Source organism: Gilvimarinus chinensis DSM 19667, assembly GCF_000377745.1.
In the GTDB taxonomy this organism is placed as follows: domain Bacteria; phylum Pseudomonadota; class Gammaproteobacteria; order Pseudomonadales; family Cellvibrionaceae; genus Gilvimarinus; species Gilvimarinus chinensis.
In genome coordinates this window covers 1-57,092 of the sequence record NZ_KB898712.1, presented here as the reverse complement: position 1 = coordinate 57,092, position 57,092 = coordinate 1, and the positions used below count along the sequence as shown (strand labels likewise).

General features: G+C 52.7%; 57 protein-coding genes and 1 other RNA gene (1 of these 58 running past the window's edge). 22 read left to right on the top strand and 36 right to left on the bottom strand.

Annotated features, from left to right (window positions below):
* Both ssrS and D568_RS0116170 read left to right on the top strand, forming a co-directional pair.
* Positions 1 to 84: non-coding RNA, 6S RNA (gene ssrS, locus D568_RS21530), on the top strand (it extends 95 nt beyond the left edge of the window).
* Between the two features lie 12 nt (positions 85 to 96).
* Positions 97 to 690 (top strand): 5-formyltetrahydrofolate cyclo-ligase, encoded by a 594-nt coding sequence (locus D568_RS0116170; RefSeq protein ID WP_020210647.1) that lies wholly within the window; start codon positions 97 to 99, stop codon positions 688 to 690.
* A gap of 51 nt (positions 691 to 741) precedes the next feature.
* Here the strand turns inward: D568_RS0116170 and ilvA are convergent, their stop codons facing one another.
* Positions 742 to 2,256: a threonine ammonia-lyase, biosynthetic gene (gene ilvA, locus D568_RS0116165; protein ID WP_020210646.1), complete on the bottom strand. Its 1,515-nt coding sequence runs from the start codon at positions 2,254 to 2,256 to the stop codon at positions 742 to 744.
* Between the two features lie 140 nt (positions 2,257 to 2,396).
* Here ilvA and rpiA point away from each other — a divergent pair, with 140 nt between their 5' ends.
* Positions 2,397 to 3,071 carry a ribose-5-phosphate isomerase RpiA gene (gene rpiA, locus D568_RS0116160; RefSeq protein WP_020210645.1) on the top strand — a complete coding sequence of 225 codons (675 nt, stop codon included), beginning with the start codon at positions 2,397 to 2,399 and terminating at the stop codon, positions 3,069 to 3,071.
* 109 nt (positions 3,072 to 3,180) lie between these two features.
* On the opposite strand, the gene rpmG is transcribed toward rpiA, so the two are convergent.
* From rpmG to radC, 3 genes are all read right to left on the bottom strand, one after another.
* A complete protein-coding gene (gene rpmG, locus D568_RS0116155; protein WP_020210644.1) occupies positions 3,181 to 3,336 on the bottom strand; it encodes a 50S ribosomal protein L33 in 156 nt (51 codons plus the stop codon).
* A 16-nt stretch (positions 3,337 to 3,352) separates the two neighbouring features.
* A complete protein-coding gene (rpmB, locus tag D568_RS0116150; RefSeq protein ID WP_020210643.1) occupies positions 3,353 to 3,589 on the bottom strand; it encodes a 50S ribosomal protein L28 in 237 nt (78 codons plus the stop codon).
* Between the two features lie 283 nt (positions 3,590 to 3,872).
* Positions 3,873 to 4,547, bottom strand: a complete 675-nt coding sequence (gene radC, locus D568_RS0116145) for a RadC family protein (protein WP_020210642.1) — start codon at positions 4,545 to 4,547, stop codon at positions 3,873 to 3,875.
* A gap of 163 nt (positions 4,548 to 4,710) precedes the next feature.
* On the opposite strand from radC, the gene coaBC reads away from it, so the two are divergent.
* The 4 genes from coaBC to slmA are packed head-to-tail and all read left to right on the top strand — an operon-like array spanning position 4,711 to position 10,046.
* Entirely contained in the window at positions 4,711 to 5,931 is a 1,221-nt protein-coding gene (coaBC, locus tag D568_RS0116140) for a bifunctional phosphopantothenoylcysteine decarboxylase/phosphopantothenate--cysteine ligase CoaBC (RefSeq protein WP_020210641.1), read from the top strand.
* Entirely contained in the window at positions 5,928 to 8,480 is a 2,553-nt protein-coding gene (locus D568_RS0116135; protein WP_020210640.1) for a phosphomannomutase/phosphoglucomutase, read from the top strand. Before coaBC ends, D568_RS0116135 begins: the two co-directional genes overlap by 4 nt.
* A 2-nt stretch (positions 8,481 to 8,482) precedes the next feature.
* Complete coding sequence (gene argB / locus D568_RS0116130) at positions 8,483 to 9,385, top strand: acetylglutamate kinase (protein WP_020210639.1); 903 nt, start codon at positions 8,483 to 8,485, stop codon at positions 9,383 to 9,385.
* Positions 9,386 to 9,431: 46 nt separating this feature from the next.
* Positions 9,432 to 10,046 (top strand): nucleoid occlusion factor SlmA, encoded by a 615-nt coding sequence (gene slmA / locus D568_RS0116125; RefSeq protein WP_020210638.1) that lies wholly within the window; start codon positions 9,432 to 9,434, stop codon positions 10,044 to 10,046.
* Here the strand turns inward: slmA and D568_RS0116120 are convergent.
* Together D568_RS0116120 and pyrE are read right to left on the bottom strand one after the other, a co-directional pair.
* Positions 10,043 to 10,660, bottom strand: coding sequence for a hypothetical protein (locus D568_RS0116120; protein WP_020210637.1), 618 nt, complete (start codon positions 10,658 to 10,660; stop codon positions 10,043 to 10,045). The genes slmA and D568_RS0116120 overlap by 4 nt on opposite strands.
* Positions 10,661 to 10,675: 15 nt before the next feature.
* Entirely contained in the window at positions 10,676 to 11,317 is a 642-nt protein-coding gene (pyrE, locus tag D568_RS0116115; RefSeq protein WP_020210636.1) for an orotate phosphoribosyltransferase, read from the bottom strand.
* Positions 11,318 to 11,525: 208 nt separating this feature from the next.
* Here pyrE and D568_RS0116110 point away from each other — a divergent pair, with 208 nt between their 5' ends.
* Positions 11,526 to 12,296, top strand: coding sequence for an exodeoxyribonuclease III (locus tag D568_RS0116110; protein WP_020210635.1), 771 nt, complete (start codon positions 11,526 to 11,528; stop codon positions 12,294 to 12,296).
* Positions 12,297 to 12,355: 59 nt separating this feature from the next.
* Here D568_RS0116110 and rph read toward each other — a convergent pair whose 3' ends face one another.
* Positions 12,356 to 13,078 (bottom strand): ribonuclease PH, encoded by a 723-nt coding sequence (gene rph / locus D568_RS0116105; RefSeq protein WP_020210634.1) that lies wholly within the window; start codon positions 13,076 to 13,078, stop codon positions 12,356 to 12,358.
* A gap of 107 nt (positions 13,079 to 13,185) precedes the next feature.
* On the opposite strand from rph, the gene D568_RS0116100 reads away from it, so the two are divergent.
* On the top strand, positions 13,186 to 14,052 hold the full coding sequence (locus D568_RS0116100; RefSeq protein WP_020210633.1) for a YicC/YloC family endoribonuclease: 867 nt from the start codon (positions 13,186 to 13,188) through the stop codon (positions 14,050 to 14,052).
* 136 nt (positions 14,053 to 14,188) lie between these two features.
* On the opposite strand, the gene D568_RS0116095 is transcribed toward D568_RS0116100, so the two are convergent.
* The 5 genes from D568_RS0116095 to D568_RS0116075 all read right to left on the bottom strand — a co-directional run bounded on the left by D568_RS0116095 (position 14,189) and on the right by D568_RS0116075 (position 17,764).
* Positions 14,189 to 14,404 (bottom strand): helix-turn-helix transcriptional regulator, encoded by a 216-nt coding sequence (locus D568_RS0116095; RefSeq protein ID WP_020210632.1) that lies wholly within the window; start codon positions 14,402 to 14,404, stop codon positions 14,189 to 14,191.
* Entirely contained in the window at positions 14,404 to 14,859 is a 456-nt protein-coding gene (locus D568_RS0116090; RefSeq protein ID WP_157497935.1) for a hypothetical protein, read from the bottom strand. Before D568_RS0116090 ends, D568_RS0116095 begins: the two co-directional genes overlap by 1 nt.
* A 60-nt stretch (positions 14,860 to 14,919) precedes the next feature.
* Positions 14,920 to 15,255 carry a glutaredoxin family protein gene (locus tag D568_RS0116085; protein ID WP_020210630.1) on the bottom strand — a complete coding sequence of 112 codons (336 nt, stop codon included), beginning with the start codon at positions 15,253 to 15,255 and terminating at the stop codon, positions 14,920 to 14,922.
* Between the two features lie 34 nt (positions 15,256 to 15,289).
* Positions 15,290 to 16,510: a nucleoside recognition domain-containing protein gene (locus D568_RS0116080; protein WP_020210629.1), complete on the bottom strand. Its 1,221-nt coding sequence runs from the start codon at positions 16,508 to 16,510 to the stop codon at positions 15,290 to 15,292.
* Between the two features lie 99 nt (positions 16,511 to 16,609).
* On the bottom strand, positions 16,610 to 17,764 hold the full coding sequence (locus tag D568_RS0116075; protein ID WP_020210628.1) for a glycoside hydrolase family 19 protein: 1,155 nt from the start codon (positions 17,762 to 17,764) through the stop codon (positions 16,610 to 16,612).
* 1,070 nt (positions 17,765 to 18,834) lie between these two features.
* On the opposite strand from D568_RS0116075, the gene D568_RS20465 reads away from it, so the two are divergent.
* Complete coding sequence (locus tag D568_RS20465; protein WP_051084085.1) at positions 18,835 to 20,571, top strand: polysaccharide lyase family 7 protein; 1,737 nt, start codon at positions 18,835 to 18,837, stop codon at positions 20,569 to 20,571.
* Between the two features lie 173 nt (positions 20,572 to 20,744).
* Complete coding sequence (locus tag D568_RS21240; RefSeq protein ID WP_051084084.1) at positions 20,745 to 22,385, top strand: polysaccharide lyase family 7 protein; 1,641 nt, start codon at positions 20,745 to 20,747, stop codon at positions 22,383 to 22,385.
* A gap of 72 nt (positions 22,386 to 22,457) precedes the next feature.
* Here D568_RS21240 and D568_RS20455 read toward each other — a convergent pair whose 3' ends face one another.
* The gene (locus D568_RS20455) at positions 22,458 to 24,440 is read right to left on the bottom strand and encodes a sialate O-acetylesterase (protein ID WP_020210626.1); all 1,983 of its coding nucleotides are present in this window, start codon (positions 24,438 to 24,440) and stop codon (positions 22,458 to 22,460) included.
* A 505-nt stretch (positions 24,441 to 24,945) separates the two neighbouring features.
* Here D568_RS20455 and D568_RS0116055 point away from each other — a divergent pair.
* The gene (locus D568_RS0116055) at positions 24,946 to 25,497 is read left to right on the top strand and encodes a hypothetical protein (protein WP_020210625.1); all 552 of its coding nucleotides are present in this window, start codon (positions 24,946 to 24,948) and stop codon (positions 25,495 to 25,497) included.
* 385 nt (positions 25,498 to 25,882) lie between these two features.
* Here D568_RS0116055 and lpxC read toward each other — a convergent pair whose 3' ends face one another.
* Complete coding sequence (gene lpxC, locus D568_RS20450; protein ID WP_020210623.1) at positions 25,883 to 26,803, bottom strand: UDP-3-O-acyl-N-acetylglucosamine deacetylase; 921 nt, start codon at positions 26,801 to 26,803, stop codon at positions 25,883 to 25,885.
* A gap of 139 nt (positions 26,804 to 26,942) precedes the next feature.
* On the opposite strand from lpxC, the gene D568_RS0116040 reads away from it, so the two are divergent.
* On the top strand, positions 26,943 to 27,959 hold the full coding sequence (locus D568_RS0116040) for an AraC family transcriptional regulator (protein WP_157497934.1): 1,017 nt from the start codon (positions 26,943 to 26,945) through the stop codon (positions 27,957 to 27,959).
* Between the two features lie 152 nt (positions 27,960 to 28,111).
* Positions 28,112 to 31,444: an ExeM/NucH family extracellular endonuclease gene (locus D568_RS22065; protein ID WP_020210621.1), complete on the top strand. Its 3,333-nt coding sequence runs from the start codon at positions 28,112 to 28,114 to the stop codon at positions 31,442 to 31,444.
* An 88-nt stretch (positions 31,445 to 31,532) separates the two neighbouring features.
* Here D568_RS22065 and D568_RS0116030 read toward each other — a convergent pair whose 3' ends face one another.
* Positions 31,533 to 31,823: a hypothetical protein gene (locus D568_RS0116030; protein ID WP_020210620.1), complete on the bottom strand. Its 291-nt coding sequence runs from the start codon at positions 31,821 to 31,823 to the stop codon at positions 31,533 to 31,535.
* Between the two features lie 210 nt (positions 31,824 to 32,033).
* Positions 32,034 to 32,216 (bottom strand): hypothetical protein, encoded by a 183-nt coding sequence (locus D568_RS0116025; protein WP_020210619.1) that lies wholly within the window; start codon positions 32,214 to 32,216, stop codon positions 32,034 to 32,036.
* A 63-nt stretch (positions 32,217 to 32,279) separates the two neighbouring features.
* Between D568_RS0116025 and D568_RS20440 the strand changes: the two genes are divergently transcribed.
* The gene (locus tag D568_RS20440; RefSeq protein ID WP_020210618.1) at positions 32,280 to 32,750 is read left to right on the top strand and encodes a DTW domain-containing protein; all 471 of its coding nucleotides are present in this window, start codon (positions 32,280 to 32,282) and stop codon (positions 32,748 to 32,750) included.
* Positions 32,751 to 32,801: 51 nt separating this feature from the next.
* Here the strand turns inward: D568_RS20440 and D568_RS21230 are convergent, their stop codons facing one another.
* From D568_RS21230 to D568_RS0115970, 10 genes are all read right to left on the bottom strand, one after another.
* Positions 32,802 to 33,212 (bottom strand): hypothetical protein, encoded by a 411-nt coding sequence (locus tag D568_RS21230; protein ID WP_020210617.1) that lies wholly within the window; start codon positions 33,210 to 33,212, stop codon positions 32,802 to 32,804.
* A gap of 126 nt (positions 33,213 to 33,338) precedes the next feature.
* Positions 33,339 to 34,103, bottom strand: a complete 765-nt coding sequence (locus D568_RS0116010; protein WP_020210616.1) for a GIN domain-containing protein — start codon at positions 34,101 to 34,103, stop codon at positions 33,339 to 33,341.
* 58 nt (positions 34,104 to 34,161) lie between these two features.
* On the bottom strand, positions 34,162 to 35,148 hold the full coding sequence (locus tag D568_RS0116005; protein ID WP_020210615.1) for a lysylphosphatidylglycerol synthase domain-containing protein: 987 nt from the start codon (positions 35,146 to 35,148) through the stop codon (positions 34,162 to 34,164).
* Between the two features lie 2 nt (positions 35,149 to 35,150).
* The gene (gene clsB / locus D568_RS0116000) at positions 35,151 to 36,452 is read right to left on the bottom strand and encodes a cardiolipin synthase ClsB (protein ID WP_020210614.1); all 1,302 of its coding nucleotides are present in this window, start codon (positions 36,450 to 36,452) and stop codon (positions 35,151 to 35,153) included.
* Positions 36,453 to 36,466: 14 nt separating this feature from the next.
* Positions 36,467 to 37,207 (bottom strand): endonuclease/exonuclease/phosphatase family protein, encoded by a 741-nt coding sequence (locus tag D568_RS0115995; protein WP_020210613.1) that lies wholly within the window; start codon positions 37,205 to 37,207, stop codon positions 36,467 to 36,469.
* Between the two features lie 130 nt (positions 37,208 to 37,337).
* Entirely contained in the window at positions 37,338 to 37,658 is a 321-nt protein-coding gene (locus D568_RS21225; protein ID WP_020210612.1) for a hypothetical protein, read from the bottom strand.
* Complete coding sequence (locus tag D568_RS0115985; RefSeq protein WP_020210611.1) at positions 37,645 to 38,202, bottom strand: RNA polymerase sigma factor; 558 nt, start codon at positions 38,200 to 38,202, stop codon at positions 37,645 to 37,647. Before D568_RS0115985 ends, D568_RS21225 begins: the two co-directional genes overlap by 14 nt.
* 7 nt (positions 38,203 to 38,209) lie before the next feature.
* Entirely contained in the window at positions 38,210 to 38,575 is a 366-nt protein-coding gene (locus tag D568_RS0115980; protein WP_020210610.1) for a DUF6249 domain-containing protein, read from the bottom strand.
* A 136-nt stretch (positions 38,576 to 38,711) separates the two neighbouring features.
* Positions 38,712 to 40,127, bottom strand: coding sequence for a sugar porter family MFS transporter (locus D568_RS0115975; protein ID WP_020210609.1), 1,416 nt, complete (start codon positions 40,125 to 40,127; stop codon positions 38,712 to 38,714).
* 171 nt (positions 40,128 to 40,298) lie between these two features.
* Complete coding sequence (locus D568_RS0115970; protein ID WP_157497932.1) at positions 40,299 to 40,778, bottom strand: GtrA family protein; 480 nt, start codon at positions 40,776 to 40,778, stop codon at positions 40,299 to 40,301.
* Between D568_RS0115970 and D568_RS0115965 the strand changes: the two genes are divergently transcribed.
* Positions 40,772 to 41,203, top strand: coding sequence for a hypothetical protein (locus D568_RS0115965; protein WP_020210607.1), 432 nt, complete (start codon positions 40,772 to 40,774; stop codon positions 41,201 to 41,203). The two genes, D568_RS0115970 and D568_RS0115965, sit on opposite strands and share 7 nt — an antisense overlap.
* Before the next feature lie 32 nt (positions 41,204 to 41,235).
* Here the strand turns inward: D568_RS0115965 and D568_RS0115960 are convergent, their stop codons facing one another.
* The 9 genes from D568_RS0115960 to D568_RS0115920 form a co-directional block, all read right to left on the bottom strand.
* On the bottom strand, positions 41,236 to 41,613 hold the full coding sequence (locus D568_RS0115960; RefSeq protein WP_020210606.1) for a hypothetical protein: 378 nt from the start codon (positions 41,611 to 41,613) through the stop codon (positions 41,236 to 41,238).
* A gap of 176 nt (positions 41,614 to 41,789) precedes the next feature.
* Complete coding sequence (locus tag D568_RS20425; RefSeq protein WP_020210605.1) at positions 41,790 to 42,308, bottom strand: class I SAM-dependent methyltransferase; 519 nt, start codon at positions 42,306 to 42,308, stop codon at positions 41,790 to 41,792.
* 4 nt (positions 42,309 to 42,312) lie between these two features.
* Positions 42,313 to 42,549, bottom strand: coding sequence for a hypothetical protein (locus D568_RS0115950; RefSeq protein ID WP_020210604.1), 237 nt, complete (start codon positions 42,547 to 42,549; stop codon positions 42,313 to 42,315).
* A gap of 10 nt (positions 42,550 to 42,559) precedes the next feature.
* Positions 42,560 to 43,699, bottom strand: a complete 1,140-nt coding sequence (locus D568_RS0115945; protein ID WP_020210603.1) for a DUF3570 domain-containing protein — start codon at positions 43,697 to 43,699, stop codon at positions 42,560 to 42,562.
* Positions 43,686 to 43,898 (bottom strand): DUF4266 domain-containing protein, encoded by a 213-nt coding sequence (locus D568_RS0115940; RefSeq protein ID WP_020210602.1) that lies wholly within the window; start codon positions 43,896 to 43,898, stop codon positions 43,686 to 43,688. Before D568_RS0115940 ends, D568_RS0115945 begins: the two co-directional genes overlap by 14 nt.
* A complete protein-coding gene (locus D568_RS0115935) occupies positions 43,895 to 44,389 on the bottom strand; it encodes a TlpA disulfide reductase family protein (RefSeq protein WP_020210601.1) in 495 nt (164 codons plus the stop codon). Before D568_RS0115935 ends, D568_RS0115940 begins: the two co-directional genes overlap by 4 nt.
* A gap of 17 nt (positions 44,390 to 44,406) precedes the next feature.
* On the bottom strand, positions 44,407 to 45,045 hold the full coding sequence (locus tag D568_RS0115930) for an outer membrane beta-barrel domain-containing protein (RefSeq protein WP_020210600.1): 639 nt from the start codon (positions 45,043 to 45,045) through the stop codon (positions 44,407 to 44,409).
* Positions 45,015 to 45,776 carry an outer membrane beta-barrel protein gene (locus D568_RS0115925; protein ID WP_020210599.1) on the bottom strand — a complete coding sequence of 254 codons (762 nt, stop codon included), beginning with the start codon at positions 45,774 to 45,776 and terminating at the stop codon, positions 45,015 to 45,017. Before D568_RS0115925 ends, D568_RS0115930 begins: the two co-directional genes overlap by 31 nt.
* Positions 45,776 to 48,448, bottom strand: coding sequence for an HzsA-related protein (locus tag D568_RS0115920; RefSeq protein WP_020210598.1), 2,673 nt, complete (start codon positions 48,446 to 48,448; stop codon positions 45,776 to 45,778). Before D568_RS0115920 ends, D568_RS0115925 begins: the two co-directional genes overlap by 1 nt.
* Before the next feature lie 304 nt (positions 48,449 to 48,752).
* Between D568_RS0115920 and D568_RS0115915 the strand changes: the two genes are divergently transcribed.
* The 6 genes from D568_RS0115915 (at position 48,753) to D568_RS0115885 (ending at position 56,611) form a co-directional block, all read left to right on the top strand.
* Positions 48,753 to 49,958 carry a hypothetical protein gene (locus tag D568_RS0115915; protein ID WP_020210597.1) on the top strand — a complete coding sequence of 402 codons (1,206 nt, stop codon included), beginning with the start codon at positions 48,753 to 48,755 and terminating at the stop codon, positions 49,956 to 49,958.
* A gap of 1 nt (position 49,959) precedes the next feature.
* The gene (locus D568_RS0115910) at positions 49,960 to 52,434 is read left to right on the top strand and encodes a LamG domain-containing protein (protein WP_020210596.1); all 2,475 of its coding nucleotides are present in this window, start codon (positions 49,960 to 49,962) and stop codon (positions 52,432 to 52,434) included.
* Between the two features lie 388 nt (positions 52,435 to 52,822).
* Entirely contained in the window at positions 52,823 to 54,412 is a 1,590-nt protein-coding gene (locus D568_RS0115900) for a hypothetical protein (protein WP_020210594.1), read from the top strand.
* 427 nt (positions 54,413 to 54,839) lie between these two features.
* A complete protein-coding gene (locus D568_RS0115895) occupies positions 54,840 to 55,187 on the top strand; it encodes a hypothetical protein (RefSeq protein WP_020210593.1) in 348 nt (115 codons plus the stop codon).
* A gap of 26 nt (positions 55,188 to 55,213) precedes the next feature.
* Complete coding sequence (locus tag D568_RS0115890) at positions 55,214 to 55,531, top strand: hypothetical protein (RefSeq protein ID WP_020210592.1); 318 nt, start codon at positions 55,214 to 55,216, stop codon at positions 55,529 to 55,531.
* Positions 55,532 to 55,624: 93 nt separating this feature from the next.
* Positions 55,625 to 56,611, top strand: a complete 987-nt coding sequence (locus D568_RS0115885; protein WP_211211708.1) for an IS110 family RNA-guided transposase — start codon at positions 55,625 to 55,627, stop codon at positions 56,609 to 56,611.
* On the opposite strand, the gene D568_RS0115880 is transcribed toward D568_RS0115885, so the two are convergent.
* A partial coding sequence (locus D568_RS0115880; protein ID WP_020210590.1) for an IS3 family transposase occupies positions 56,598 to 57,092 on the bottom strand: 495 nt, incomplete at its 5' end. The two genes, D568_RS0115885 and D568_RS0115880, sit on opposite strands and share 14 nt — an antisense overlap.

Below are 57,092 nucleotides of genomic sequence, written 5' to 3'. Positions count from 1 at the left end.
CCGGAAAGCCTAATAACATCGCTGGAGCCACCCCTTGAACTTTAGGGTTCAAGGCCCACTCGACAGCGGCATCTTGGGGTTGTTTAATTCTCACCTATGACCGAATCTCGTCACACCCTCCGTAAAACGCTGCGCCAACGCCGCCGCGCACTCACACCTCAGCAACAAACACGTGCGAGCCATCTGCTCGTAAAACACCTGCAGCGCCACCCCTGGCTGCAAAGCGCGCGCAAAGTCGCCCTCTACTGGCCTGCAGATGGCGAGCTGGACCCGCGGCCACTGACTAAAGTTTTGTGGCAAAAAGGGGTTAAATGTTATTTGCCTGTTTTGCACCCCTGGAGTCAACGCCAGCTCTGGTTTACCCCATTGACTCAAAACACCCGCTTGCGCCGCAACCGCTTTGGTATCCCCGAACCGATAACACACCGCAGCGCGCCCCTTTCGGCCCGCCATCTCGACATCGTTTTTATGCCTTTGGTCGGGTTTGACCGAACCGGAGGCAGGCTGGGAATGGGGGGTGGTTTTTACGACACAACCTTTGCTTTTAAAAGACGACAGCCTGGCAATAGTCGCCCCAAACTGATCGGCTTGGCGCACGGATGCCAGGAGGTAGAGAAATTGCCGCTGGAGCCCTGGGACATCCCCTTGGCAGCGGTGGTGACGGAAAAGGGAGTTGTGTTCGGAAAATAACCGGGGTGCGGCGCAGCATCACCCACCGCACCCCGTCATGGGATTTACCAATTAACTTAAAAAATACTGGTAGGCTTCGTTATCGGTTTCTTCCCAAAACGGATAATGAATTTCCGCTAAAAACTTACGCACCTGCGCTCGCTCTTTGGCCGGCACTTCCATGCCCACAAGCACCCGCCCGAAAGCTGAGCCATGATTGCGATAGTGAAACAAGGTTATGTTCCAGCGCCCCGCCACCAGATTTAAAAACTGCAATAAGGCACCGGGACGTTCGGGGAATTCAAAGCGAAACACCATTTCTTCCGCAACACCCGAAGCGTGACCACCCACCATGTGACGGATATGCAGCTTGGCAAGCTCATTATCGGTCATGTCCACCAAGTCGTAGCCTTGGCTGCGTAAATCACTCACCAGCTCATCGCGGTCGTTGGGGTCTGCCGAGACCTGCACACCGACAAAAATACGGGCTTTATCGGCATCAGCGTAGCGATAATTAAATTCGGTAATGCTGCGTTTACCCAACGCCTGGCAAAAATCTTTGTACGCACCGGGACGCTCAGGAATGGTAACCGCCAGAATAGCCTCGCGCTTTTCGCCGATTTCGGTGCGCTCAGAGATATAGCGCAAACGGTCAAAATTAATATTCGCACCACTGTCGATGGCCACTAACGTCTGGCCGCTAATGCCGTGCTCAGCCACATATTTTTTCAAGCCCGCCACACTGACCCCGCCCGCAGGCTCGGCAATGGAACGGGTATCTTCAAAAATATCTTTTATACCCGCGCAAATTTCGTCGGTATTGACGGTAATAACCCCGTCGATATTGTCTTTAATGACCTTAAAGGTCTCTTTGCCAATCTGCGCCACGGCCACACCATCGGCAAAAATACCCACTTGCGGCAGCTTCACCCGGCGCTTTTTCTCCATGGCCGCCGCGAGGCACGCAGATTCTTCGGACTCGACCGCAAACACTTTCACGTCGGGGCGCACATACTTCACATACGCCGCTACACCGGCACACAAGCCTCCGCCACCGACGGCGACAAAAATAGCGTCGATGTGCTTGGGGTACTGACGTAAAATTTCCATCGCCACCGTGCCCTGCCCGGCGATAACATCCGGGTCATCGAACGGGTGAACGTAGGTGTAGCCTTTTTCTGCAATCAACTTTTGCGTATGGGCCGCAGCCTCGTCAAAATTATCGCCGTGCAGTACCACTTTAGCGCCGCGGGCGCGCACCGCATCCACTTTAATCGCTGGAGTCGTACGCGGCATGACAATGGTCGCCTTAACCCCCAAGTGCTGCGCACTCAGCGCCAGCCCCTGAGCGTGATTGCCAGCCGATGCCGCGACAACGCCTTTATCGCGCTCGGCGTCCGTGAGCTGCAACAGCTTGTTGTAAGCACCGCGAATTTTAAAGCTGAATACCGGCTGCAGATCTTCACGCTTAAGCAACACTTTGTTGTCCGTGCGCTGCGACAATAAACGCGCGTCATCCAGCGGTGTTTCCACAGCCAAGTCGTAAATACGCGCATTGAGAATTCGTTTGATGTAGGAGTCTGTCATAAACACTCGTGGGCCGGTAAAGTCAGTCGCCGCATGATAAACAATTTACTCTTCGGTTACACCCGAACTTGCCGCACAGATACCTGCGAATTTGCAGCTCAGCGCTTATAATAGCAGCACACTTTCTTCTCGAGGTCGCCATGAATCAGGATCAGCTCAAGCAGGCCGTTGCCCGCGCCGCCATCGACTATATTGCTCCCAAGTTGGAAACAGACAGCATTCTCGGCATTGGCACAGGCTCTACCGCCAACTTTTTTATCGATATGCTGGGCGAACTTAAAGACGACTTTGCTGGCGCCGTGGCCAGCTCAGACGCCTCTGCCAGTAAACTTAAAGCTCTTGGCATTACTGTGCTGGATTTAAACGAAGTGAGCGAGTTGGTCGCCTACGTCGATGGTGCCGACGAATCCAACGCCCAGCTGGCGCTGATCAAAGGTGGCGGCGCCGCGCTGACCCGCGAAAAAATTGTTCGCGCCGTCGCTCGCGAGTTTGTCTGTATTGCCGACGAAAGCAAGTGGGTCAAAGTGCTGGGGGAGTTTCCGCTACCGGTTGAGGTCATTCCCATGGCGCGCTCTTACGTCGCCCGCGAACTGGTAAAACTGGGCGGCGACCCGGTGTACCGTGAAGGCGTCGTGACCGACAACGGCAATGTCATCCTCGACGTGCACAACCTGTCGATTATCGACCCCAAAGATCTGGAGCTGAAAATCAACCAGATTACCGGCGTGGTGGCCAACGGCTTATTTGCCCATCAGGGGGCGGACGTTTTACTGCTGGGCCGCCGTGCGGGAGTCGAGACTATCTACCCAAAGTAAACTCTCGAGCTCGCCAAAGTAAGCGATCGAGCGGCCAGCCGCTCGACGGCAGAAACAAAAAAGCCCGACCATTACTGGCCGGGCTTTTTTGCGAGAGGTCAAAACCAACTTACTTGATTTTGCCTTCTTTGTAGATCACATGCTTACGAGCAACGGGATCAAATTTTTTGATCTCCATTTTCTCAGGCATGGTGCGCTTATTTTTGTCGGTCGTGTAGAAATGACCGGTGCCGGCACTAGAGTTCAGACGAATCTTCTCGCGCATGACTTTATCTCCTCAATTAAACCTTCTCACCACGCGCGCGCAGATCAGCCAAAACAGCTTCAATGCCACGCTTATCGATTACGCGCATGCCTTTAGCTGATACGCGCAGTTTTACAAAACGTTTTTCCGCCTCTACCCAAAAACGGTGAGAGTGCAGATTAGGCAAAAAACGACGCTTGGTGTGGTTCTTTGCGTGAGATACATTGTTTCCAGTTACGGGACGCTTGCCGGTAACCTGACATACCTTAGACATGGTGTTGCCTCTTATACCAAATTAATCGCGCTGCGCCACTTCCACGAACGCCCCGTTCAGAGCGGCCCAGAGCAAGATTCATTATGCAGCCTGTGTGTATCAATGCGGCCTGAAACACGGGGTCCGTAACACTGGACTCGCCCTCAGGAGGCTTTACTTCAGCCATCGCTCGGTTACCCGGCCGCGAAGAGCCGCGTTTTATACCAAAAGAGCCTGCCAATAGCAACGTTTCGTTGCTTTTTTAGCCAGAATTTGCCGATTTTTTATCCTCAGGCGCTGTGGATTACAATAATCCACGCTCCGCAAAGGAGGTAACTTCGCCATCCCCCACCACCATGTGATCCAGTACCCGCACCCCCACAAGCTCCAGGGCCGACACCAATTTCTCGGTAATTCGCCGATCAGCCTGGCTGGGTTCAGCCACACCGGAGGGATGATTGTGAGCGAGAATCACCGCAGCGGCGTTACTGGCCAATGCCAGTTTTACCACTTCACGAGGGTAAACACTGGCACCATCCAAGGTGCCATAAAATAAGGGTTCGTAGCGAATTAATCGATGCTGGTTATCCAGCAACAACAGCGCAAAGACTTCACGGGGGCTATGGCGCAACTGAGCCACCAAGTACCGCCTGACCAAATCGGGGCTGGTAAGTGCATCACCCACTTGCAGCGATTCATTCAAATGACGGCGGGCCATTTCCAACACCGCCTGCAGCTGAGCAAATTTGGCATCACCCAAACCCTCGCCCCGGCAGAAAGCATTGCGCGGAGCCTCCATTAATGGCCGTAGCCCGCCAAATTCACTGAGTAATTCACGGGCCAAGTCCACCGCCGACTTACCCGCACAACCGGTGCGCAGGAAAATGGCCAATAATTCAGCGTCGGATAATGCCGCCGCGCCGCGCTCCAGCAGCTTTTCTCGGGGCCGCTCACCCACTGGCCATTGTGCAATTGACATTCAGACCTCCCTGTCCAATTTCGGTCACTTCAGTCAAGTTCATACACGAGATGTTTGCAAGCGAAGAGGAAAAATCTCACCACCAGGTCCATATTGAGACTTAATCCGGATTCGGTTAAATGTTATCTTAGGCGTCTAGTCACGAAGCGAGCACTCACTTGGCATGAGCACCCTGCAAAACAAACGCATACTGCTTGGGGTAACCGGCGGAATTGCCGCCTACAAAGCCGCCGAGCTGGTACGCCGCCTGCGCGATGGTGGCGCTGAAGTTAAAGTCGCCATGACCCGTGCCGCTTGTGAATTTATCACCCCCATGACCATGCAGGCGTTATCGGGCCAGGCGGTTCACACCTCATTGCTGGACCCGGCTGCCGAGGCCGCCATGGGCCATATTGAACTCGCGCGCTGGGCCGACGCCGTACTCATCGCACCTGCCAGTGCCGATTTTCTGGCCCGCCTGAATGCAGGCATGGGCGACGACCTGCTAACCACTTTGTGCCTGGCGACTCGTGCACCTATTTATATAGCCCCCGCCATGAATCAAGCCATGTGGGATTCGGCCAGCACCCAGGCGAACCTCTCACAATTACAATCGCGCGGTATTGGTGTTTTTGGGCCTGGCAGCGGCAGCCAGGCCTGTGGCGAAGTGGGCCTGGGCCGAATGCTCGAGCCTACCGAGCTGGCCGAGCGCCTAGCGGCCACTTTCAGTGCCGGAACCTTAACCGGTAAGACGGTTGTGATTACCGCAGGCCCCACCCGTGAAGCGGTGGATCCGGTGCGCTATATCAGTAATCACAGCTCCGGAAAAATGGGGTATGCGCTGGCCGAAGCGGCGCGAGAGGCCGGAGCCAAAGTCGTTTTAATCAGCGGCCCTTGTCATTTGACCGCCCCGGAAAACGTCGAGCTCCATCAAGTAGAAAGCGCCGAGCAAATGCTTGATGCGAGCCTGACAGCCGCAACAAACGCTCATATTTTTATCGCAGCCGCCGCCGTCTGCGATTATCGCCCCGCCAGCGTCAGTGAGCAGAAAATCAAAAAGCAGAATAATAATGGAAGCATGACGTTAGAGTTGATTGCGAATCCGGACATTATCGCCAGTGTGGTTGCCGCTCAACCGAAAGTATACAGCGTCGCCTTCGCCGCAGAGACCGAACGACTACTGGACCACGCGAAAACCAAACGTGAGCGCAAAGGCGTAAATTGTATTATCGCCAACGATGTCAGTGCCGCGGGCATCGGCTTTAATAGCGATGATAATGCCGTTACGTTTATTGATGAGACGACTGAGCTTACTCTCGACAAACGCAGCAAGTCGCAATTAGCGCGCGCACTGATTGACTTGCTGGCGGAAAAAAGTAAAAAAACAAAGGACAAGGCACTATGACCCAGCAACCGGGTAAACCCGCCGCAGCGCCGGACAGCGATAACGCCACCGAAGCCGACAAGCCCAAACTCACCCGGGGCGAAAAACGCGCGCAGGAGGCAAAGAAAAAGCTCCATGCTAAACGTCATCGACTGCTGTTTATTTTGGTCGGCGTAACCTTAGCTGTAAACGCCCTTATCGCCTACCTACTGCACGACTCGATGGTCGATCAAAAGCAGCAACAGCGCGTTCTTGAGGCATCCAAACAAAGTGCGGCATCCGCTGCAAACGCCATAGGCACCTACCTTGCCGAGCGAGCCAGCCTGGTTGAACAATGGAGCGCCGATCCGGAGTTATTAGCAGCGATCCAAACTAAGGATACGACAGCGCTCACTGCCATTACCACGCGCCTGAGCCAAAACACGGAGGATCTATTAGCACTGCGGGCTTATGCCGAGGGAGAAGAGGCGCTGGATACGGAACACTCAGCCCCCGTGCGTTATGCTGAGCTGGACCTGATCCGTCGAAGCACTCGGCGTCAAAATACACTGGCCGAAGTGGCACCACTGGAGTCTGGCTGGCAAATTCACATCGCTCGTCCAATACCTCCTCAAGGTGAGAAAAATGCCGCTGGGAGCCTATTAGCCACGTTTAAACCTCAGGCTGATCTCCAATCACTGACCCACGCGAACACACAGATGGGAAAATTTGAATTGCAGCAAACGTTCTCCCATCAAACCCCTTTACTACTCGCCAGTATTGGCAACGGCAATGCGGCACCAGCGGCGCAAGAGAAAGTTGCCAACAGTTATTTGAGCATCAAATTCACGGCATCACAAAAACTCGTGGATCAATCGGCAGAATTGCCCGGCATGTGGATTTTAGTCATTAGCCTGCTGGTTACCGCCGGCTTGATTCTTTCCCTGTTATTACCTCGCTTACTGGTGCGAACCAAGCAAGGAGCAGACGGGGCCGGCCTGATTCTCCCTAAACAATACAAAGACAACCGGGAAGAGAGCGAGGCCTCAGCGCCATCAGAAAGTCCAATCGCCGCATCGCAGCCAGGCAGCCTGTATCAATCGCAGGATATTCTGGACATCGAAGTGATTGAAGAAGATGCCGATATCCTCGGGCTCGACAGCGCCACACCGCGTAAAAAAGCCCCCGCCCAACCTACCTCACCCACTCCCCAGGTACAGGTGCCAGACCAAGTGTTTCGCGCTTACGATATACGCGGCAAGATCAGCGATGGCCTAACCCCTGAGCTGGCCATGCAAGTGGGCCTGGCCTTTGGCAGTGAAATACAAGATCAAGGTGAAACCTCCGTGGTGGTAGCTCGTGACGGCCGCACTCATAGCCCCGAGCTTTGCCAAAGCCTTATCGAAGGCTTATTAGCATCTGGCTGCGACGTCATTGATATTGGCCTGGTGCCCACGCCGCTGATGAATTTCGCCGCTCTCGAACTGCCCGAGACCAACAGCGGAGTCATGGTAACGGCCAGTCATAACGATGCTGAGTACAACGGTTTCAAAATGGTAGTTAATGGCCAATCGTTAGCCGACAGCGCCATCAAAGACATCCGTTCAAGAATCACACAACGCCACTACCTTGAAGGTGAGGGCAAGCTGCGAGAAGAAAACATTATTCCGGATTACATTGACCGTATCTTTTCCGATGTTGCGCTGGCCGGACAGGTCAGCGTAGTGATAGATGCCGGCAATGCTGTCACCGGTGTCGTTGCACCACAGCTATTTGAGGAACTAGGTTGCGACGTCATTCCGCTACACTGCGAACTGGACGGCAGCTTTCCCAATCACGCTCCCGACCCCAGTAGCGCCGCCAACCTGCAAGATTTAATCGCCAAGGTAAAAGAGACCCAGGCTGACATTGGACTCGCCTTCGACGGAGATGGTGATCGTCTGGTGGTGGTGACCCCATCGGGAAAAATTATCTGGCCCGATCAACTACTGATGCTGTTTGCCAAAGACGTTCTGTCTCGCAATCCAGGGGCTGATGTACTGTTTGATGTGAAGTGCTCAAAACAACTTAATCAACTAATTTCCAGCTATGGCGGTCGCCCTATTATGTGGAAGACCGGCCACTCTCACATGAAACAAAAAATGCAAGAAACCGGTGCCTTAATAGGTGGTGAGTACTCTGGTCATATCTTTATTAAAGAGCGCTGGTATGGCTTTGATGACGGGCTTTATGCGGCAGCCCGCTTACTGGAGATTATCACCCTGCGAGACCAGTCTATTGATGATGTCTTCGCTTCTTTCCCGATGCTTCCCAGCACACCAGAAATTCGGATGCCGATCGACGAAAAAGAAAAGTTCGCACTGATAGAAAAACTGTGCAACCAAGGTGACTTTCAAAATGGTAAAGCAACCACTATTGACGGTTTGCGAATCGACTTTTCAAAAGGCTGGGGGTTAGTGCGAGCCTCCAATACGGCCGCCGAAATCACCTTGCGTTTCGAAGCTGAAAACGAAGAAACACTGAACAAATTAAAGCAGTTATTTAAACGCGAACTGCTTAAAATCGACAAAACTCTCAATTTGGAATTTTAATTATGTCTCTTGATCGCGATGCAGCGATGAACATTGCCAAGGTGTTAACCGAGGCTTTACCGTATATTCAGCGCTTTACCGGCAAAACCATTGTAGTGAAGTTTGGCGGCAACGCCATGGTCGACGAAGAGCTGCAAAACAGCTTTGCCCGCGACATTGTCATGATGAAACTGGTGGGCATGAACCCCATTGTGGTTCACGGCGGCGGCCCACAAATTGGCGATCTGTTAGGCAAGCTCAATATCGATTCCAAGTTCGTCAATGGCATGCGCGTAACCGACAGCAAAACCATGGACGTGGTGGAGATGGTTTTAGGCGGCACCGTTAACAAACAAATCGTCAGCCTCATTAATCGCAACGGCGGCGAAGCCATCGGTGTAACGGGTAAAGACGGGCAACTCATCCGTGCGAAAAAACTCGAAGTTAAAGCGCAGACACCTGAAGTTTCCACCTCAGAAATTATCGATATCGGTCACGTGGGGGAAGTAGCCTCTATTAATAAATCCGTTATCGATATGCTGCTTAACAGCGACTTTATCCCCGTTATCGCCCCTATTGGTGTGGGTAAAGACGGTGCCTCGTATAACATCAACGCCGACTTGGTAGCCGGAAAAATCGCCGAAGTCCTGCAGGCGGAAAAACTGATGCTGCTTACCAATGTCGCAGGGCTAATGAATAAAGACGGCGAAATACTTACCGGCCTTTCCACCTCTCAGGTCGATGAACTGATTGCCGACGGCACCATTTACGGCGGCATGTTGCCAAAAATCAGCTGCGCCCTGGACGCCGTGAAATGTGGCGTCACCTCTGCACATATTGTAGACGGCCGAGTTTCTCACGCCGTACTGCTAGAGATCTTTACCGATGTCGGTGTGGGCACCTTAATCACCAACAAATCGCTTTAAACATCGCTCGAATCAATCGGACACATTGCCAGGAAGAGTTTGCGCTATGAGCAAAACGAACCAAAAAGTATCGCGTCGCCAGCAGATCCTGGAGGCGCTGGCTCACATGCTAGAAGCCAGCCCCGGTGCACGTATCACCACAGCGGCCCTCGCCAAAGAGGTGGGGGTATCGGAAGCTGCGCTTTACCGCCACTTTCCCAGCAAGTCAAAAATGTTCGAAGGGCTGATTGAGTTTGTCGAAGAAACCATTTTCTCGCGCATTAAACTGATTTTAAGTGAAGAGCCGGCGGCGATTGACCGATGTGAAAAGATCCTGTTTTTATTGCTGAGTTTCACTCAGCGCAACCCAGGGATTACCCGCCTGTTAACGGGTGATGCATTAACAGGCGAAACGGGAAGGCTGCGAAATCGTATTGCTCAACTTTTTGAGAGAATCGAAACTCAAATCAAACAGATTTTACGCGAAGCGGAGTTACGCGAGGGGCTGCGGCCAACTTTACCACTCTCTGCAGCGGCCAATTTATTGTTATGCCTAGCTGACGGGCGTATCACCCAGTTTGTACGCAGCGAATTTAAACGGCAACCCACCGAGTACTGGGCAGATCAGTGGCAAACAATAGCCGCTGGGCTCATGACACCGGTGACAATCAGTACCGTCTAAGAGCTAATCTCTTTGAATCGCTCGATATCGCGGTCATATTTGGCCGCCTTGTCGTCCAGCTCTTGCGTACGCGCCTTAATTAACTTTCGCAGTTCGTACGCCTCAACCTCTAGGTTTTCAATATTTTTCAAAATGGCCGCTGATACGTCATTGCCATTACGCTCCATAATGCCCGCACGTCGCTGCTGATCTTCCAACTGGGCTACTATGCCGATTAAATTCGACTGCAGCAGGCTGACGTTGCCCTGTAACTCACTCAAAGCCCGTTTTTTAGCCGACTGAATATCTTTAACCGAGCTAAAACGCCGCTTTAAATGAGTGTCCCACTCTGCCAAAGCAGCTTCTCGACGAAGCTTCTCCGCGTACTTTACGGCGTTTTCACCCTTCGGCGCTGGCGGTACAGTTTTTAGGATACGACCTGTATCGGTAATAATTTCGTAACCCTTCGCCGCTGCATCCGGTGGAATACTTTGATTCACCATCAAACTACCGTTATCGCTTTTATAGCGAAACAGCACATCACCCAGGTCGACCTCATCCTCCGCAGCCAGAATCTGACCGCAACTGAGCATCATGCATAAACCCAGCACCTTAGCGCTCAAGTGTTTAAACATCAGTGTTTTCCTCCGCTACACGCCGTAGCTCTCACGGTAGTTTTTAATAGCCTCTAGCCGATCAGAACCACCCTGTTGCTCAAGATAGCTGATAATATCGCCCAGAGTAATAATGTTTACCACAGGAATCTGGTAGTCGCGCTCCACCTCACCGATTGCTGAAAGCTCGCTTTTACCGCGCTCTTGCCTGTCTAAGCCAATCACTACCCCCGCAGGTTTAGCACCGGCGGCGGTCAGAATCTCCATCACTTCTCGCACGGCGGTACCGGCGGTAATCACATCATCCACTATCAGCGCTCGGCCCTGCAGCGGGGCTCCTACCAGCGTACCGCCCTCTCCGTGATCTTTCGCTTCTTTTCGGTTAAAACAATAAGGCACATCTTTATTGTGATGCTCGGCCAAGGCCACGGCGGTAGCACTGGCCAAAGGAATCCCTTTATAGGCAGGGCCAAAAATCAAATCAAACTCTACCCCTGCGTCCTCAATCGCCTGGGCATAGAACCTTCCCAGTGCCGCTAAACCTTGGCCGCTTTGAAAAAAACGTCCCGCATTAAAGAAATAAGGGCTCGAACGACCAGACTTCAGAGTAAACTCACCGAATAAGAGCGCCTTTTTGGCAATAGCTAGCTCGATAAACTCACGCTGATAATCTTTCATATTGAGGCCTTCTTGTAGAGATTTCGTCAAAACGCGCTATTATAATGAAACGCGCGCGGCGCGCACTGCCGCTCTGGAGGCGATTTTTTAACCAGAAATCATAAAAAAATGTTAAAAAATCACGCCGAAACCGTGGGTCTCTTGCCAACCCATACCACAACCGCTTCCGGCTCGGGTATCATACACAGTCCGCAACTAAGGGGCTAACATGAGAGTTATCAGTCTGAGCGTCGATGGCATATTCCAGGCGGCGCAACGTGGCCTGTACGAATGGCTAGACAGTCAGGACGCTGACATTATCTGCCTGCAGGATTTACGTGCACTCGAATACGAGCTGGACGACGATATTTTTCACCCGGAAGGCTACTTCGCGTATTTCTTCGACTCTGGAACACCGCACTATAACGGTGTGGCCATCTATACCCGCAAACAGCCCAAAGCACTGATCTTTGGGCTTGGTTTTTCGTCGGGCGTAGATATGGAAGGCCGCTATCTGCAAGTGGATTACGAACACATGAGCATTGGCTCGCTACTCGCCCCCAGCGCCAGCTCGGAAGTCGAGTCCCAGGAAGTGAAAATTAAGTTTTTTGATGACCTGCAAGCTCACATGGATAAAATTACTCGCAAACGCCGCGAGTATATCTTTTGCGGCAATTGGCAAATGGCCCATACCCCCCGCGACGTCACGGACTCAGACGCACTGCAAAGTGAATCAGGGTTTTTACCCCACGAACGCCAGTGGCTGAGCCAACTGTTCAATCAGATTGGCTATGTGGACGCATTCCGCCGCGCCATTCGCGACCCGGATGAATACAGCTGGTGGCCCAGCGGAAAAATCGGTACAGGCCCCGGCTGGCGTACCGACTTCCAAGTGGCCTCCAACGCGATTGGCCAGCGCGTGGAGTATGGTGCTATTTACAAAAACGGCCAGTTCTCCAGCCATTTGCCGGTGATTGTCGATTACGATATGGAATTGTAAGGCATGGGGGGCAAAGCCGACGGTGAACGAATACAGCGTTCACCGTCGGCCCCTAACTCTTATCCCGCTGCCAGCGCTTCGCGCTGTAACTTGTTCAGCTCGGCAATCCCTTCTTTGGCAAGGGTTAACATCGCCGCAAACTCCTGCTCGGTAAAAGGCTCGGCCTCGGCAGTACCCTGAATTTCAATAATGCCGCCATCGTCTGCCATCACAACGTTCATATCGGTATCGGCGTTGGAATCCTCTGGGTAATCCAAATCCAATACCGGCTCGCTCTGATAAATACCCACAGACACAGAGGCAATTGCGCGCAGCAACGGACTTTCTTTTACCAAACCCTGCTTCTGCATCCAGGCCATGGCGTCGGCTACTGCAACCCAGGCACCGGTAATCGAGGCAGTGCGGGTTCCACCGTCGGCCTGTATAACGTCACAGTCGATGTGCAAGGTGTTTTCACCCAGCTTGGTTAAATCCACCGCAGCGCGTAAAGAACGGCCTATCAAGCGCTGGATTTCAACGGTACGGCCACCCTGCTTACCCCGGGCCGCCTCACGATTCATGCGCGTACCGGTAGAGCGTGGCAGCATACCGTACTCAGCAGTAAGCCAACCCTGGTTCTGGCCACGTAAAAATGGCGGCACACCCGGCACAACGCTCGCGGTACAAATGACTTTAGTCTCACCAAACTCGACCAACACCGAACCCTCGGCATGACGAGTGAAGTTGCGGGTTATTTTGATATCACGCAACTGATTACTGAGGCGACCACTGGGTCTTTGCATACTTCAAATCCTGTATTGGGACGGCGTTAAGTCGCCGTCGTGTATGGTACTATCACATGTTAACGTCTAAGCACCGCACCAGGCCAGCGGCCAGCAGAGGAAGTTCCATGCCACGCAGTATGACCGGCTTTGCCCGTACCGAACACAAATATTCTGATTACACGCTGATCTGGGAAGTGCGCAGCGTCAATCACCGCTATCTGGAAATGTATTTACGCCTACCGGAAGAATTCCGCGAAATTGAAACCGCTCTGCGCGAGACGACCCGAAAGAAACTACAACGCGGTAAAGTCGAGCTCAGTCTGCATTTTCTACCAGAGCACAGTGGCAGCAGCCAAATCGGCCTGGATGCAGAGCGCTTAAAACAATTGTCCGACGCCTGCCAAAGAATCAGCGCGCAACTGCCCAATTGCGCCCCCATTAATCCTCTTGAGGTTCTCCGCTTTCCTGGGGTACAAGCCGCCCAGGAAACCGACAAAGAGGCTTTACTGCGAAATGCCCTTAGCCATTACGAACAGACGCTCGACCAGCTCATTGAGCACCGCACCCGTGAAGGTGCAGAACTCGCCGGGTTTATTGAGCAACGCTTAGAGGCCATTGGCCAGCAAGTGAAGGATGTTCGATCGCGCCTACCTGAAATACTCGCCAACCAGCGCGAAAAGCTGCTGGAAAAAATCAGCGCCTTGCAAATTGAGCTAGACCCGGATCGTTTAGAACAGGAAGTAGTGCTGCTCGCGCAAAAGGCCGATGTTGACGAAGAGCTAGACAGACTGGACACGCACATTCAAGAAGTGCGGCGCACATTAAAGCAAAAAAACTCTCTGGGTAGACGCCTGGACTTTCTTATGCAAGAGCTCAACCGTGAAGCCAATACGCTGTCGTCCAAATCCATCGTCAGCGAAACCACACAAGCTGCGGTTGAATTGAAAGTGTTAATTGAACAAATGCGTGAACAGATCCAAAATATTGAATAGTGCGTAACGCGAGTTTACCTATTCGTCGGGCGCTCAGACACTCAAGAGAACCGATCATTGTCGGAGTCAAATCTGGTACGGACAAACGATACCAGCCTCCGCTCTCAAAGAAAAAGAGTCCCCCAGAGCGTCGATTCTAACCCTGCCAGTAAAACACCTCTTCCAGGGGCACCGCAAAAACTTGAGCGATACGGAATGCTGTCTCTAAGGTGGGTGAGTATCGTCGCTGCTCAATCGCTGCCACCGTCTGTCGCGTGACACCCACGGCATCACCCAGCTCGGACTGCGTCATCGCACCGTGGGCTTCGCGCAGTTCACGCACCCGATTGCCAATGGGTAACTTTTTCGCCATTACAAACTCGCCGTGCGAAAGTAAACGATTTGCAACAGATACTCCGCCACCTGGCCGATAATCAAACTGGCGAAAACACCGTAAAACAATAAATGGCCGCTGTAGGAAAATAAGTACACCGCCAGCGATAACATAATTAAAAAGCCCATTACCCGCCCGGCCTGACTCTCTGCGCGGTCGGCTATTTGTTTTTCACGCTCATCCGGTGCGGCATTGGCCTCTTTTGGCGACATCAGCGCGGCCGCAATATGACCCACCACTGCAATCACCACCAATATAACGGTGTACACCAACAGTACCGGCAACAGCGGCGGCGCCAAACCATCGGCAGTAGAAAGAGACAACACGTTGTAAAAGTACAGTGCAGCGGTCAGCACCAAGGTCGCCAACATCACCCAGGCAGATTTTTCTTGAAAGCCCATCACCTTACCCTCAATGTTAAGTATTATTAACATTGAATGTTAGCGACCAATTCAAAGCATGTCAAATATTTTTAATATGTCAACAGATTAACTTTAAATCCCTTTTGCAAGCTTTAAAATTTTTTTCGGATCATAGCCTCGCACCACCTCTCCATCGATCACCATCAGCGGCACGCCGCGGCCTTCTAGCGCTTTATAGTCACGCTCGCCTTTCACAGATTTTTCGATGTCATACTCGGTGTAAGCGATGCCATGGTCGCGTAACAGCTCACGGGTTTTCTTGCAGTAGCCACACCAGCTGGTGGCATAAAGCACCACCTCACCCTCATAGCCTGCAGCGATTTCAGCCTCGGGCACAAAAGGATTGGGCACCCAGCCCACCTTCATTAATAGGGCAACGCTTAGTATTAAAAAGAAGAGTTGTTTCATCTCTTTCCTTGATACTTATTAAGTGAATAGAAGCTTACGCAAAAAACCAGTAACCCAGTAGCGTCGCAGCAAACATACCCGCGCCATCGGCAATTAACGCGCATAGCAGCGCATAACGGGTACGAGTAATGGCGACCGCACCACAGTATACCGCCAACACATAAAAGGTGGTTTCGGTACTGCCTTGATACACCGCCGCCAGACGCCCGGCGAAAGAATCGGCGCCATAGGTTTCCATGGTTTCGATCATTAACGCCCGTGAACCCGAGCCGGAGAAAGGTTTCATAATCGCGGTGGGTAAGGCATCAACAAAGCGGGTGTCACCACCAAAAAACGCGACCAGAACGCGCACCTGCTCCAGCAGCAATTCCAATACGCCAGAGGCGCGCAAAAGACCAAGTGCAAAAAGCATGGCCACCAGGTAGGGAATAATACTGATAGCAATATCAAATCCGTTTTTTGCCCCGGTAATAAAGGCATCGTACATTTTCACGCGACGAAAAAAACCATAGGCAAACAACCCCGCAATAAGCATCAGCAGGGTCAAATTACCCACCACAGCCGATTGCTTACCGATTTCACCGTCGGCAACGCTGGCCGCCAGCAAACCGCCCAGCAGTAACGCTGCACCTATAAAATAAGCCAGTACCACGGGCGAGAGAATTTTTAGCTTTTGTATCCAGGCGACGGTCAGTAAGCCGACTAAGGTAGAGCAGCTGGTGGCCAGCAATATGGGCAAAAAAACATCGGTAGGCGCCGCCGCTCCCAGTTGCGCCCGGTATACAAAAACGGTGGTGGGTATTAGTGTCACCGATGAGGTATTGATCACCAGAAATAATATTTGTGCGTTGCTGAGTATCGCCGGGGTTTGGTTGTGCACTTGCAAGTCGCGCATGGCCTGAATGCCCGCAGGCGTAGCGGCATTATCCAGGCCCAGCATATTGGCCGCCATATTCATGCTGATGCTGCTGATGGCTTTATCACCACGCGGCACCTCGGGCATTAACCGACTGAACAGCGGCGCTAACCCCGCGGCCAGTTTTGCACTTAAGCCGCTCACGTTGGCTATTTCCATCAGCCCCAACCAAAAACACATAACGCCAATTAAACCCAGGCAAATCTGTGTCGCCAGTGCGGCCATTTCAAACAGCGATGCAACTAACGCATCGGCTGTTTGAGGCTCGCCCAATAAGCTGGCGCCAATGCCCCACAACAAGGAAATAAAAATTAAGCCAGCCCAGATTCTATTCAGCAAAATACACCCTTATACGAATCACGCAAAAGGCCGTCAGTATACAACGCGGAAGAGGCAAAGGAGGGAAGGCGCATCCTTGCGCCCAGCAGTCATCCTGAATCAGCAGCCGAGATTGCTGCCCGGAGTCACGCCTAAAATTTGCGTGAAGTCTTGGTACAGATTAATGCGGCTTTGCACCTGAGCGGGGTGACCACCGTTACACTCAAGCGAACCATTAATAGTACGAATGGTTTCACCAAAGCCCTGATCGTTCACCATAGACTGGTGCGCCGGACGGTAGCCCGCGCCACTTTGGGTCATCCAAAACCACAAGGCGGTACGCCAAGCCGTCGTGGCATTTTGCGCGACTTGATCGGGGTTGGACCACAAATCCAAGCCAAGAGCCTGGCCTGCGGTACAGTAGTTGTAATTCCAACTCAATTGAATGGGCCCACGACCGTAGTAGCGTTTACCCGGTGCACATACACCGCAGGCTGTAGCGCCGCCCGAGCAGTATTCACCTTTAGCGATTTCCTCAATGTAATACAAACCGCCGGTTTCGTGAGAAAAGTTCGCCAGCGCTGCGGCCGCCTCGCGTTTTTGTGTGGTGAGGTTACCTGTAGTCGCAAAGGCCGGGAAAGTGGCCGCCGCATTCACCAAACCCGCATACGTGTAAAAGCCGTTGCGGTTGGGGAACATCTGGTTGAACTGCGCCTCACTCACGATAGAGGAGAAACCGTTACCACCACCCACGCTTGATGAAGAACTACTGCCGTTGCCGCCGGGGCATGAGGGTGTTGGCTCCCAAAACCAGGTACTGATGGTTGGGTCATAACCGGGGTTATCGTGCTCTGCAAGATAGTAAGAGCCCTGATACAACACCACGTCACCCGCGTAATAGATTGCGTTTGACGACCACACCGGACAATTACCACCGCCAACGGACGAGCTGCTGGAGCTGATAGATGAAACACTGGAACTCACCGATGAGCTGGACGAGCTCACAGAGGATGAACTACCAGAGCCATCGCAGCCACCAAGATCATTCCAAGCGTTTGTCCAGGCCCAACCTTCACCCGGAGCGTAGGGCCCGCCGATAGAACACCAGCCGCTCACACTGCATTGATAAGCCGCGTTATTATTTTTCACCACAGCACCGTTACTGTAGGCACTGCCATCAACATATTGAGACGTGCCCGAACAATTGTAAGCCTGAGCTGAGGCGCTAAAACATAAAGCCAGCGAAGCTGACACCCATAAAGAGCGTAATTTCATAGTGATTTCCTTTCTGTGTATTTGGAGTTTTTAACCGCTATACATCAGCGAGCTTCACCACAACGGGAGGGATGTCTTACTGCTGCTACAGACGTGGGCATCATCTGCACAAAGACGGTGTTCTATTGTTATAGCGTTATGGACGCATAGGCGCGGATTCAAACTACGCCACTTAGACAACGTTGTCAAAATCAGTATAGCCAAAATACGATCAGCGTCCCAAAACAGCCCTGCCCCAGGCTAAAACGTTTAGTTCGTCATCCTTCGGACAAAAGAGTGCAAGGGTAGATAAAACTCGTGCGGTTATTCCCTGTGGTATATAAAGTAGAGCAGGGTTTACTGATGACTTTCCTTTCCGCGCCAACAATATTCAAGGCTCTACGTTAATTAAGCTTGTCGCCTCTATTGTGGTGTTAGACATACTCACCACCACCGCTATACCGCGCTTTCTCGACCTTAAATAGGCATCCATTGATGCTCAATGTTAATGCGCTATCGGCAACCAACTGCATTAAGCACCGCACTGGTAGTCGAGGTACAAAAATCCTGTTGTTAAAAATAAAAACGACAGGAAAAATGTAACTGTCACTTTGAATATAACAACCGTATGACAAGCATCACAAATAAGAAATCAATCTGTTAAACAACGCCAGCTTTACGCATCGTTCATATCTAACAGATATAATTTATCCTTTTTCATATTCTCCAAACAAATAATATTTTTCTAATTTTTGTCTCTTCCCTATGTTACACCTGATTCCAAAAGTAACAGTTAAAGAAACACTCTGAGATAATATTTGAATCTCTGTTATACAACCAGAAAAAATCGTGTAGGCTCCCTTTCCGACGTTGCATGTGGGTGATGTAGGTCTTAAATCAGCTTATTAATAGCGTTTTAAAACACAATAAATAAAGATCTGAAGTTCTCATCCAATTCGACCAGTGCCTTGTATTCGTCTCCAGCAGGCGATCATTTTAAACATACATCAGCCAGGTTTATGTTGTGGGTATTGCACCCTAAAAATTAATCGCCTGTTATTTTTCATCACACGAATAATAGGTCAAGATCCATGAAACTACCTCAGTACATTCTCGCAGCTTCTATAGCTTCTGCAGGTACTTATGCCCATGCAGCCACCTTTGTCATTGAAAAATATGGCACGGGTTATTCAATCGACGGTAATGGTGGTGCTCAAGTGGGGCAACAAATTTACCTCTGGGGAACCAACCTCAATAACGCCAACCAACAGTGGGTACAACTGGACCGAGGGAACGGTTATTACTCGTACAAAAAACAAAACACCAACCTCTGCTGGGATGCTGGCGGCGGCGGAGCGCGCAACCAAGCAGTTACTTTGCAGGAATGCAATGCCGGAAACTACAACCAACACTTTTCCAAAGTAAAAATTTACGATGGCACCGAAGTTTATCGGTTTCAAAAACGCAACGCGGCAGGATTTTCTTTAGACGGTAACGGTGGTGCTGCTGATAGACAGTCTATCTATCTTTGGAACTCGAATAGCGACAATATTAACCAGCAATGGGAGCTCTTTCGAGTGGATGACGGAGGCACCAGCGGAGGGGGCTCAAGCGATAATAAACTCGCTGTAGACACCGCGTTTGATGACGGTAGCAGCCACGCCAACTACCCCGCCTCTAAAGCGGTGGACGGCAATACTGACTGGGCATCACGGTGGGCGGCGTCTGGCTCACCGGTTAATTTAACCATTCAGTTAGAAGAGGTTAGCGAAGTTACCGAAGTGGGCATTGCCTGGGGTCGCGGTGACTCTCGTGCGTATACTTTTGAAATTTACGCGCGCCCTGGTACGAGCGGATCGTGGACCAAGGTGTACGATGATGTCAGCAGCGGTTCTACTGCCGGTATTGAAGTGTTTGACATTACCGATATAGAAGCGCAACAGATTCGTGTTAAAACCTTTGAAAATACCTCAGGCAGCACCTGGACAAACATTACTGAAGTCGAAGTGTACGGCGCAGAGGGAAGCGGCTCTGGCGGCGGTGATAACGGTGGTGGAGACAATGGCGGTGGCAACGTTCCCCCGGGTTCAGCAAATGTTCCCTCTGACTTGATGAGCAACTGCAACCAGTGGAAAATCACTTACCCTGACGGCGTTGAAGACAAAACTCTGTGTGGTGAAGATAACAACGAGTACTTCTATGTAAACGACGCTGGCAACGGTATTGTCTTCTTCGCTCCGGTGCGCGATGGCAACGGCACTACACCTAACTCCAGCTATATTCGCTCTGAGCTGCGCGAACGCGAAGCCGATGGCAGTAAAGATATTTACTGGACTACGTCGGGTCAGCATGTCGTCTATGTTAAGCAAGCCATTACGCACCTACCCATTGTCAAAAGCCACCTGGTTGCCACGCAAATTCACGGCAACAAGGACGAGGGTATTGATGACGCCCTGGTGCTGCGCTTAGAAGATTCGCACTTATTCCTGAGCTTTAACGGCGGTAAATTGCGTAGCGATGTCACCGTTACCAACAACTATAGCCTGGGTACCAACCACGAGGTTATCTTTGAAGTAATCGATGGCAAACACTACGTCTACTACAGTGAAGACGGCAACCTGGAAAGTGCTTATAACTCGGGCAATGCGGACCAGTACCTGGTGCGCGACGGTTCTAATGATTATGTGATGGACCGCAGCTACGGCGATGCCTATTTCAAAATCGGTAATTACACTCAAAGTAACGCCGAGAAAGAAGGCAGCGAAACCGGAAAATCTGATAACTATGGCGAAGTGGTTGTTTATGACTTCTGGGTAGATCATCAGTAATTGAAGTTCCGGCCCACGGGCCGAATATGATCTTCTCACCCGATCACACTCGCCTGTGATCGGGTGACTTTCTCCTTACTTTTTAAATTTAGACCCTGCACGCAGGCAGACAGCCCTGTGCGCCCTTTCTATGAGTTTTTATCGGCTAGATATAACAATAGGTACTGACTACGATGACGATGTATAAATTTTTACTCGCCGCTTCTCTCGCCGTTACTGGCAGCCTGTCCCAGGCGGCCACTTTTGTTATGGAAAAGCACGGCACTGGACACGCTATCGATGGTAATGGCGGCGCCCAGACGGGCCAGCAATTGTATTTATGGGAAACCAATCTCACTAACCTTAACCAGCATTGGGTTCAACTAGACAGAGGCAATGGCTACTACGCCTATAAAAAAGAGAACACCAACCTCTGTTGGGATGCTGGTAGCGGCGCCTCACGCCAACAAGCCGTCACCTTACAAGAATGCGATGAAAGTAATTACGACCAGCACTTTGCTAAAGTTAAGGTGTATCCGAGCAGCGAAATTTACCGTTTCGCAAAACGTGGTGCGCAAGAGTTCTCTCTCGATGGGGGAGGCGATGCGGCCAACCGACAAGACATTTATCTGTGGAGTTCCAACAGCGATAACATTAATCAGCAATGGCAGCTGTTTCGTGTAGATGACAGTAACGACCCAGACGAAGACAGCAACGACAATACCCTTGCCATTGCTACCGCGTTTGATGACGACAGCAGTCACAACAATTATCCTGCAGCAAACGCCATTGACGGAAGTACTAGTTGGGAGTCTCGATGGGCTGCTTCGGGTTCGCCTGTTAATTTGACTGTTGAGCTAGAAGAAGTCAGCCGAGTAACCGAGCTTGGCATTGCCTGGGGGCGCGGAGATTCTCGCGTTTACACGTTTGAAGTCTATGCTCGCCCGGGCACTAGCGGTAGCTGGACGAAAGTCTACGATGATATCAGTAGCGGCTCGAAGGCAGACATTGAAGTGTTCGACATTACTGACATTGATGCCAAACAACTGCGAATTAAAACCTTTGAAAACACATCGGGCAGCAGTTGGACTAATCTGACCGAGGTCGAGGTTTACGGTGGGGGCGAGAGTAATGGTGACCCCGGGAATGACGAAATCCCGGCTAATATTACCGACGGCAGCATTTTCGATTTGGAAGGTGCCAATCCGCATCCGCTGGTCAATTCATCGACACTGGTGTTTGTGCCTCTTGAGGCTCAGTATATATCGCCAAATGGCAACGGTTGGCGCCAGGAATACAAAGTTAAACAAAGCCTGCGGGTTGCCATGACCGACGTGTATGAAGTGTTTGAGGCAGACGTAAAAGTAGAAATGTCCGATGCCGGAAAAACCATTATCGCTCAGCATCATGCCGGCGGCTTAGGCACCATTATGAAACTGTACGTGTCCGACTCCTCAGAGTCTGGCTTTGACGACAGTGTGGCCGGAAACGGCATTTTTGATGTCTACGTACGTTTGCGCAATACCGATGGCGAAGAAGAAAAGTACGCCCTAGGCACCATTCGCAGCGGCGATAGCTTCGATTTTAAAATGGTGAACGATTACGGCTATGTCACCGTCTATGGTATGGGCCGTGCCTTTGGTATTCCGGTGGAGGATGATGCGGATTCTTACTTTAAGTTTGGCAATTACCTGCAATCGCAAAATACCTACACGCGGAAAAACTGCGGCGAGCCCGGCAATTCAGAATCTTTTGCCCAGTGTTTTACCGACTTAGGCATTACCGAATCTACCGTCACCATGACCAACGTAAGCTACACACGTATAGCAGATTAACTGTCACTGTATAAAATAAGCCGTGAGTATATCGCTCACGGCTTATTAAGTGATGTGTGCCCGCCGTTGGCTTTACGGATTTTCAATGGCCGCTGAAGATGCTTGGATGTTGTTCGGTTTTACTTCCAGCGCAAAAGGCATCAACGGTAAGCCAGCACTGTTGTACACGTTCGCGCGCTGTGGATAATCCGCCCAGGCGTAGCGAACCTGTACAGGCTCTTTTACCTCGTCACTCCAAACTCGAATTAAGTCACCATCCAGCTCGGCCTCAGCCCAAACAAACTCACCGTCTTTACCGGCAATCGCAAAACCCTCCGGCTTGCCGCCTTTACTTTTTAAACCACGATACGCGTGCACAGTGCTGATAAACGCTTTGCCATCACTCACCTGCATAACATAAGGCGCAGGCGCTTCGGACTGTAGACGAGTTTCGCCGTACACCTGCTGGCGCGCTAACAGAGCCAAACGCTCACCCACGGGCTTTTTATTCAGTGGGTGTATGTCATTCCACTCGCCCAAATCAATCGTCACGGCCATGGCAGTATTGGGCTCGGACAAAACTTTGGTTTGCGCCTGGCGCATTTCGGCCCAACCGCTCTGCACCGGCGCCTCAACCGGCTCGCCAAAGCCTGGCAGCTGAGCATAAATAAACGGCAGCTTTGGCTGGCCAAACTCGGCGCGCCACTGGCGAATCATAGTGGGCAACAATGTCGCATATTCATCGGGCTTACCGGCATTGCTCTCACCCTGATACCAGATCACGCCCTTGAGCTGCATGGGGGTAATAGGAGCGAGCATGGCGTTATAAATTCCCACCGGCTGGCTCATATCCCAAAACTCACGGGAGGGGGCCGGGCTTACACTGGCGCCTACGCGCGCGCGCCAGCTTCCTTCCAATGAAATCTGGGTATCGCCCAGCTCAAGGCGGTAGGGTTTGTCTTTAACAAAACCGCCATTACCCGCGTTTGTCACAGCGCGTACCACAATGGTGTTGACCCCGGCTTTTAACACACCTGCGGGCACCTCATAGCGGCGCTGGGGGTACATATACGTCGTGTTGCCCACCTGCTGACCATTAATAAACGCGGTATCGGCATCCACTATCCGGCCCAGGCGCAGCATACCGGGCTTGCCCGCTGCACCGGCTGGTAGAGTGATGGTTTTGCGCAGCCAGAGCACACCACTTAAATTTTCTATGCCACTGTCGGCCCACTGACCGGGCAGGCTTATTTCTTGCCAATCGCTGTCGTCAATGGCTTCGGCTGACCAGGCAGGACTTGCGTGAGTACCCGCATCAGCTTTGTGTAAGTTTTCATACCAGGGGTTGGTAGTGGCGTTGTCTTTTGCTTTGGCGTTTTCCACATAACCAGGGGCGGCATTGCGCTCGGCCTGCTGCACATAGTGGGGGAAGTGCTTTAACGCCTCCGGGCTCATCCACGCCTGGGCGCCCGAGCCGCCATAAGCATTCATAATAATCCCCACGGGCACGTCTTGAGCACGCTCGATCTGACGGGCAAAAAAGTAACCTACGGCGGTAAAATTAAGGGCGTTGTCTGGGGTCGCGGCCAGCCACTCCCCACCGTTTAAATCGTATTCGGGGCCGTCGTAAACCGCATTTTTCGGCACTTGAAAGTGGCGAATACGAGGGTTGTCAGCCGCGGCCAGCTCCTGGGCATAACGCTCTTTAACGTTGGACATTTTCATTTCCATATTGGACTGCCCGGCGGCCAGCCAGACATCGCCAAAGTAGATGTCCGTTAGCTCAATGCGGTTATCGCCCTCAATCACCAACTTATGGGGCCCGCCAGCGGAGTAGGCCTCGCCCTCCCAGTACCAGTGACCGTCTGCATTCGCTTTAAAGCGGCCAATGGCTTCGCCATTTAACTGCACCCGAATATCTTCACCGGCATCGGCGCTACCCCAGAGCGTAAGCGGCAGATCGCGCTGCAACACGGCGCCAGAGGTGATTAAGCGATTGGGGGTTACATCGGCAAAAGCCTGCACAGCCAACAGACTGGCGCCGAAAATGGAGGTGATTAATGGAGTGAGTTTCATAGCCTGTTCTTATCTTTTATGGTCGATTTGACCATATTAAAACAAAAGCGCGTCACTGAAAACGGCGATTTTGACAAATGCAAACCCCAGTATTGACCCAAGCCTTGACGATTCGTCCGTTTAAAAGAGCCGTAAAACCAGAGACAAAACGCGAGCTGAGCGGTGGATTTTATCAATGCCAATTGGTTTTTCGAACGACGGCTGAAAACCTTTAATCCAGTGGATCATTTGCACCGTGACGCGCCAGCAAAATACGAAGAAAAAATTCTAATAATGCGAGTACCTGATTAAAAGTAGCGTAGTTTTTTCACCTATATTGAATCCAGCCAATCTCTGCGTTATTCTATTGCTTGGCGCTAGCCAAATTTCCGTAGTATGGATACGAGAATAATTTTCAGGATGAAACCTACCTTTTTTACACATCAGTTTTTCTTCCCTCCTTTTGATTTATTCTGTGCGTTAATGCGCACGGCACTGGTGTGTCTTATATAACATGGAGACCAAGATGCATATGAATGCCAAGTTAATGACTGCGCTTATGGCCCTGACACTTTCTGCGTGCGGCGGAGGTGGAGGCAGCTCTTCTGGCGAATCCGCTTCCAGCGTGACGTCCACTACTCAGTCAAGTTCTTCAAGCGTTGCCAGTTCTGAATCTACAGAATTCAATGAAATTATGGGACTGTACGATACGTCTTCTGGCACGGATAAAAATTATTACTATATTGATTCCAGCGGTAAGTTAACGGCCTACAACTACTTAGGCGATGGCGCTGATGCCGGTGATAACTGCTACCGAGTGGCAGTAGAAGGTGATGTAAATGCAGACATTACCGGGTCCAGCCTGAATGCAGAGTCGTCCGGTGATTATTCCATTAATATCGGTGGCAACACGGTCACACTGGAAATGACCGGCGATGAAATTACCCGAATAAAAGCGGGTGGAATTTCCGCTGGCGGCAGTATGTCGCTAACCTTAGGTGGCGTATCTTTCCGCCTTACCCCAGACAGAGCAACCGACTTAACCATTGATGACATCACCAGTATGATTTGCCAATAGATGGTTTTATTTGCAATAAAGCCCGCTTGAATGCGCGGGCTTTATTTTGGCTATCTTTAATCTGTTGTACATTCAGCCTTAACCCTTGGCAGCTGTTAGCGGTGCATTTCTTTCACTCACTTTCAAAAGACGCCAAGGTAAAGTGATCTATAAGTGCTTTAAGGCTCCAGAGCGAATGAATCAAATTCATTGTTCGGATAAGCAGTGCTTGTTCCGTAGAGTAAAAAATAGTTAACCGCGTCTATTCTTAAACAACGAATAAATAAACAGGCTTTTATTTCGTACTGTTTATTCTGTATCAAGTGCAGCAAAGCGGCCACCAAGAGCAACTGCTTCTCCTATAGAACGTTATAATTTTGACATTATTTTCAGCATGCGGGCACGGCTACGCGATATCACGCATACGACTGTCCTGCCAAAAACGCTCGGCCAACTCCGCGTCTACAAATGAAAAATTACTGGAGTCCGTTAATAGCTGACTAACAAGCTCAGCGTTAACTTGGTGGCCACTTTTATACCCGCTGAAATGGCCAATAATGGGAGCACCCGCCATGGCCAAATCACCGTACAAGTCGAGGACTTTGTGGCGTACAAACTCATTGGGGTAGAACAACCCTTCAGGGTTCATGACTTTATCGTCGTTCACAACAATGGCATTTTTAAGAGATGCACCGCGAGCAAAACCGTTTCGAGCTAAATTCTCTACGTCTTCCATCATACCGAACGTTCGTGCATCGCGTATGCTGCGGATAAAAGTGTCTTCATCCATTTTAATACCGCTTAGTTTTTGTCTGCCGATGACTTTCGCATCAAAATCAATGGTCATGTCGGCCGACATTTCGGTAGCGGCTTTTAAGCGCCCCCATTTATCGCCATGGTTTACTTCAACCGGGCGGCGCACCACAATCATGCGACGACGCGCTTTTTGCCGTTTCAGCCCCGAGGCCAGAATCAAATCTGAAAAGGTTCTGGAGCTGCCCTCAAGAATGGGCACTTCCGGACCGTCCAAAACAATTTTTACGTTGTCCACCCCATGCGCGGCAAAAGCCGCCATCACATGCTCAACGGTGCTCACGGTAACACCAAAACGATTGCCAATTTTGGTACTAAGGCGAGTGTCGCGCACGTTAAACCAAATAGCACGAACTTCGTTTTGTCCGCTCAGGCAGTCGCGGCGCACAAAGGTACGGCCGGTATTTTCCTCGGCGGGTAATACTTTCATAACCACGGGCACACCAGTGTGTAAGCCTCTGCCAAAGCAGGTAAAGGGAGTATTAATGGTGTGTTGGTAGTACTGTGTTTTCATCCTGTTACCTCCTGTTCGGTACAATGTCAGGATATGACTGCACAGCCCAATTGTTTTGTCTGATCGCGCCAATTGCTTTGCATTTGCTGCCAAGCGGCTTTTTTTTGCTTACACTAAACTTTTTTCACCGAGTACAGGCATGGACACAACGCTGACCAGCTGGGCGCAACTGATTTGGGAAACCCTGCAAGACGACGGTATCGACAGCCGTAGTGTATTTACCATTGCAGGTTTAGACCCTGCCTTACTATCGGACCCAACAGGCCGCTACCCGACAAGCGCCATGCATGAACTTTGGAAAGAGGGCGAAGCCCGTTACTCGAAAATGGACTTTGGCCTGGCTGTGGGCCAACGTTGGCACCCCACGTCCTTTAATGCTTTGGGGTTTGCCTGGTTAGCCAGTGAAACCCTGCACACGGCACTCGAGCGATTAGTGCGTTATGCACAGCTGGTGAACAGTGGTATCGTCGCCACACTGAGCACCGAAGGCACGGCGTATCGGCTGAGCATTCAACCCCATAAAGGCTCACATGGCGCTGCAAATCTGGCTGGGTTAACGGCTGTAGCGGTTATGTGCCGTACTTTATTAGGGCCCAGCTTTACGCCGGTGGAGCTGGGGTTATCCGGTGAATCGGCCAAGCACTCCAAAGCGGTACAGGAATTTTTTGGCTGTCGTATTCACTCTGGCCGCCAAATGAGTTACATCAACATCGACCGCCAGCAGGCGCACATTCACTTACCAGGGGCCAATTCGCAGCTGGCGCTGGTGAACGAACAGCTCGCGCTGAAAAACTTGAGCGAGGTTGCCGACAGCAATATTCGCGCGCGCGCCGCACAAGCCATCGCCAAACGTTTACCCACAGGCACCGTCAATGAAGACAGCGTCGCCGCCGAGCTTGCCCTGAGTACCCGCAGCTTGCAGCGCCGCTTAAGTGAAGAACACACCAGTTTCAAAGAAATGCTGGACAAAGTCCGCCGCGAACTGGCCAAGCACTATCTGGAATTGGACGAACATTCGCTGAGTGAAATCAGCTATTTACTGGGCTATGGCGATCAGGCCAGTTTTAGTCGCGCGTTTAAACGCTGGTTTGGTGCATCACCCAGCCAGTTTCGTACCCGCACCCTGAACGTTAGGGCCCAACAGTCTGCCAGTTAACACTTTGGAGCACTGTCATAAAACTTGCCTCAAACTGCCATATCCGCGTTAAGAATTTGTCACTTTTATCTGCTTGTATGGAGCGCCTGCACGAAGCGTCTGCAAACCGACGCACGTCGCATCCACACACGTCTTAATTATTTAGGTGCTCTATGAAAAAAGGAATTCTGGCAGCCGCCATCGCCATGGTGACCAGTCACGCTAACGCTGACTTACTCATTACCTCCGTCTTTGATGGTCCGTTACCGGGCGGCCTGCCCAAGGGCATCGAGGTTTACGCCACCGCCGACATTGCCGACTTAAGCGAATACGGATTAGGCAGCGCCAACAACGGCGGCGGCAGCGATGGCGAGGAGTTTGTGTTCCCCGCCGTCGCCATCACCGCGGGCACCTTTATCACCATCGCCAGCGAAGATGTTGGCTTTAGCGACTTTTTTGGCTATGCCCCAAATTACACCGGCAGCGTTGCCAGCATTAACGGCGACGACGCGATTGAGCTGTTTTACAACGGCAGCGTTATTGATGTGTTTGGCGCACAAGACGTCGACGGCTCAGGCACTGAATGGGATTACCTGGACGGCTGGGCCTACCGCAAAGACGGCGCAGCGGCGGCCGATCAATTTAACGCCAGCGACTGGCTGTACAGCGGTGCCAACGCTCTGGACAACCAAACCACCAACGCCAGCGCAAGCTCCCCCATTCCGCTCGGCAGCTTTGGCGGTGGCACTACGCCGGCCCCCGCCAGCATTATCATCAACGAACTGGACGCCGACACCGAGGGCACCGATGTGCTGGAGTTTGTCGAGCTGTACGATGGCGGCGCGGGCGATACCGACTTAAGCGCACTCACGCTTGTGCTGTACAACGGCAATGGCGATACCAGCTACGCCGCCTTTGATTTGACCGGCCAAAGCACCAACAGCGAAGGCTACTTTGTACTGGGCAACCCTGGGGTTGCGAATGTTGACCTAGCCATCGGCGATGGCAATAACCTGCAAAATGGTGCCGACGCGGTCGTGTTAGTTAAAGCCCCAGCCAGCAGCTTCCCCAACGGCAGCGCCCTGCCCACCAGCGATATTGTGGATGCTCTGGTATACGGCACCAACGATGCCGACGATACCGAACTGCTCGCACTGCTCAATAACGGCCAAGCGCAAGTAAACGAAAGCGCCGCGAACGGCAGCGCAGTGGACTCAAACCAGCGCTGCGAAAACGGCGCCGGTGGCGCACGCAATACCGACCACTACCTTCAGGCCGCGCCCACTCCCGGCAGCGCCAATAACTGCGAGCCAGCAGTGGCCGAGCTGACGTTAATCTCGGCCATTCAGGGCACCCCCGACACTTACGGCAGCAACAGCTATGGTGAAACCGACGTAAGCCCGTTGATGAATCAAATCGTTACTGTTGAAGCCATCGTAGTGGGCGATTTTCAAAATGGCGATGCCGACGACAGCCGCAACTTAAACGGCTTTTACCTGCAAGAAGAAACAAGCGATGAAGACGGCAACCCGGCCAGCTCCGAAGGCGTGTTTGTGTACCACAGCGATACCGACATCAACCTGGGGGATAAGGTGCGCTTAACCGCGCGGGTGGATCAATACTACGGCGAAACCCAACTTGCCAACGTCAGCGATTTGCAGATTATTGCCAGCAATGCACTGGGCGAAATCACGCCCGCCAGTATTTCTCTGGCCAACAACAGCGCGGTTACCCAGGGTCAGAACGGCAACTACCAGCCAGATTTAGAAGCCTACGAAGGCATGCTGGTCCGCTTTACCGACACCCTTACCATTACCGAGCAATACCAGCTGGACCGCTTTAATGAAGTGCGACTGATCGCCGGTGAGCGGCCCATGCAGTTTACCCAGCTGAATGCACCCAGCGTCAGCGGCCTGCAAGCGCACTTAGAAAACCTGGGCGCACGCAGCATTGTGTACGACGATGGTTTAAACGAGCAAAACGCCAGCATAAACAACTTGGACGGTTTCTCCCCCTACAGCGAAGCCACCGCGCCGCGCATGGGCGACACCATCAGCAACCTGACCGGCGTGCTGGATTACAAATGGGCGGGCAACGCTGCCTCGGGGGCGACCTGGCGGGTGCGTGCCAACGGCGATGACAGCAATCAGGTGGTGAGCAACACATCACGCCCCTCCGCCCCCTCGCCAGCGGGCAATATCAAACTCGCGTCGCTGAATGTGCTGAATTATTTCACCACTTTGGACAACGGCGGCAACACCGCTGTGGGCATGGAACCTCGCGGCGCCAACTCTGCCGACGAACTGGCGCGCCAGCAACAAAAACTGGTGAACACCATTGTGCAACTGGATGCCGACGCCCTGGCGCTGGTGGAAATTGAAAATGAGTTTGATAACACCAATGACGGCTCCACCGCACTGGAAACCTTAGTCAATGCGGTAAACGCCGAGCTGGGTAACCAGACTTACGATTATGTTTACCCGGGCTCACAGTTTGTCGGCACCGATGCCATTGCGGTGGCAATTATTTATCAAACCGACAGCTTAAGCCTGGCCGAAGCAAGCACCCCGGCCCTGCTGAACGACTCGGCCGCCGCCAGCCTGGATGTGTTTGCCACGCGCGACTTTAACGCCAACCCTATCTTTAACGGCCCAGCCACCAACCGCGTCGCCTTAGCGGCAAGCTTTCAGTACGTCGAATCCGGCGAGCGCTTCACTCTGGTGGCCAACCATTTTAAATCCAAAGGCAGCTCCAGCCTGGAAGACAGCGGCGATATTAATTACGACCAAAACGACGGCGCCGGTTTCTGGAATCAGCGCCGCCTGGACGCCGCCACCGCGTTGGTGAATTGGCTGGACACCTCACCCACGGGCATAGACACGGACCAGATTGCCATCGCCGGTGACCTGAACGCCTACGCCGCCGAAGCGCCGCTGCAGTACCTTTTAAATCACGGCTATGTAAACCCGGAAACGGCCAGCGATTACTCCTATGTTTTCGATGGCCAAACCGGCACCCTGGATTATGTTCTGCTCAGCAGCACCCTTGCCGATAAACTGGCGGGCCACGCCATCTGGAACATTAACGCCGATGAAGCCGACGCCCTCGACTACAACCTGGATTACCAGCGCGACGCCAGCTATTTCAACGGCAATACGGCTTATCGCAGTTCAGACCACGATCCGTTAATCGTGGGCTTGCAACTGCAAAGCCAGGGTCTAACGCTGGAAGAGTTAATCAACCGCTTCAGCGAAATGTTGCTCAGCGGCCAACTGCAAGGCAACGGCCGCTGGTCTGTGATTCAATCCATTAACGCCCTGCTCTATTACGTTACCCTAGAGAAAGCACAATGGTTTGATAACCGCGACCGCCAACAGCAAGCCTGTCACTTTTTAGATAAAGCCGTTAAATACGCGGACGGTGACCGTAACGATTGGATTACAGGTGATGGACTCAACCAATGGAACAGCGCCTTAGCGGGAGTCATAACGGCTAAGTGCGATTAACCGAAAACCCGCCAGCGGCACCGCTGGCGGGTTTGTTTTTTAAGGGTAGCAACGCCGCCGCGCCGCAGGTGAATTGTTAAATAACCAGCTAACGGCTGGAATACTGCACCCACGCTTTGGCCGGGGCAATATACACGAAGTCCGAAGCCATACACTGCATTAACCGCACATCACCGTGACTGGGCGGGTCGTAATCTTCCAACCCTTCCAACAACAAACTGTTTTGCATGGGCTCTTTGCGCGTCAGTTGTGCGGGTATGTCTTGCACATGCAGCTCCTGCGCCGACCAACTCAACCCATCGCGCTCCTGCGCAGAGCTTTTTGTGTCGTGTTCATCAATAAACACCGCGCAAGTACCCGCCATTTTTTTGTAAGCCATATCCAGCCCTGTGTTTAAAAGACACTATGGTAAATCGTCTTCTGGCAAGGAGGCTTGATATAAATCAGGTATGAAAGAAACACTAAAAAAGAACACGGCCCTGTTAAACACCCTCTGAGGGTCAACCGCTAAATCGGAATGCATTAAACCAATATCGTTTAAGCCGTAATGACGCGGACTCTTTAGTCCGCCAATCAGAATCAATACACATTATTGTGCAGGTTCGGTTACTTTTCTTCTGCCAACGGAAAGCAATCCGGTCCAAAACAGCGCCTCGAGTATAAGACCCATACCAAAAAAGATCGCGCCCCCGGCCGGAATGCCAAAAACATAGCAAGCGATAGCGCCGAAAAAGCAGCCGATTACAATCAGCAAGCGGGTCATGAGTTTCATCGCAAAATTCTCCTTAGCGGTGCTTTATACTATGCCGCTTTACCTTAGGGCTCAAGCTTACAGATGTTTATTACCCTTTTAACCCACTCGGAGGAGCTTAAAAAAAGCACCAATACCGGCCAGATAGTGTTGGAGCAGGCTCGTGTTTTCGGCATTAAATGTGAACGGGTTATCTGGCAGCGCAAAGCCCCCGATGCAGCGTTGTTGCAACGTTTGGCGCAACCCAGCGCTCTGCTGTACCCCAGTGATAATGCTGAGCCTTGGTCTGATGCCGCGCCCGCGCATATTGTGTTGATTGATAGCACCTGGCAGCAGGCGCGAAAAATTTATAACCACAGCCCTTACCTGCACAGCCAGCCACATCTGAAACTCCATGCGGCTCAATCACGCTTTACCCTCAGACGCAATCAAATCCTGGGCGGTCTTTGCACCTGCGAGGCAGTCGCGACAATTGCACAGAGTGCAGGGCTTTCGGGCTTCGCGCAATCGTTAGATTCTGCACTGGCAAAGTTCATATTAACCCGGCAACTCTAATTATCGAGTTAATATCGACGCAGGAGCCCCGAAGGCGAGCGCAAACCACCCTTAGCGCACACGGCGCCAGTGCTCTTCCTCCACCGCTTTACCATTTTCAACTCGCTTGGTGTGCCAATCATCGCCCTCAAGCGTAAAGCTAAAGGTGTAACTCGTTCCGTCTTTAACGCTGTAGGACAAAAGTTCGGGTGTTTCTGTGTATTGATCGCCATTAACCTTGTAGGGGCCTGTACTCGCCGCCCAAAATTCGCCGCCTTTGCGGGAGACAAACGCGTAATCGGTAGCGGTAAGAACTTTACGGGACACCATAGCTTCCAAATCGTAGGCAACCTTTTCCCCATCGGCTTGCAGCAAATAACCATTGACCAGCTCCCAGGTGCCGGATAAATCGGTTGACTCTTCCGCGCTGGAATACTGACATAACGAGACAGATAACAATAAAAACAAGGAGCTAAATTTCATAAGGTTTCCTTTAGGCACAAATTGGTATTGTTATCATCTATCTTGGCATTTATTGTTGTGCCGCGATTATGCCATAAAAAAACCGGGTGACGCCCGGCAAACTGACGATATCAAATACCTCGCTTATTAAAAGGTTTTCACCGTGCTCGCGCCCGAGGTTTTTATCTCCAGCGAGGGCGAACCGCCGTAACGCACGTTAGAAGCGCCCGACAAATTGGCTTTTAGTTGATCCACCACTTCTAATGCAATATTCGACGCGCCCGAAGCACTCACGCTTGCCGAGCGACACACAAGAGGTTTGGCCACAAAATTACTGGCACCGCTTAACTGTAACGTCAGCGTTGTCAGCGTACCGCCACCTGAAGCCTCAAGGTTAGAGGCACCGGTAAGTTCCATTTTTGCGTCATTGGCGATAAGGGTTTTTGCTTCTAGCTTGGTGGCTCCCGTCATTTCGACCACGAGGTTTTCAACCTTAAGCGATTGTTTGAAAGCCATAAAACTCGCACCCACCATAGTGATGCGCATATCGCCAGCGTTTAAGGTTTCAGCGTAAAACGCCACCTCACCAATCAGTTCAATCCACTCAAGGTTTGGGAGCGAGACTTCAACCTCAAGTTCAGCATCGCCCACGCCCCAGAAGCTCCAGAACCCGGACTTGCCCGTAACCTTAAAACGGCTTTTGTCTTCGTCAATATCAACATCGTCCCAATCGCCGTCCACCAAGGTCACTAACGCTTGGGCGTTATCGGATTGGGTAAAATGGACGGTGATGTCACCGTTGAACTCCAGCTCTGTTACCTCAGCCAAGGTAAAAGAACGGGTAATGGGTTCGGCGTATAAACCAGCAGACGCGGTGCACAGCAGTAGCAGACAAATCAGTCGGGTAACCATAAGATTCTCCTTGGTAATGGTTACCCGTAAGACGCACAAACTTTTCCTTTGGATGCAGCTATTTTTTAGCGGCGTTTCGTGTGCTGGCTTCAAACATCAAATAAAGCGGTGTGGCCACCGCAAGAGGCAATAAGTAAAACACGCAGCGATAGGCAAACAACCCCGCCAGTATGTCGGTTTTTTCTACCTGACCGGCGAGCAAAGCAATAAAGACGGCCTCAAGCACACCCAAGCCACCCGGAATATGGGTAATAACACCCGCTAATGCGCTCACCAGTAAAACCGCAAACACGGTTGGGAAAGCGACATCGTCGGCCATAAATTGATAAATCACGCTCGCCATAAGCGTCCAATGGGCGCAGGCCATCACCAGCTGCAACAGTGAAATTCGCGCAGGCGGCAGAGTAACCGTCGTGGACTTAAACGTATACTCGCGCTTACTGGCGCGCCAGCAGGTGGCCACATAGGCTGCAACAATCACAAGAAAAACGGCGCCTATAACCTGTAAGGCGGTTTTACCTACGGCCCAGGAGTCGGGTGGATCAATTTGCCCTGACACAAACAAACCACCGGCCAGCAATACATAGCCTAGCCAATTTGTGGCAACACTGATGCCGAGAATTCGCGTGACATCAGACGCTTTAATTCCTAAGCGGGAATACAAACGATAGCGAAACGCCACGCCACCCACCAGCGAACTTAAATTCAGGTTAAACGCGTAACTGAGCCAGGCGGCAAACCACATTTTTGGCCAGGCAACCTTAAGCCTAAGCAGGTAACGACCCAGCAAATCGTAGCTGGCATAAACGCAATAACATAAGAAACCCAGGCCCGCGCCAGTTGCCAAGCTGGTCAATGAGGTTTCTTTCAAGGTTTGCCACACCTTACCCCACTCGATGGTCGCGCCCTGTTTAATAATCAGCGCCGCTACCAGTACGAAAAACACAACAGTCAGTATTTTTTTAAGCAATGGCCAGGGCAGTTTTTCACGCGCAAAGCTATAGCCATCTGCAAACTTGCTTTTTACCGCTTGAGCTGTCGTCATGCTTATACCTCGGCCGAATGATAATCAGTTTTTTTCACCCGGCGCGCTCCACGGGACTCCGGATACCGACGACTTAGCTCGTCACTTTTACTCTCGCCCGTGTCAGTGTTCCATTCTCTTTTTAACTCACGAATGGTTGGCGTATGGGCAGGAAACAAACCGTTCAAGCGCGGAAAATAACGCAGCGCGTGATACATAAAAAAGTCTTTAACCACCAGGTACCAGGCGCGACGTTTAATCCAGCTGTTTTCAATAAGCTGGCTACCTTCAACCAGGGTATTAATTTTTTCACCAATCTGGGCATTAAAGTGTTTGTCTTTAACCAGAATATTGGCTTCGAGATTAAACGCGAGGCTGAGTGGATCAAGATTACTGGAGCCAATAGTGGCCCACTCATCATCAATTAATGCAATTTTGGCGTGCAAAGGTCTGTCGCGGTATTCGTAAACCTTTACCCCACTTCGCACCAGCACCTCATACAGGGTGCGTGCCAGCGTCAGGGCAAATGGAATATCCGGATCACCCTGCAACACCAGCTTTACCTCAACACCACGCTTGCGTGCCTGCCGTATGGCGCGCATAAAGCGGTAGCCCGGAAAAAAATAAGCGTTGGCAATCCAAATACGCTTTTTTGCCTGACGCATGGCCGCCAAATAGGACTTTTCAATATTGCTGCGATTGTGACGGTTATCACGCGACACGAATGCCACCTCACTGTTGCCTTCACGTGGTGGATTCTCGATAAAAGCTATACTGTCTTGCAAATTTTTATCTCGTGCGTCGCGCACATAGCTTTTGCACAGCTCACGAATTTCGGGCACCACGGGGCCTTCAATCTCAACCATATAATCGGTTTTTCCGTGAGGCCCACAGCCGATTAAATGATCGTGACAAAAATTAATACCGCCAATAAAAGCGTAGCGACCGTCAATAACCGCCAGCTTGCGGTGCAGTCGGCGAAACAGCTTAGGGCGGCCGTTGTACCACTGAGGTTGCGGGTCGTAAATTTGAAACACAATGCCCGCTTCGGTCAGCTCTTCAATGTATTCTTTTTTTAGAAAGTGGCTGCCCCAGCTGTCGGCGGTTACGCTAATCCATACGCCTCGCTTGGCCGCTCGCAGTAACGCCTTTTTAATGTCCCCGCCTACACGGTCATCTTCCAGAATAAAGGTTTCCAGAAAAATTTCGTGCTTGGCGGCGCGGATGCGGCGCAGCAATGTGGGAAAAAACTCTTCACCATTCTGCATCAGGCTGAGCTTGTTCCCTTGCGAATATCGACCTTTAAAATTACGGAACCCAAACATGTTTTACTCCGGTTTCAGAATTCAACTTCTGCCAATAGGGGAGCATGATCCGACAGTCTCGACCATGGCTTGCGCGACAGCACAATAGGCATGTGCGATTTTGCCGAACGCACGTAAATTCGATCCAGCCTGAGCATGGGGAAAAGTGCTGGAAATGTGCGGGGCGGTTTACCGTAAGCGTCGGTAAACACTTCTTGCATATGCGCCTCAGACGACAAAATCGGCAGGGACTTTTGCCGCCAATCGTTAAAGTCACCCGCCACTATCACGGCTTCATTACTGGGTATTTGGTTGACGTGCTCGGTCAACTTTTTCAGCTGAATCTGGCGGTGGTGCTCGCGCAAGCTCAGGTGCACACAGATGGCGTGCACCCTCTTGCCTTCAACATCAATTTGGCAGTGCAGTAAACCACGCTTCTCAATGCCGCTGAGGGAAATATCCCAGTTGTCCCAACTAACGATGGGGTACTTACTCAAAATGGCGTTGCCGTGGTGGCCATCGTCGTAAACGGCATTGCGACCATAGGCAAAGTCCTGCCAGATGGTATCGGCCATAAATTCGTATTGAGGAGTATCGGGCCAAAGCTCAGCGTGGCGACTGGACAAGCGTGCGTGCTCACCAAGGACTTCCTGCATAAACACTACATCGGCAGAAACGATGCGCACGGCGTCGCGCAACTCGTGCAACATAAAACGCTGGTTAAACGAGGTAAAACCCTTGTGGGTGTTTACGGTCAGTACTTTTAAGCTGGTCACAACTCCCCCGATCACGGCAAAAATTACACGTCTATTGCAAAAATAGACGCTAATGTTGCGTTTTACTGTTCGTAAAGAGGGTTATTGCAGGTTTGATGCCGGTTTTTATAACCGGGCGCGAGAAGAAAAGCTAACCGCGGCTCATTGCGTAAGCTCCGGCACTGATGGCAGCGGTGGTAAACACCCCCGCCACAATGACCGCCGAGGTTAACCAGGCATCAAAATTCATACTGCTGAGCAGGGGCAATGCCTTAGACCAGGGAAACACACTACCCGCCACCGCCGCAGCCGCAAGCCCCGCCCCCCAGTTGAAGACTTTAACGCGCTTGGGGCTCACCCCGGGCTCGGGCAGGCGGGCCATAACCTGATCGGTAAAGCCATCATCGTGCAGGTACTCATCGTCCACTGCGAGAGCCTCTTCCAGCCACACATCGAGTTTATCTTGCTTCATGGGTGAGATTCCCCTGCCAGTCTTGCAGTAAGGTTTTGAGCTTCGCCTTACCGCGCAATACATGTGATTTAACCGTGCCCACGGGCACTTGCATAAGCCGGGCCGCTTCTTCGTTGCTGTGCCCCAAATGATAGGTTAGGTGTAGCGCTTCGCGCTGAGCGGCGCTCAACTCGCGCATGGCGCGCTGCAAATCACGCCGAGTTAATTCGCAGCCTCCCTCAAACGCCGTATGACGGCTAATTTTATCTACGATTTCGCTGTCGGGCTGTGGGAGTTTTTTGCGGTAGTGGCTCATTAACTGGTTGCGGGCAATCTGGTACAACCACGTAAAAAACTGCGCCTGGCCCTTAAACCCGGCCAGGGCTTTATAGGCTTTAATAAACGCCTCTTGCGCCATATCATCGGCCAGCGCGTCATCGCCATTGCACAGGGTGCGCAAGGCCTGGCGCAGGCGCGACTGGTAGCGTCGCACCAACTGGCTGTAGGCGTGTCGGTCCTGGCGCTTTACCGTGCGCTCAATCAGAACCTGGTCGGATAAGTCCATGGCGTGACTACTCGGGCTTGTCTGCCCGAGCTTTGGTCTCTTTCCAGAGTTTGTAATTCACCGCGCCAATGGCCAAAGGTATAAGCGCCAGGGCCGCTACGTCCAGACCAACCAAAAAGAACAGGGCGATAAACACCGCGCCCCCTACCCACAGCAAGTACTGGCTGCGACGGTAAAGAGCGCAGGGGTTGGTGCCGTCTTCACCGCCGCTGAACAGGGTATCGGGTACCGGCTGGCCCGCCTCTATCAGGCGATTGACGATATCCAGCTGCAACTTTTTACGCTTGTGCAGGCTGTACATCAAAATAGCCAGACAGGCCACAGGGGTTGAAAACACCATCAAGATGGCGACGATAGGAACCAGATCGTGCATGGCTCGCTCCTTATTGCGTGATTGCGTTGCGGGGCCGATTAACCGTTTCTTTATAGACGCCCCCCAGCACAATTTGGATGCAGGCACAAAAAAGCCACCCGCAGGTGGCTTTAATGCAGAGCGATGCAAAGACTGCTCAGCCCTCCATCTGCTCGAGCTCCTTGCCCTTGGTCTCGCGCACGAAAATCAGCACAAAGAACACAGATACCAGAGCAAAGAATGCGTATATGCTGTATGCGGCCGACAGACCGATACCCGCCAGGAGTATCGGAAAGGTGTAGGTGACCAAAAAGTTCGCCAGCCACTGGAAAAGACCGGCCAGCGCCAGACCCGAGCCGCGAATCTGGTTGGGGAACATCTCGCCCAGCATTACCCACATGACCGGACCCCAGGACATATTAAATAGAAACGCGTAAACATTGACGCCATAAAGCGCCAGCAACCCCGACTCATCAGACAGGTTCAAATCGCCAGCGGCGTCCACCGGTGCGCCGGCAAAGGCGTATGCCACAACGCCCAAACTAATGGCCATGCCCGCAGAACCAAACCACAGAAGCGGTTTACGGCCGATTTTATCCACCAGAAATAAGGTGATCAGGCAGGCGGCGATACTGATGCTACCGGACAGCACGTTTCTTTGTAGCGCCTGGCTTTCGGTGAAACCGGCGGCTTCCCAGAGCACGGGGCCATAGTAGAACACCACATTGATGCCCACAAATTGCTGCAGTACTGCGAGGCCAATACCTACCCACGCGATGGGGCGCACACGACCCTTTACCCGGTCATAGAGGTCGGACAGGCGCGGGCGGTGATGATCCGAGGCCAGCGACTCGGAAATTTCGCTGAACTTGGCATTGCCGTCCACATCGCCATACAGCTTAACCAGCACCGCTCGGGCTTTTTCCTCTTTGCCAGAGGCCACCAGAAAGCGCGGACTTTCGGGGATAATCAACAGTGCCAGAAAGAAAATACCGGCGGGAATCAGCTCCGCCCAGAACATCCAGCGCCAGGTTTCCAGCCCCCACCAGAAGGTCGTCGTCGAATCCCCGGCGGTTTCAGCCAGAAAGTAGTTACTGATGAACGAAGCGGTCAAGCCGCAGATAATGGCGATCTGCTGCACAGAGGTGAGCATGCCGCGGTATTTCGCCAGGGCCACCTCACTGATATAGGCCGGCGCCATCACCGAGGCTGCGCCCACCGCCAGGCCACCGAGAACGCGGTAGAACACAAACTCCAGCGTGGAGCCGGCAATACCGGAGCCCCAGGCGGACACAATAAAGAAGATAGAGGCGACAATCAGCAGCGACTTGCGCCCGTATCGATCCGCCAAACGCCCGGCAAAAAAGGCACCGAACGCACAACCGAGCAACATCGAGGAGACGCTGAAACCCGTACCGGCCGCCTCGGAATCGAAGGCCAGCTGAAGACCTTTAACCGTACCGCTGATCACCCCACTGTCGTAGCCAAACAGGAAGCCGCCAATGGTAGCGATCACGCTGATAAATATAATGAACCCAGTACTGCCCTGACTGGGGCTGGAGGAATTGCTCATGGATCTTACCCTGTTATTAATATGGGATATGGTTTTTTAAAAGAGGATGATCATAGCGATAAAAAGGGCGCCCTCACAAGAGAAGGCACCCTGGTCGGATCATGGCTCTCCCGACTTATGGTGAATATTACACTTTGGTGGGCAAATTAAACAGCCGCAGGCCGGGGTTGTTTACAAATCAAAAACAAACCGCCGCCCCAGGGTAAAGTTACTCACAGCCACGGCCACCATCGCCCCCAGCTTGGCGGTCAGCGGTATAAACGACAGAGCGATCAGGCCGCTAAACACACCCGACCCCAACATCAGGCTGAGGCAGAAAATAAGCAAATACTTCTGCGCCGCAGCCCGATTTAAGGGTGTTTCGCAGCGGAAGGTAAAGCTGTGGTGGAGCACCAAGCCCAACCCATACCCCACCATCAATCCGGCTATATTGGCCCACTCGATGGCCACACCCAGCCAAGCGAGGGCGGTAAACAGGCTAAGGTCGGTCGCGCCCAGTAATGCGCCGGTGACGGCGAAACGGGACAGTTGCGGCAGACTTCTTGTCAGCGGCTGCAGCAAGGGCATAGGCAAATAGGGGTTAGTGAATGGCCCTGAATCTAGGGTATGCTGGACCCAGCATAAAAGCTCGCTATGACAGGACAATGACAAAACCCATCGCCCTACTTTTCACTTTCTTGCTGCTAACGAGTACCAGCAACGCGCAACCGCTCAGCCCTTTTACCAGCGACGGCTGCAGCCGCTTTCCCAATGGCACTCCAGCGCAGCAAGACTTATGGCTAGGCTGCTGTGAACAACACGATTTAGCCTACTGGCGGGGTGGTAGCTACAAAGAGCGATTAAGCGCCGACGATGCCTTGGAAGCCTGCGTGGCCGCGCTGGACGAGCCGGTTATCGCCGCCATTATGTATATGGGAGTCAGAGTGGGCGGCACCCCCTTCGCCCCAACAGACTTTCGCTGGGGTTACGGCTGGCCGCTGTATCGGGGTTACAAACCGCTGAGCGAGCAGGAACAACAAGAAGTGGAAGCGGCGCTTACTAAATTCAACGCAGAACCTATAAATAAGATGAAGTAAGAATGACGCCCTCGCCAGGTGGAAAATTCACATCATGTATTTATGGGTTGATGACAAAGCACATCTCGGATGTATAACAAAAAATACAATCCCAACCATAGGAATATAATCCACGGCACAAAACCCATTTTCCCATCAAAGTGTATTTGAGCCGATAGATAGAGATAAAAAAACACATACACAATCGAAATGATCGCCGCCAATATCATTAACTGTTTGGCCAGCACCCCTCTTGAAAATAAACAATAACCCATAAAGTAAAAAAGCCCGTTCACTCCTAACGCAACAAACATGATCGGATATTCAGAGAATACCGGGTTACCGCTATCTTTAAACATTCCGAGCACTTCTAAACCGAACGCGATAAAGCAGACAACAGCTAAAAACAAGGTATAGTTTCGAAGCTTCATAAACAAAACCTTCGCGATGTTTATCCCAACTTTGCAATAAATATGACCGAAGCTTTAAATCCAGATTCCGGATAACTTGGCTCTAGCATATTGCATAATTCAAAGCCGCTATCGTTCAGCAGCTCTTGCCATGTTTCCATAGTTCGAAAGTACCAGGGCGCTGGATCGGTAAAATCCTAACCAAAACCATGCCATGAGCCATCGCGCCAGCCATCTACATACGACTGACTGTGAGAAGATTCTTTGGGGTGCAGGGTTTGTATAACCAGATGGCCGTTAACATTAAGCAAAGAAGGAATGGAGCGAATTAACCGATTAACCGAGTCATAGCCAAGTAACGAAAAGTTGCAGACGGCTACATCAAATTTTGCGGCAATGCCCCCTTGAGCAATAGCATCATAATCCATTGCCAAAAAGTCACCGCCCCCAGCTTGGTGTGCTAGCGCAGTTAGCTCTTCAACGGCATCCACTCCGAGTAATCGTTCAACGTTTGCAGTTAGCGCACGTATCAACCAACCCTCACCGCAACCAATGTCAATTAAACTCGTTGGCTGGAGCGACTTAACCGCGTTTAGAATGGCTGTATCAGTAACGTCGCGCCGACTGGCGATATCTTTATTGCGTACAGCAGAACACCAAGGTTCTGCATTCTTATGCCAAGACGTGATTATTTGTGCTTCAGTTTCTGAGGGCATAAGATTAAAGCCCTTGCCGCGCCCGTTGGATGGCCGCGTCAACGGCGACGAGCGCTTGAAGACTGTTTTTCCAACAACTGGTTTGCAACATCGACGCAACCATCTGTGCAATTTCCTGCGGCTCGTGCTGTGCCAGCAAGGCAAAAGAATCAATCCCTACTTCTTCAAAACGCTTTACCACCGTTGGCCCCACGCCTTTTAAGGCCAGTAACGCTTGTGTTTCTGCTGCGCTAAACGCCATGGCTGCGTCTCTAATACCAAAAAGAAAAGTACAACCGAATTACGTTTGCATCAAAGCTGTACAAGGGCTCTTCACCGGGTGGGGCGTCTGTGTCTAGCACATTGCGAAAATTATCATAGCTGAAATCAAAATAATCCCAGTATAAATTGACGGTGCTCTTGTCGAATAACCAAAGCCATTTCTGCGGCACATCGTAGGTCACACCCAAGCCGATATTATCCGATTGATATTCGCTGAGTTCTTTATCCCGCGCCATAAAGTTCTGCGCATTTTGATAGGGAAATAAATCCGAATAAAAATCCGCTTCGCTCTGCTGGTAATTGCGGTATTTCAGCTCAAACAGCCAGCGCTCGCGCCATGGGTGGGTGTAGCGCAATTCCCAGTTGCTGGCCTGAATGCCCCAACTGTCTTCGTAATAGCGATAGTCGGCACGCAGGCTGGCGCGATAAGGTAAGAAATACATAGCGCGAATACTGGCGGCATCCGAATTGCGAGTTTCGGGGTAAACTTCGGCCTGATAGCTGTAGCCCTGCTCGGCGTCTGGGTCCAGGTAGCGCACTTGACGATAGGGATTATTTAAATAACCTTCATCGATGGCCGATTCAACATTAAAAGCGGCAATTAATGACTTAGTGAGAATTTGCGAGATATTTAACTGGTAGCGACGGCGCTGTACGTCTTCCTCAAATTCCGGATTGCCGTTTTTACCCACCACATCTTCGCCGTAGCTAAAGCCGAAACTCAGCGTGGTTAAATCGCCAAAAAAACTTTGGCTGATACCAATACTGCCGGTTTGCGCGCTGTAGTCGTTTTCTTCGCTGCTGGTGTAGCCCAGGCTGATGATCGTGCGATCGTGCAAGTACTCGGTACCCAGTGAATACTCAGTGCGTTTTTCCGAATATTCGCTGGCCGTTGCCAACACATCAATGGAGGCCGACGAGACCATATCCACATAATAGTTAGCCGAAACCGCAACGTTGGTGCCGATATTTTTACGCACCAGAATCGAGGGGCCGTCAATATTCGCACCGCCGCCGTCGTAACTGTGATACATCACGTCCAAACGATCCGGGTCTAACACTTCCGCGCGAGCGGCCAACCCCACAAGCAGCAGAACAGCCAGAACAACAATGCGATTAGTTACAACCACAGCCGCCTCCGCTGGCACCGTCGGCACCGCGCGCCGCTTCACGGGCCTCGTACACATGGTGCAGGTAGTTACTGGCAATGGGGTCGCGATCAAAACTCATAATCGGGTCGGCCAGGTTTTCCCGCTCGTAAGGTTTTACCCAGGGGCTGCAGCCGCTGGCGAACAACACCGCCATCGCCACCACCAGTAACCGGCTCATTCGCGAATCAGCTCTTTAACTTGTTTGCGGTATTTTTCTTCATCGCCCGAGCGATAGCCGCGGTTTACATAACGGATATTGCCGTCGCGATCGATCAAAATGGTGGTGGGCATGGCATCCACATTATAAAGTTTGCTCACTTTGCTGGTGGGGTCGTACAACACGGGAAAACTCACCGGAATATCTTCCAGTAATTTATCGGCCGCTGCGGTATCCGACTCGACATTGACGCCGTACAACACAAAGCCTGCGTCTTTATAACGCTGGTACAGTTCATCCAGCAGCGGCATTTCTTTACGGCAGGGTGCGCACCAGCTGGCCCAAAAATTTAGCATGACCACGGTGCCGCGCTGCTCGGCCAGGCGTAGGTTTTCGCCGGTAGTACTCTTAAGGGTAAAGTCCGGTGCGGCTTCGTTTGCCTGAGCGCTCGCCGCTCCAACCAGCAACGCCAGCGAGGCCAGCGAGGCCAGCAACATTTGCCATATTTTCATAATTCAATCCTTCCAGTTTAAAAGAATACCGACAGGCCCAAACGGCCTTCAAAATTATTGGTATCGCGTGGCTCGCCAAATAATTCATGGGTAAACAAGTAATCGCGCAGGCCAATATCAACTGCAAACCAATCAGTAAAATAGATTTTATAACCTGCACCCAGCGAATAAGTCGCGTAACGATTGCTGGCAAATTCGGTATTGCCGCCGCCTGCAGTGATATAAAAGTGGGTATTAAAGGCGGTGTTTTCTCCCCAAAAAACCTGCCCCGGAAACAGTTTGTAACCCAATGACAAGTTGTAATAAGTGTATTCGCGTTCATCTTCGGTTAAAAACTCGACCGCACCGCTAAGTAATTCGTAGCTGGTTTTCTGCGCTTCGCTGCTGCCGTAAATAGCCTCGACAAAAAAGTCTTCGGTTATGTGGTAGGCAAGGCTAACCCCCAGCACCGCGTTGCTGCCAAAGTCCTCAATGCCAAGCGCACCGCCGTAAATACCGATTTCAAAGTTTTCGGTATCCAGCATGTCTTCTTTTATTTCTCGTCGCTCGATATCGGCACCGACAATCGGTTCGAGCGGATCATCCTGCTGCGCGCTAACCAATAGCGGTAAACCCGCCAGGGCGGCTAGAAAAATACGTTGAATCCGACTCGCCATTCGTTAACCTCGTCGTTGTTTTCGCGGCTCGTTAAAAGGTAGTGATTGGTGTAGTCCAGGCGCAGAAAAAAGCGGCGCGATAAATACACATAAGTGCCCAGGCTTGCCTGCAGCAAAGAGTCTTCCCTATCTTCAGTGTCTACCAGCGTGGCGCTGGGGTGAATTTTAATTTTTCCGGTTCCTATACCCAAGTAAGGCGACACCCGCCACTCGGGGAATGGCTGATGAGTGAGCCCAGCGGCGAGAATTTCACTGTCGGAAAAACTGCCCGCCTGCTGCGCGTAACGCGCCTCTAGGGTCAGGTTGCGAGTAAAGCGATAGCCCAGAGTTAGGGTTGTAGAATCCGCACCGCCAAAATCGCCAAAGCCTGCACCCAGTTCAAACTGGCCCACCACGGCATCGGAGCGGTAGTCGTCGGTAAAATCGGGCGGGTTGCCGGTGGCGTCCAAGGTGCTTGCCATGGCATCGCGTTTGACCCAGCCCTCCTGGCCGCGTGCGGTGGCAATCTTTATCCAACTAGTGCGACTTTTAAGAAGCGTAATGCGCTCGCCTTTTTCCAGCGCGTGAAATATCGGATAGCCGCGACCGGGGCCGGAGTACACATCAATGTAAGCGCTGTTTACGGTCACCTGCAGTGGCGCATCTTCGCTAAACCAGTCCAACCAACCCGCGTGCAAAGGCGCGCTGAACATCAGCAGTAACAGAACACTTGAGTTAAAAACCTTTGGCATTAATCGGGCACATCAAATGGGTTGTTATAGTATTGGGCCCCGATATCGAGCCACTCGCTTAACAGCTTTTGTTCGCTAGCATTTAAAAACCCGCGATGGTCAACGGTATCCTGCTCAGCATCGAAGTTATTCATACGGTTAAAGAAAGCGGCACTGGCCCAAGCCCCGGCTGGTGACATAGTGCGACCAATGGGCACCCGCACTAAAATCGGAATCGGGTTGCCCTCGGCATCGAGAATCAGCTCGCCGTCTTCGTCCACTTCGTACTCACCGCTTTCTATCAATACATCCTGTAGTACGCCGTCTACAACCTCTTGCTCGAAGCGGGTGGCTAGCAGCTCGCGATACGACGTGACATGGGGCGTGTTGTTTTCACTGGCGTTTAAGTCTAACTGGCCCGCCGGAATCTGCACAAGGCCGTCGGCGTCCAGCGGGCTGTGGCAGCTGGTGCAGGTGTTGTCGCTCATCACGCTGCCATCTTCCGCCAGCACCTGGCGCGGTTTATCCCACAGCGGCTGAATGTGCGCGGGGTAGTTAATCACAATGCGGCACTGAGCGCTCCAGGCCTCCAAGCAGGCCTCGCTGGTGGGCAGCGCTTCGGGCTCGGTGGCCACCTCTGCATAGCGCCAGGCGAAGCTTTCGTCTTTGTCGCGCACCGCGGGGTCTGTCCAATCGTCGTCAAATTGAATATCCACACTGGGGCGGCGAATGCCGGCAATGCGCGCGTACACCTCGGCCATGGTTTCGCCCATATCGGCAAACAGCGCAGGCTCGGTATTGGGGAAAGGTTCGCCGGTGGTTTCAGCGCCCTTATTTATTGTCTCTGGCCCGGCGTTAAAGCGGCCGTGAGGGATTTCGGTGTCACCATCGTGACAGCCCTGGCACTCGAAGGTCTCGCCCGGGCGCACTTGCAACCAGTGCTCGTGGCGCGATGAAATTCGCCGACCGTTGCCATCCAGTACCGACAGGGTAAAGGCCACATCAGCGGGTACCAGGGTTTTGACCGAACCGTCGGGCTCAATGGGTACATAGCCCAAAATCTCTTTAAAGCGCTGCGCGCTGCTGACACCAAAGGCGCTGCCGGGAAAGTTTAAAATCTCATCCGGCGGCTCGGACACGGCTTTTACTAGGCGCAGAAAACGCGCGGGGCGCTCGGCGGCGGTAAACTGCGCTGGGTCGCGCAGGTTTTCTATTCCGGCGGTAGTGCTGTCCACGCCATCTATGTCGTAAACGCTGCGAATGTGCAGCACCCCCAAGCCTTCGGCGGCCAGGTCAGTGTCGGTGTCGGGTTGCAGATAGTCGGCTGGGGTGCGCGGCTCCAGGGTGACGATATCGGTGTAGTAAACGTCTTCGGCGGGCACAATCACCGGCTGTTGGGTGTTGTCGTCCAGGTTGTAAATCCACAAACCGTAGACCGGCGGGGCAGCTTCCAACTCGCGCGCCAGATTATCTTCGGTGCAGGGCACGGTGCGGTTTTCGCTGTCTAGGTTTTCCGGCTCAACCGGGTCCAGCAGGCGGCACTGGCTCCAGCTCACCAACAGGCGGTTGGTGCCATCGTACAGTGGCGTGAGTGCCGAGAATTCCCCGTGGCGGGAGATACTGCCGTCGATCATTACCGGTAGCACCGTCAGGGTATCCAGCGCGGCATCATCCTCAAGGCTGGTGTCCTCTTCACTGGAGGTAACCGCGCGGTTGTCTTCCACATAGTCGATGTGGTTAATCGCCACCATATCACCACCGAGCAGCGCATCTCGGGGTTTGTAAATACCCACCAACCGGCCGTCTGGCAGCAGCTCTGGGTTAAACAGCCAAGGGGTCTCATCACCCAAGCGGGTGTGATAGCCGTAATGCACGCGCAAGTTAGTGCCATCCGGGTGCGCGGTGTAGTAGCTGATGCGGTTATTGCGGTAGTTATCGGCGCGGGTAAACAACAGCCGGCCGTCTTCCAGCAGCAGCGGCTCCCACTCGTGGCTTTGGTTGTAGCTCAGCTGGCGAATATCGCTGCCGTCGTCGTTCATGGAGTGCAGTACAAAAGCCGGGCCGTCGCCGCTTTCACTTTCGGCGGCGTACTGGGGCTTATTGTCGTCCAGCAAAATGGCGCGGCTGCGCACCTGCCGGGTGGAGGAAAACACAATACGCCCGTCGGGCAGGTAGCGGGGGTTAACGTCGTCGGCCTGCTCGGCGACTATGTCCGATTCAATCACCCGGCGCAGGCTGTCCAGCTCCAGGTTGTATTCCCAAATATTCCAGCTGAGCTGATCGTCTTCGTCTACGTCTTCAAGCTCGGGCGCGCGCAGGGCGAACAGCAAACGGTCGCCATTGGGGTGAGCGCTTAAATCTTTTACATCGTATTCGGCGCCCTCACCAAAGGCGCGATCAGTGATGTTAATCGTCAGGGCCGAGTCGGTGGCGCGCTCTTTTAAAAATAACCGCGCGCCCGGGGCAAAGTCATCCCGCGCAAAAGGCTCGGGTGCCTCCAGCTCGCCCTCTTCGTCGCGCGGCAGGGCGCGCTCAATGTAGGCGATGGGTAAATCCACCACCACCGGGTCTGGCTCTTGGCCACCGCCAGAAATACCACCGCCGCCTCCGCCACAGGCACTTAAACCGGCGGCAGCCATTAGGCTCGCGGCCAGGTGGGCACGCTGAAAAGGTAAAAACGGCGATAATTTCATGGATTGTTTCAATATCGTTGTCGTTATCAGACGGGCAGTGGCCGGATTAGCTCACCACTGAAACAGGTGTGAATCCGATTTAACCCTATTACTTGCACGCGTCACTTACGGTCGGTTCGCGCACCCCCAAAGCGTTTATTCTATCGTCACAGTTCGACGGCATCTGGCGCAATCTACCACTAATTGGCCGTTTTGTGATTGGGTAGACAACCTACCGGGGTTGCAGCACTCAGGCTCAACCCAGCCTTAGGCCTATAATGGGCAGCTAAAAAACCGCTATTAAAAATCACCGTGGAGCCGGGGGATGTCCCTTACCAAACAACTAACGCGAGCCTTACTCGCGGGCGCGTTGCTATGCACAGCAGCCCAGGCACTAGCCGGGCCGCGCGAGCAGGCGCTGCAAATTCACTCGCGCATTGCCGGGGTACCCCCCAGCGAAACGGTACTGCTGCAAATGGCCGAGCATATAGAAAGCGGCGATGTAGCCGCTGCGGCGAACTTGGCCATGGAGCACGACGGTTTCTACCGCGCCACCTTAAAAACCCTGGCCACCCCCTGGACCAACCGCGACATGACGCCCTTTGCGCCGCTCAACGATTACACCGCCACGGTGATGGGGCTGGTGCGCGATGGCGAGGACTTCCGCCAGCTGCTGTATGGCGATCTACTCTATACCGGCAGCGGTAGCTTGCCCGCCTACAGCACCAGCAATAATGACCATTACGAGGCGCTGGAACAATCTGACCTAACCTTAAAAGACGCCCTGCAGCGGCAAAGTCAGTCCTCACTTACTGGATTGCCCAGCGAGGCCACCGCCGGCGTAATGACCAGCCGCGCCGCCGCCAAAGCGTTTTTTTACGCGGGCACTAATCGCGCGATGTTCCGCTTTACCCTGCTGAACCATTTATGCCGCGACTTGGAGCAAGTACACGACACCACCGGCATTCCCGACCGCATCCGCCAGGATGTAAGCCGCAGCCCCGGCGGTGACGCCCGGGTATTTTTAAATAACTGCGTGGGCTGCCATACGGGTATGGACCCCATGGCCCAGGCCTTTGCCTATTACGACTACGAGTACGATGCCGCCACCGACCCGGACGCCGAGTTCGGCGCCATCCATTACAACCGTGAGGGCGAAACCGACCCCGCCACCGGCACCCGCGTCGAGGCCAAATACCACATTAACGCCGGCACCTTTGCGCCGGGTTACGTCACCCCCGACGACGACTGGGACAACTACTGGCGCCGCGGCCCCAACGCCATACTGGCCTGGGACCCAAGCCTAGCAGGCAGTGGCAATGGGGCTAAAAGCTTAGGGATGGAGCTGGCCCACTCGGGTGCCTTTGCCAGCTGCCAGGTCGAAAAGGTGTTTAACGCCGTGTGCCTGCGCACACCCGGCAACAGCGAAGATCGCGCCCTGATCGCTACCGCTACCGGCAACTTCGCCGCCAGCGGCTACAACTTAAAGCAGGTGTTTATCGACACCGCCGACTACTGCAAGGGTGAATAATATGGCGGCGCTTAAACCACACCTGTTATTTGCGTCTTTACTGCTCGGCTCGGCTTTATTGGCAGGCTGCGGCTCCGACAGCGGCGAGGCCACTACACCCAACGTCAACCCGGATACCGGCGGCGGTGATACTGGCTTAAGCTACGACGGCCCGGCACCGCAAACCGACGATATCCAGCTGTACAAGCTGAACATTTGGGACAACCTGGCCACGCAGGAGCGCTGCGGCAGTTGCCACGGCACCGGCGGCCAACTGCCCCGCTTTGTGCGCAGTGACGATATCAACCAGGCCTACGGCGCGGGCGAGCCATTAGTGGATTTGGGCACGCCGCAATTATCCACCCTGGTTACCAAGGTGGCGGGCGGTCACAACTGCTGGTTGGACAGCGCCACCGCCTGCGCCGATATTATTGAGGGCTACATTACCGACTGGGCCAGCAGCACCGGCTCGCTCAGTAACAAAATTGTACTGATTCCGCCGGTAGAGAAAGACGTAGGGCAAAGCAAAAACTTTACCCCCGAGCCCGGTACCTTTAGCAGCACCGTCTACCCGCTGCTTACCCAATACTGCAGCGGCTGTCACGCCGAAAGCGCGCCCACCCAGCAGCAACCCTATTTGGGCAGCAGCGATGTACAAGTCTCTTACGACGCAGCGCGCAGCCGCATTCGCCTGGACAGCCCCGCCGACTCACGCCTGGTACAGCGCCTGGGGCTGGAAAGCCACAACTGTTGGAGCGGCAACTGCCAATCCGATGCCGCCGCCATGCAAGGCGCGATTGAAAGCTTTGTAAACAGTTTGCCGGTCACCGAAGTCAATCCGGACCTCGTAATCAGCAAAGCCCTGCAACTGAGCGATGGCATTATCGCCAGCTCCGGCGGTCGGGTGGAAACTGATGTTATCGCCAAATACGAATTTAAAACCGGCGAGGGCAGTGTGGCCTACGACATCAGCGGGGTAGAGCCCGCCGCCGATTTAACCATCAGCGGCGATGTGGAGTGGATGTCCAGCTGGGGGCTGCGCATTATCGACGGCAAGGCTCAGGCCTCTACCGCCGCCAGCCGCAAGCTGTTCGATTTAATCACCGCCACCGGTGAATACACCATCGAAACCTGGGTCATCCCCGATAACGTCACCCAGGAAGAGGCGCGCATTGTCAGCTACTCGGGCAGCACCCAGGTGCGCAACTTTACCTTGGGGCAAACCCTCTACAACTACGACTTTTTCCACCGCAGCTCTACCACCGACGGCAACGGCATGCCCGCGCTGTCCACCGCCGATGCCGACGAGCGTTTGCAGGCCAGCCTGCAACATGCCGTCATCACCTTTGACCCGGTCAACGGCCGCCGCATTTACGTTAACGGCGAGTACACCGGCGATGTGGATGAAACCGAACCCGGCAACCTCAACGAGTGGGACTCCAGCTACGCCCTGGTGGTGGGTAACGAGGTGTCATCGGATCGCTTGTGGAAAGGTAGCCTGCGTTTTCTGGCCATTCACAACCGCGCCCTGCCGCCCGAGGCCATTGCCGCCAACTACGAGGTAGGTGTAGGGCAAAAATATTATTTGCTGTTTGATGTAAGCGACAAAATTGGTTTAAGCCAGGCCTATGTGGTGTTTCAGGTGCAGCAGTTTGACGACTACAGCTACCTGTTCAGCGAGCCTTTCTTTGCCAGCCTGGGGGACGAGCCTATTCCCACCGTTGATCTCGAAGGCATTCGCATCGGCATCAACGGCCGCGAAGCTATCGTCGGCCAGGTATTCGCCGCGCTGGACACCGAGATTAACGCCGCCGACTATGTAGACGGCAAGCAGGACTTATCCCGCCAGGGCGCAGTCATCGGCCTGGAGCAGGGCAGCGAGCTGGACACCTTCTTTTTAACCTTCGATCGCTTAGGCGAGCACGAATACGTGCGAGTAGAGGCCGAACCACCCGCGCCCCAACCGGCCGCCGACATTGCCGACCAGCCGCGCATAGGCATTAAAACCTTCGCCGCCATTAACCAGTCCCTGGCGGCCATGACCGGCATCAGCCACAACACCGATGCCGTGCGCGCCACCTACGAAAAAGTGGAACAGCAACTGCCGGTCGCCGCGCAACTAGACGGCTTCGTCGCCGCCCAGCAAATGGGCATAACCCAACTGGCCGTCGCCTACTGCAACGCCCTGGTCAACGACGCAGACAAACGCAGCGACTTTTTTACCGGCTTTAACTTCAACGCCGCCCCGGCCCAAGCCTTTAACACCACCGGCCGCGCGCAAATAATCGACCCGCTGTTAAACGCACTGGTTGGGGGTGAAGTAAACGGCACCAGCCTAAACAACCAGGCCGAACCTGCGGTAGTGCGCGAAGAACTAAACGGTTTAATAGACACCATGGCCAACTGCGGCAACAACTGCAACGCCCAACGCACCGCCACCGCCGTAAAAGCCACCTGCGCCGCCGCACTTGGCAGCGCCATAATGTTGGTGCATTAAGATTTTTTTGTTGGTGCGCTTTGATTTAGAGTTTTAATACAGAGAAAACAGCGTGGAACCGTGTGGGGTTCGCCCGATTACAATGGAGCCGAGTGGAAGCTGATTTTAGGGGTTGAGCGCTCTGGACGAGCGCGAAAGGTCTAAGCGCACAAGGATGTGCGATTTAGACCGACCGCTAAAATCAGCTGGAACGAGGGAACCCCGCCAGGGGCCCATTGTTGGGCAAATCTTTTGGTTACTTTTTGATTAAAAAGTAACTCGCCACGCCCGGCGACACGGGCAAACAAAAAGCGAATTAAAAATTCAGCAATATGTTGAATCAGTGTTTGGCGACCAAAAGCCAAACACCAAAAAACGAAGCAACGCAATAAGGCCCAGGAGCCACCCCATGCGTAAAAACAAACAACCCCTGCACCCAGATGCACCGCTAAAACTCAATGATCACAGCCGCCCCATCACCCGGCGCGATATGATCTGCCAGGGCTTTCACAAAGGCACGGCAGCGGTATTGGGCGGCAGCGCCTTTAGCCTGTTTGCCAACCCACGCCAGGCCGAAGCGGCACTGTCGTCGGATTTGGCCGCCATGCGCGATGCCTGCGGCATAGCCACCCAGGGCGCGGGTAAAATTCCGTTTATCTGTTTTGATTTAGCAGGCGGTGCCAATATTGCGGGCTCTAACGTATTAGTGGGCGGCCCCGGTGGGCAAATGGATTTTCTCTCTACCGCTGGTTACAGCAAACAGGGTTTGCCTGGGGATATGACCCCGCAAAGCGGGCAGGGCGATTTTATTAATCAGGATTTAGGCCTGGCCTTTCATTCCGACAGCCAAATGCTGCGCGGTATTTTAGAGCGCATTGGCGCGGAGCGCGCCGCCAGTGTCAACGGTGCGGTGATTCCCGCGCGCTCGGAAAACGACACCGGCAACAACCCCCACAACCCCATGTACGGCATTAACCGCGTGGGTGCCAACGGCTCGCTGCTGGCACTCATCGGCTCGCGCGCCAGCGATTCGGGTGGTAATTCTCTAGCCCCCGAAATGCTGATTAACCCCGAAGTGCGCCCCACCAAAGTGGACCGCCCCAGCGATGTCTCGGGCCTGGTGGATGTAGGCGATTTAGTGGGCCTGCTCAGCCAGTCGGACACAGTCGCGGTAATGGAATCCATGTACCGCATCAGCAACGCCAAGCTGGGCGCGGTCAATACCGGCAGTGTGCGCGACACGGTATTAAAAGACTTAATGCGCTGCGGCTATGTCAAAAGCGCGGACCTCGCCGACCGCTTCGGCAACCCCGCCGCTATCGACCCAGTCGCCGACCCGGACATTGTCGGCCCCGCCGGTATTTTCAGTTTTGACGAGTTCGACTCCGACGGCGAATTCCGCAAGGCCGCCTCGGTCATGAAGCTGGTGGTGAACGGCTACGCCGGTGCGGGCACCATTACCATGGGCGGTTACGACTACCACACCGGCGACCGCGCCACCGGCGAAATCCGCGACCTGCGCGCCGGGCGCTGCATTGGCGCCTGCATTGAATACGCCGCCCGCGTGGGCGTGCCGGTCATGATTTACGTCTTCTCCGACGGCTCGGTATTTTCCAACGGCATGCTGGATAACTCCGCCGAAGGGCGCGGCAAAGGCGTCTGGACCGGCGACAACCAACAAACCGCCGCCAGCTTCTTTTTGGTCTACAACCCCAATGGCCGCCCCGGTATTGTCGGCGGCTCGCTGGAAGAGCAAGCCGTGCATCAACAACTGGGCTACATGCGCCGCAGCGGCGACGTAGAAACCGCCTCCAGCCCTGCGGCTAACAATGTGAATTTGTTGGTGGAAACCCTGGTGCTGAATTATATGGCGCTGCATAACGAACAACACCTTTTCCCCACGCTGTTTCCCCAGCATGGGTTGGGGAATGCGACCTTGATGGATCGGTTGACGGCGATGAATCCGATTTGTGATGGGGGGATTGGGAGTCCGGTTTGATGTTTGCCTCCCGGCGGGGTGTTTCGCCTTACGGCGAGCTACTTCTTTGATGAGCAAAGAAGTAGCCAGGCCGTTCCTGCGCGTCCTGCGCCCACGGCATTAGTGAATCCCTTCACGTCAAACTGTCCCCCAAAAGATCCCGGCCTTCGGCTTCCCTCGCTCCGACCTATTTTGACGGTCGGAAAAAATCGCGGTCCACGCGTTTTTCCTTAATCGCGCACAGCCCAGGCTGGCCTCTCTGTTGCTTCGCAACATTCACCTCCTCCATGCGCGATTAACCCCCAAAATAGGCCTCCGCTCGGCTGGATCTACGGGGGGGTTAAGAGCGGTGCTTCGTAGCCATATCAGATCTTATCCGTGTGCTCTCCAATTTATAAAATACTGCCGACTCTGTTAGTCTAAGTGTCCTATTATTTTGGAGCGTTTCATGGCTGAAGATCCGTTAAAAACCTTGTCCGACCAAATCACCGAAGCTCATACTAAAATCCAACAGACCCATCAAGACATTAACCCGGTGGTAGCGGTGCGACGTGGTTTGCGCGATACCGGTATTCCAGCCGATGTGATGACAATTGACTGCCTGCGAACACGCAAGCGCATTATGTTGATACTGCATGACGAGGAGCAAGGTATGCTGCTCTATCAATTTGCCAATTTGGATGTTGAAGCCAGTGACCAGTTTCAGCGTAAGCGGTTGTCTGAGGTAAACGTTGAGGTGTTGTTTGAGTGGATGCAAGATTATTTTTCCGGTAAGCCTTTTTCTGAAAATAATTAAAACTAATAAAGTGAAGTTTCCGGTCGTTGAAAAAACTTCTGGTCAGATCTGAATTCACCATTCAAGACCTGATCCTTTCAAATTTCCTGAGTGACTATGAAAGATCATCCGAATCACGCAATGAAGTGATAGTAGCCGCCTGGCTTTCGGGTGGATATAAAATGAAAAAAATAGCTGAGTACTTTGGGTTACATTACTCTTCTGTGAGTAAAATAATAAAAGCCCACGAGGATTCACAATTCAAGACCTCGTATATTGACCATGTCGATGATAATCAGGATGCTATACCTGATGCAGCGGCCAGATCGGTTGAGGCTGACAAGGCCGAAGTTCGTAGAAGCTGAGGGTCAGATAAGTCTACCGATCTGTTTTTTCGTTCATCCATTTCGAAGGGTAACTTAGGCTAACGTATTTCAAGACTGAATACGAGGACGCATATGATGAATGATGTTGCCGTTGGTATTGATGTTTCGAAGAAAAAACTCGATGTTTGTATTGCTCGTGAAGGCAAATACAAAAGTAAGGTTCTTAGCAATACACCTAATGGCCACAAGGAGCTAATCAGATGGCTAGAAGCTCAGGGTATTAGCCAAGAAGCGCCTGTTGCACTTGAAGCCACTGGCCCCTATAGAGAAGCCATCGCAATACACCTGAGCGAAAACGATTGGCGCGTCAGTGTCGTAAACCCGGCAAGGATATCAGGGTTTGCAAAAAGTGAGCTATCGAGGAATAAGACCGACAGCGCTGATGCAAAGCTAATTGCTCGGTTCGCATTGCATGCGGAACTGGAGATTTGGCAGCCGCCGACTCCAGCAATCAGGGAGCTTAGAGCCTTGGTAGATAGGCTCCAGGCACTATCCGATATGAAGCAACAAGAACTCAATAGAATCGAGGGCCTGTCTGAGACTTGTGAAGTCGCAGTTAAAGACATGATAATAGATCATGTTCATTGGCTTGAAAAACAGATTCTCTCGATTCAATCTAAGATCGATGATCATATTGATGGAAACCCTGAACTCAAGAGGGATGCTGATCTCATTGAAAGCATACCAGGTATGGGGCGCCGGGCCACCTCCCAGTTTTTGGCATATATTGGCGACGTAAGACGCTTTAAGAGTGCCAAAGCATTAGCGGCGTTTATAGGCGTCACACCAAAACAAAAGCAGTCCGGGACATCGATCAATGGGCGAAGTAGCCTGTCACGCACTGGACATAATGCTGCAAGGAAAGCTCTTTTTATGCCCGGCATGGTTGCCAAGCGCTTCAACCCCGTCATCATTGCAGCATCAATAAGACTTGAGGCAAGAGGGCTGACACCTAAAGCGATTATTGGCGTCAGCATGAGGAAGCTGGTTCACATGATCTACGGCGTTATGAAGTGGTGTTCCCCACAAAAAATAGACACCGTACCTATGCAGCGATAGCTGTCTTCTCTTCAAACTCAACAGGACTTACCCCGTCGTTTGCAGAATGCCTTCTTTTGCGATTGTAAAAAATTTCAATGTAACCAAATATACCCGATCTCGCTTCGGCAATCGACTGATAGCAATTGGCGTAGATCAGCTCAACTTTGAGTCGAGCATAGAAAGATTCCATGACGGCATTGTCCCAGCAATTTCCCTTTCTGCTCATGCTCCGAGTGATGCCGTGTCTCTCGAGAAAGCTAACGTAGCTGTTTGAGCGATACTGCGTGCCCCGATCTGAGTGAACAATCAAGCCTGGGGCTGCCTCACGAGCATCGATGGCCATTTGCATCGCCTGCGTGATCAGCTGCTCTGTCATACTCGTATCCAGGCTCCAGCCAATAATACGACGTGAATAGAGGTCCATGACCGTCGCCAGGTAGAGCCATTGGTGTCGAACCCAGACGTAGGTAATGTCCGTGACCCATTTCTGGTTGGGCCG

Excerpts from the sequence above, each read along its gene's own strand:
- D568_RS0116170 (WP_020210647.1), top strand. The coding sequence starts at position 97 with ATGACCGAATCTCGTCACACCCTCCGTAAAACGCTGCGCCAACGCCGC.
- ilvA (WP_020210646.1), bottom strand. The coding sequence starts at position 2,256 with ATGACAGACTCCTACATCAAACGAATTCTCAATGCGCGTATTTACGAC.
- rpiA (WP_020210645.1), top strand. The coding sequence starts at position 2,397 with ATGAATCAGGATCAGCTCAAGCAGGCCGTTGCCCGCGCCGCCATCGAC.
- rpmG (WP_020210644.1), bottom strand. The coding sequence starts at position 3,336 with ATGCGCGAGAAGATTCGTCTGAACTCTAGTGCCGGCACCGGTCATTTC.
- rpmB (WP_020210643.1), bottom strand. The coding sequence starts at position 3,589 with ATGTCTAAGGTATGTCAGGTTACCGGCAAGCGTCCCGTAACTGGAAAC.
- radC (WP_020210642.1), bottom strand. The coding sequence starts at position 4,547 with ATGTCAATTGCACAATGGCCAGTGGGTGAGCGGCCCCGAGAAAAGCTG.
- coaBC (WP_020210641.1), top strand. The coding sequence starts at position 4,711 with ATGAGCACCCTGCAAAACAAACGCATACTGCTTGGGGTAACCGGCGGA.
- D568_RS0116135 (WP_020210640.1), top strand. The coding sequence starts at position 5,928 with ATGACCCAGCAACCGGGTAAACCCGCCGCAGCGCCGGACAGCGATAAC.
- argB (WP_020210639.1), top strand. The coding sequence starts at position 8,483 with ATGTCTCTTGATCGCGATGCAGCGATGAACATTGCCAAGGTGTTAACC.
- slmA (WP_020210638.1), top strand. The coding sequence starts at position 9,432 with ATGAGCAAAACGAACCAAAAAGTATCGCGTCGCCAGCAGATCCTGGAG.
- D568_RS0116120 (WP_020210637.1), bottom strand. The coding sequence starts at position 10,660 with ATGTTTAAACACTTGAGCGCTAAGGTGCTGGGTTTATGCATGATGCTC.
- pyrE (WP_020210636.1), bottom strand. The coding sequence starts at position 11,317 with ATGAAAGATTATCAGCGTGAGTTTATCGAGCTAGCTATTGCCAAAAAG.
- D568_RS0116110 (WP_020210635.1), top strand. The coding sequence starts at position 11,526 with ATGAGAGTTATCAGTCTGAGCGTCGATGGCATATTCCAGGCGGCGCAA.
- rph (WP_020210634.1), bottom strand. The coding sequence starts at position 13,078 with ATGCAAAGACCCAGTGGTCGCCTCAGTAATCAGTTGCGTGATATCAAA.
- D568_RS0116100 (WP_020210633.1), top strand. The coding sequence starts at position 13,186 with ATGCCACGCAGTATGACCGGCTTTGCCCGTACCGAACACAAATATTCT.
- D568_RS0116095 (WP_020210632.1), bottom strand. The coding sequence starts at position 14,404 with ATGGCGAAAAAGTTACCCATTGGCAATCGGGTGCGTGAACTGCGCGAA.
- D568_RS0116090 (WP_157497935.1), bottom strand. The coding sequence starts at position 14,859 with ATGTTAATAATACTTAACATTGAGGGTAAGGTGATGGGCTTTCAAGAA.
- D568_RS0116085 (WP_020210630.1), bottom strand. The coding sequence starts at position 15,255 with ATGAAACAACTCTTCTTTTTAATACTAAGCGTTGCCCTATTAATGAAG.
- D568_RS0116075 (WP_020210628.1), bottom strand. The coding sequence starts at position 17,764 with ATGAAATTACGCTCTTTATGGGTGTCAGCTTCGCTGGCTTTATGTTTT.
- D568_RS20465 (WP_051084085.1), top strand. The coding sequence starts at position 18,835 with ATGAAACTACCTCAGTACATTCTCGCAGCTTCTATAGCTTCTGCAGGT.
- D568_RS21240 (WP_051084084.1), top strand. The coding sequence starts at position 20,745 with ATGACGATGTATAAATTTTTACTCGCCGCTTCTCTCGCCGTTACTGGC.
- D568_RS20455 (WP_020210626.1), bottom strand. The coding sequence starts at position 24,440 with ATGAAACTCACTCCATTAATCACCTCCATTTTCGGCGCCAGTCTGTTG.
- D568_RS0116055 (WP_020210625.1), top strand. The coding sequence starts at position 24,946 with ATGCATATGAATGCCAAGTTAATGACTGCGCTTATGGCCCTGACACTT.
- lpxC (WP_020210623.1), bottom strand. The coding sequence starts at position 26,803 with ATGAAAACACAGTACTACCAACACACCATTAATACTCCCTTTACCTGC.
- D568_RS0116040 (WP_157497934.1), top strand. The coding sequence starts at position 26,943 with ATGGACACAACGCTGACCAGCTGGGCGCAACTGATTTGGGAAACCCTG.
- D568_RS22065 (WP_020210621.1), top strand. The coding sequence starts at position 28,112 with ATGAAAAAAGGAATTCTGGCAGCCGCCATCGCCATGGTGACCAGTCAC.
- D568_RS0116030 (WP_020210620.1), bottom strand. The coding sequence starts at position 31,823 with ATGGCTTACAAAAAAATGGCGGGTACTTGCGCGGTGTTTATTGATGAA.
- D568_RS0116025 (WP_020210619.1), bottom strand. The coding sequence starts at position 32,216 with ATGAAACTCATGACCCGCTTGCTGATTGTAATCGGCTGCTTTTTCGGC.
- D568_RS20440 (WP_020210618.1), top strand. The coding sequence starts at position 32,280 with ATGTTTATTACCCTTTTAACCCACTCGGAGGAGCTTAAAAAAAGCACC.
- D568_RS21230 (WP_020210617.1), bottom strand. The coding sequence starts at position 33,212 with ATGAAATTTAGCTCCTTGTTTTTATTGTTATCTGTCTCGTTATGTCAG.
- D568_RS0116010 (WP_020210616.1), bottom strand. The coding sequence starts at position 34,103 with ATGGTTACCCGACTGATTTGTCTGCTACTGCTGTGCACCGCGTCTGCT.
- D568_RS0116005 (WP_020210615.1), bottom strand. The coding sequence starts at position 35,148 with ATGACGACAGCTCAAGCGGTAAAAAGCAAGTTTGCAGATGGCTATAGC.
- clsB (WP_020210614.1), bottom strand. The coding sequence starts at position 36,452 with ATGTTTGGGTTCCGTAATTTTAAAGGTCGATATTCGCAAGGGAACAAG.
- D568_RS21225 (WP_020210612.1), bottom strand. The coding sequence starts at position 37,658 with ATGAAGCAAGATAAACTCGATGTGTGGCTGGAAGAGGCTCTCGCAGTG.
- D568_RS0115985 (WP_020210611.1), bottom strand. The coding sequence starts at position 38,202 with ATGGACTTATCCGACCAGGTTCTGATTGAGCGCACGGTAAAGCGCCAG.
- D568_RS0115980 (WP_020210610.1), bottom strand. The coding sequence starts at position 38,575 with ATGCACGATCTGGTTCCTATCGTCGCCATCTTGATGGTGTTTTCAACC.
- D568_RS0115975 (WP_020210609.1), bottom strand. The coding sequence starts at position 40,127 with ATGAGCAATTCCTCCAGCCCCAGTCAGGGCAGTACTGGGTTCATTATA.
- D568_RS0115965 (WP_020210607.1), top strand. The coding sequence starts at position 40,772 with ATGACAAAACCCATCGCCCTACTTTTCACTTTCTTGCTGCTAACGAGT.
- D568_RS0115960 (WP_020210606.1), bottom strand. The coding sequence starts at position 41,613 with ATGAAGCTTCGAAACTATACCTTGTTTTTAGCTGTTGTCTGCTTTATC.
- D568_RS20425 (WP_020210605.1), bottom strand. The coding sequence starts at position 42,308 with ATGCCCTCAGAAACTGAAGCACAAATAATCACGTCTTGGCATAAGAAT.
- D568_RS0115950 (WP_020210604.1), bottom strand. The coding sequence starts at position 42,549 with ATGGCGTTTAGCGCAGCAGAAACACAAGCGTTACTGGCCTTAAAAGGC.
- D568_RS0115940 (WP_020210602.1), bottom strand. The coding sequence starts at position 43,898 with ATGAGCCGGTTACTGGTGGTGGCGATGGCGGTGTTGTTCGCCAGCGGC.
- D568_RS0115935 (WP_020210601.1), bottom strand. The coding sequence starts at position 44,389 with ATGAAAATATGGCAAATGTTGCTGGCCTCGCTGGCCTCGCTGGCGTTG.
- D568_RS0115930 (WP_020210600.1), bottom strand. The coding sequence starts at position 45,045 with ATGGCGAGTCGGATTCAACGTATTTTTCTAGCCGCCCTGGCGGGTTTA.
- D568_RS0115925 (WP_020210599.1), bottom strand. The coding sequence starts at position 45,776 with ATGCCAAAGGTTTTTAACTCAAGTGTTCTGTTACTGCTGATGTTCAGC.
- D568_RS0115920 (WP_020210598.1), bottom strand. The coding sequence starts at position 48,448 with ATGAAATTATCGCCGTTTTTACCTTTTCAGCGTGCCCACCTGGCCGCG.
- D568_RS0115915 (WP_020210597.1), top strand. The coding sequence starts at position 48,753 with ATGTCCCTTACCAAACAACTAACGCGAGCCTTACTCGCGGGCGCGTTG.
- D568_RS0115910 (WP_020210596.1), top strand. The coding sequence starts at position 49,960 with ATGGCGGCGCTTAAACCACACCTGTTATTTGCGTCTTTACTGCTCGGC.
- D568_RS0115900 (WP_020210594.1), top strand. The coding sequence starts at position 52,823 with ATGCGTAAAAACAAACAACCCCTGCACCCAGATGCACCGCTAAAACTC.
- D568_RS0115895 (WP_020210593.1), top strand. The coding sequence starts at position 54,840 with ATGGCTGAAGATCCGTTAAAAACCTTGTCCGACCAAATCACCGAAGCT.
- D568_RS0115885 (WP_211211708.1), top strand. The coding sequence starts at position 55,625 with ATGATGAATGATGTTGCCGTTGGTATTGATGTTTCGAAGAAAAAACTC.